Here is a 56,279-nt window from a genome sequence, read left to right as displayed (position 1 = left end):
GCTCCTTCGGCGGTGTGAAGCCGAATTCCGCTTCGAGGGAGTCCAGGAAGGACTGCGGGACGCGTTCCCAGATGCCCATGGTGCGGTCGCCCTGGACGTTGCTGTGCCCGCGCACCGGGCACGCACCGGCACCGGGTTTGCCGATGTTGCCGCGCAGCATCAGGAAGTTGACGACCTCGCGGATGGTGGCGACGCCGTGCTTCTGCTGCGTCAGACCCATGGCCCAGCAGGCGATGACGCTGTTGCTGGCAAGGACCCGGTCGCGCACCTGCTCGATCTCGGCGCGGGTGAGCCCGGTCGCGGCGTGCACCTCGTCCCAGGACAGCTCGCGCGCCTGGCGCGCGAACTCCTCGAAGCCCGTGGTGTGGGTGCGGATGAACTCCTGGTCCAGGACGGTGCCCGGGGCGGCGTCCTCGGCTTCGAGCAGCAGCAGGTTCAGCGCCTTGAACAGCGCGAGGTCGCCACCGGGGCGGATCTGCAGGAACTGGTCGGCGATCGGGGTTCCCCGGCCGAGCACGCCGCGGACCTTCTGCGGGTTCTTGAACCGCATCAGCCCGGCCTCGGGCAGCGGGTTGACCGCGACGACCTCGCCGCCGTTGTGCTTCGCGCGTTCCAGCGCGGTCAGCATCCGCGGGTGGTTGGTGCCCGGGTTCTGGCCGATGACGAAGATCAGGTCGGAGTGGTGCAGGTCGTCGAGGCTGACGGTGCCCTTGCCGACGCCGAGCGTCTCCTGCATGGCCGAGCCGCTCGACTCGTGGCACATGTTGCTGCAGTCCGGCAGGTTGTTGGTGCCGTAGGCCCGCGCGAACAGCTGGAGCAGGAACGCGGCTTCGTTGCTGACCCGGCCCGAGGTGTAGAACAGCGCCTCGTTCGGCGAGTCGAGCGAGCGCAGTTCCGCCGCGAGCAGGTCGAGGGCGTCGTCCCAGCTGATCGGCTCGTAGAAGTCCGAGTCGGAGCGCTTGACCACGGGTTCGGTCAGGCGTCCCTGCTGGTTGAGCCAGTAGTCGGACTTCTCGTCGAGCTCGGAGACCGAGTACCGCTGGAAGAACTCGCGGGTGACGCGGTGGGAGGTCGCCTCGTCGTTGACGTGCTTGGCGCCGTTCTCGCAGTACTCGTTCCTCGGCCGGTGCTTCGGGTCCGGGTCGGGCCACGCGCAGCCGGGGCAGTCGATTCCCTTGCCCTGGTTGAGGTTCAGCAGCGTCAGCGCGGTCCGCCGCGGCGAGGTCTGGCTGAGCGAGTACTGCAACGCGTGCGCGACGGCGGGAGCGCCGGTCGCCCACGTCTTCGGCGGAGTGACCTTCAGGTCGTCGATCGGGTCGTCCATCCCACTCATGCTGTGGCCATTCCCCTGTTCATGCTTCGCGCGCCGATGCGCCGCAGAATCGCGGTGAAAGCCAGCCTTGGCCGCTCACGAGGTGAAGTCAAAGAACCCGCGCGTATGGGTTGATAAACAGCGGTTTCCAACACCGGCGATCAGCACTTCCACCAGCGCGAAATCGCAGGTGGGAGGCCCTGTGGAGCTTTCGCGCGCGGAACCGGAACCCGCATCGGATGTGCCTGGGATCACTCCCGTTCAAAAGGCGCGGCGATTGCTCCGCGAACAATGGGGACATCCGCGTTCGGGGAATTCGATTCGCCCCGGGATCGAGGCGGTGTTGAGTTCCGCGGGCCCCGTTTCCTCCGGGGCCCGCGGAGCGTTTCGGGCTCACCCCGAGAGGGTGCTCGCGATGCCGGCGCAGAGCTCGTAGGTGGCCCAGAGCCCGACCCCGCCGATGAGGGCCAGGATCGTGGTCTCCCACCACTTGTTGGCGTAGCCGTCGCCCATCAGGGAGCGCTTCGAGGTCATCACGATCAGACCCACGATGATCATGGGCACGGTCAGCACGTTCACCGAGTTGCCGAGCAAGGTGATGATCACCATGCCGGGCATTCCCGGCAGCGAGAACACGATCGGCACCACCATGATCACGGTGAGGATGATCCAGAACAGCGGGTCGAAGGTGAACGCCTCCTTGTCCGCCACCCCGGCCATGTCGCGGTGGGCGCGCAGTCGTGCCAGCCGCTCGGGACGGGACTTGTGCAGCGACTCCACGAACATCCGCACGAACACGCGAGGCTGGGTGACGATGTTGTTGAACACCGTGAAGAAGATCGCCAACCACATGATCGGTGGCCCGGCCGGGCCGATGGCCTTCTCCATCATGCTCGCCAGACCATCCGCCGAGGACACGTTGTCGCCGGTGCCGTGCAGGGTTTCGGCCGCGACCACCCAGACCGCCAGGATCAGGGCGAACATCACCAGGCTTCCGAAGCGCAGGTCCAGCCGCTGCAGCTTGAGGAAGCGAGGCCCGTGCCAGCCCTTCTCGTGCATCAGGTACGGGTAGAGCAGGTTGGCCGCCGAACCGCCGACGGCGCCGATGAGGCCGACCGCGGTGCTCGCCGCGGTGATGTAGCCGGCTCCACCCGAGGGCATCTCGAACAGCAGCCCGCCGAGCAACTTCGGCACATCCACGCCCGTGCCGGTCAGCGCCCACAGGAAGCAGACCACGAGCACGGCCATGTTGAGCTGCGAGATGATCTCGAGCCCGCGGAAGTGACCCTTGCGCAGCGACGCCAGCACGTAGGCCACGACGGTGGTGAACACCGCCCACAGCGGGATGCCCCAGCTGCCCAGCGGCAGGACCGGCCGGAACAGCGCGTCGAGCGCGGTCGCGGCGGCCAGCGTCAGGAAGGAGACGTAGACGAAGCCGAGCACGCAGGTGGTCGCCCCGATGAACATCGGGAAGCCCTTCCACACCCTGCCGTAGCCGTCCAAGATGGTCTCGTCGCCCACCGCGTTGCACAGCTGGTACTTCGACATCGCCGAGACGATGAAGTACCGGGAGAAGGTGGCGACCACCAGAGTCCAGATCAGCGCGTAGCCGAAAGTGGACCCGGAGACCGAGGCGCTGATGAAATCGCCGGTCCCCAACCAGGACATCACCACCACGATGCCGGGCCCCATGTTTCGCAGGAAGCCCGACCAGGTCTCGGGTGGGGCGGCTTGGGTCACCGCCGGGGATTTCGCGTTGAGTTCACTAGCCATGGCTGCTCCATTGCGAGGCCGAGGTTCAGCCGCCGAACCAGGTGGGCGACACGCGAACGTGCTTGATGGCCCGGCGGAAGTAGGTGAAGGCGACGTGCAGGTCGCCGTTGTCGGTCTGGGTGATCGAGGGGTAGGACAGCTCGCGGTTGAGGCCGTCGCGGGAGTTGTTGGTCAGGCAGTAGCCGTCGCCGACCTCCACGTCGCGGCGCACCGGCCAGCTGCGGCCGCCGTCGGCGGAGAGGGCCACGGTCAGCGGTGCCCTAGGGGCGCCCCAGAACGCGGTTCCGGGCGGTCCGTCCTGCACCGCGGCCGGGTCGGTGATCGAGTCGCCCTCGATCTCGTCGTAGAGGGAGGCGCGGCGCTCGGTGGCGTCGGCGGCGCTGCTGTGGTTGTAAGCCAGCGCGAGGCGCCCATCGTGCAGCGCGGTGACCTGGATCGACGAGTTGTTGTTGGGCAGCTCGGTCGGTTCCGGTTCGCTCCACGCGATCCCGTCGGTCGAACGGCTGGCGAAGATGGCGTCGGCCTGACGGCGTCGGAACAGCGCGAGCAGGCCTCCCTCGGCCAGCGGCACCACGTTCATGTGCACGCACCCGGTGCTGCCGGGGACCTCGTGGTGCGACCAGGTGGCGCCCTGGTCGTCGGAGACCAGCACCGCGCTGGTGTCCTCGTCGCCGCGCCACCGGCCGGTCTCCGGGCGCACGCAGTGGAAGACCGGAAGCAGCCAGCGGCCGGAACCCAGTACCACGACGGGTTGCCGGACGAACACACCACCGGTGTCCGAAGCGGGGATGAGGGTGCGCGGCGGGCTCCAGCTGCGTCCGTCGTCGCCGGAGACGACGAGGCGCACCTCGGCGGTGTCCTGGTTCCCGGAGTGCTGCGCGGTGTACAGCAACCAGAGATCGCCACCGGGCGTGGGGAAGAGGACGGGATTCTGCTCGGAGCGTTCGGGGTCGGCCGAGACCTGGACCGGTTCGCTCCAGCGTCCCGCAGGATCGAGGCGGGCGAACCAGACGTTGATGTCCGAGAGCCCTTCCTGCGTCCCGGCGAACCAGGCGCAGCCGAGCTCTCCGCCGGCCAGCGGCATGAGGTTGGCGGCGTGCGATTGCGCGGTGCCCGCGCTCAGGTGGGTTTCGGCCCGGTGGGGCTCGATTTCGCGGAGCACGCCGTCACTGATCAGGTCGGTCATGACTTGGCCGCCTCCAAGTGCTCGCCCGCTGCCCGCTCCAGGTGCACCAGATCGCAGGCGACGCTGGCGAAGGTGTAGCCCTGCTCCAGCCTGCGCGCGGCGGTGGCGCCGTCGGGCGTGTGGATGCCCGCCGCGATTCCCGCTTCGGCCGCCGCTTCCTGGACGTCGGCCACCGCCTGTTCGAACTCCTCGGCCACCGCGGGGTCGCCCGGGAACGCTCCGCCGACGGCCAGGCACAGGTCCGACGGACCGACGTAGACGCCGTCGATGCCCTCGGTCGCGCAGATCTCGCGGACGTTGGCCAGGCCCTGCGGGGTCTCGATCATCGCCAGCAGCACGACGCTCTCGTCAGCGGCGGCCGGGCGTGGTCCGATCCGCAGTCCCGAGCGCATCGGCCCGTAGGAACGTCGTCCGCGCGGCGGGTAGCGCGTGGCCGCCACGGCCGCGCGGGCGTCCTCGGCCGAGTCGACCAGCGGGACGATGACCCCACCCGAACCTGCGTCGAGGGCGTGCCCGATGGCAGCGGGTTCGTTGGCCTCCACCCGGGTCAGGCCGACGGAGCCGCCGCCGGCGTCGATGGCCATCATGGCGTTGAGCAGACCCGAGTAGCCGAGCAGGCCGTGCTGGGCGTCGACCGCGACGTAGTCGTAGCCGAGCCGAGCGATGCGCTCGGTGCCGATCGGGTTGTCGAGCACCACCCAGTAGCCGACGACCCTCTCGCGGGCGCGCAGCTTGCGCGCGAATTCCGCTGCGGACACGGAATCTCCTTTCGTTTGCAAGGTTTTCAGCGGTTGTAGGCGGGCATCGGACCGCGCAGGAACGCCCCGACGGAGTCGCACGCCTCGACCACGTCCGAGGGGAGCGGCCCGGCGCCCAGCGCCGCGATGTTGGCTTCGAGCTGTTCGGTCTTGGAACCGCCGAGCAGCACGGCCGAGGTGGCCGATTTGCTGAGCACCCAGCGCAGCGAGAGCTCCACCAGCGGGATCCCGGCGTTCTCGGCGACGCTGTCGAGGCGTTCGATCGCGTCGAAGAGCCGCTCGTCCCAGTAGCGCTTCCGGTACATCTCGGCGAGTCGCGAGTCGGCGAAGCGTCCCGAGGACGGATCGCGCTCGAAGCTGTGCCTGCCGGTGAGCAGCCCTCCGGCCAGCGGGTTGTAGACCACGGTCAGCAGACCTGCCGTGTGGGCGAACTCGACGTACTCGTCCTCGACGCGACGGGCCAGCAGGTTGTACAGCTGCTGGGCGACGACCGGCCGCGGTGCGCCGACCTCGTCAGCGACGTGGTTGAGCTCGGAGATCTGCCAGGCGGCGAAGTTGGAGACGCCGAGGGCACCGATCTTGCCCTCGGCGACCAGGCTCGCGATCGTGGTGAGCGTGTCGGCGAGCGAGGCCGCGCGGTCCGGTTGGTGCAGGTAGAACAGGTCGATTCGCTCCGCGCCGAGCCGGGAGAGGCTCCCGTCGACGCTGGCTCGCAGGCCCTCGGGCGACAGCGGCGAGTGGTCGCCCGCGTCCGGGTGCGGCATGCCCGCCTTGGTCGCCAGCGAGATGCGGTCGCGGCGGGCGGGCAGGAGCTCGCCGAGGATCCGCTCGGTCTCGCCGCCCGCGTATCCGTTGGCCGTGTCCACCGCGGTGATGCCGGCGTCGAGCGCGGTGTCGAGCATCTTGGCCGCTCCGGCGGCATCGACGGTGTCGCCGAAGGTCATCGTCCCGAGCACGAGGGACGACATGGGCACCTCAACGCCGGGCACCTCCAAACGCGAAATGGTCATGCGGGGACTCCTCGGGGGAAATGCGGCGGCCACCCGGCCTCGTTGCGTGGATCACCATCGCAGGACTGCGCGTTTCGCGCAATAGCGATGGCGCGAAACGCGCAATTCCGCTAGCGTGGCCGTGACATCGCACGACCGACCCCGGTCGAGCGGCAGGGACCGCGCCGCACTACGACGAGGAGCCGGAATTGCTGGAGAACGGACTTCTCGCGCTGGCCGACGACTTGTCCGGAGCAGTCGAGGCGGCTGCGTGCCTGCGACCCCTCGGGCAGTCCACGACGGTCGAACTCGCGCGGAAGGGTTCCGCTCCAATTGCGCACAACGCGCAATCCGTGGTCGTGAAGGACCTCGACATCCGGGAGCTCCCCGCCGCCGAGGCGGGCCGGATCGCCTCCGCGGCCCTGCGCGATTCGGGCGACCGCGGCGTCTTCGTCAAGATCGATTCGCAGCTTCGCGGCAACGTCGCCGCACTGCTGAGCGCCGCCGCGGATCGACCGCTGGTCGTCGCACCCGCGCTGCCCGCGCTGCACCGGACCGTGGTGGGCGGTGTCGCGCACCTGCGCGGCGTCCCGCTGCACCACTCGGCCGCCTGGCAGGTCGAGGCCACGTCCCCGCCGCGCAACATCGCCGAGACCCTCGTGCCGCTCCCCTGCCGCACCATCCCGCTGGAGACCGTCCGCTCGGCATCGCTCCCCGCCGCTCTGGCCGAATGCATCGCCGCCGGTGCGGTTCCGATCTGCGACGGTGAGGTGGACGCCGACCTCGACGCCGTGGTGGCCGCGGCTCCGGACGGGGCTCGACTGGCCGGTTCAGGCGGCCTGGCCGCGGCCCTGGGGCGCACCGCGCCGGCACCTGCCGACGAAACTCCCCTCGCGCCAACGGGAAACCCGCTGCTCCTGGTGGCCGGGACGGCGTCGCCCGAGGCCGCGGAGCAGTTGCGCGTCGCCGAGCTGCGCGGAACGCGCATCGTGGCCTGCAGCACCGCCGACCTCGTCGGTCCCGACACCGACGAGTCCGTCCTCTCCCGCGCACTCGCCGCACTCGAACGCGGACCTACCGCCCTGCGCATCGACCCGTCCGAGCCGGTCGCACCCGGGCAGTCCCGAAACCTGGTGCGGGGTCTGGCATCCACGGCCGCGCGCGTCGTCGAACGCCTCCCCGGCCCGGTCGACGTCGTGCTCACCGGTGGTGAAACCGCGCGGCTGGTGCTCGACGCGCTCGGCGTGCGCGCGCTGACCCCGGTCGGCCAGATCCACCACGGTGCCGTGCACAGCCGCACGCCCTCCGGTACGTCCGTGGTGACGCGCCCCGGCAGCTTCGGTGAGAGCGACAGCCTCGCAAGGATCGTCGAACACCTCCGTCCCGCTGGAATCGAAAGGTTGACGAAGTGAACAGTGCCTCCACCACCCCCGTGATCGCCGTGACGATGGGCGACGGCGCCGGTGTCGGACCCGAGGTCACCGTCGGGGCGCTCCTCGACGAGGCCACCACCGGCCGGTGCCGCCCCGTCGTCATCGGCGACGCCGAGCGGCTGCGGAAGGCCGCCGGCATCCTCGGTGTCGACGCCGAGGTGGTCGCGGTCGACTCCGTCGACGACGCGGTCTTCACCCCGGGCCGGATCAACGTCATCGACCTCGGTCTGCTGCCCGCCGATCTCCCGTGGGGCGCGGTGTCCCCGGTCGCCGGTGACGCCGCCTACCACTACGTCCGCGTGGCCAGCGGGCTGGCGACGAGCGGTGCGGCGCAGGCCATCTGCACCGCACCGCTGAACAAGGAGGCGCTGCACGCCGCCGGGCACGTCTTCCCGGGCCACACCGAGCTGCTCGCGCACCTGACCGGCACCGACGAGGTGTCGATGATGCTGGCGACCCCGGCGATGAAGGTCATCCACGTGACCACCCACATCGGACTGATCGACGCCGTCGCCGCGATCGAGCCCGGCATCGTCGAGCGCACCGTGCGCCGCGGTGATCGGACGCTGCGCGACTCGGGCGTCGAGTCCCCGCGCATCGGCGTCTGCGGCATCAACCCGCACGCCGGCGAGAACGGCCTGTTCGGCTACGGCGAGGAGGACGAGAAGATCGTCCCCGCGCTGGAGAAGCTGCGCGCCGACGGCATCGACGCCCAGGGCCCGCTGCCCGCCGACACCGCGTTCTTCCTGGCCACGCGCGGCGAGTACGACCTCATCGTCGCGATGTACCACGACCAGGGCCACGGCCCGGTGAAGGTGCTCGGCATCGAGACCGGGGTGAACATCACCGTCGGCCTGCCCGTCATCCGAACCTCGGTCGACCACGGCACGGCCTTCGACATCGCGGGCACCGGCAAGGCGGGCACCGAGAGCATGGTCGAAGCCATCCGCCAGGCCGCGAACCTGTGCGCGTGAGCTGAACGGGAGGCGAAGCGATGCCCAGTGGTGCGCAGGAGCGCCGGGCCGCGATCCTGCGGCTGGCCGGTTCCTCCGGATTGACCAGCGTCGACGAGCTGTCGAGCACGTTCGGGGTGACGACCTCGACGATCCGGCGCGACCTGGCGCAGCTGCAGGCCGCAGGCCGACTGGCCCGGACCTACGGCGGCGCGATGCCGCTGGCGCACGAAGCGCCGCTGCGGCAGCGCAACGGCGAGGCGACCGAGGCGAAGCAGGCCATCGCCCGCTGGGCCGCCGACCAGGTGCGGCCCGGCGAAACCGTGCTGCTCGATTCCGGCAGCACGACCACGGCTCTCGCCCGCGAGCTGTCGCACCGCAGCGACCTCACCGTCGTCACCACGGGGATCACGGTGCTCCACGAGCTCGCCCACGCGGATCTCCAGGTCGAATGCCTGGGCGGGGCGTTGCGGCAGCTCAGCCAGGGGCTCGTCGGCCCGCTGACCGAGGCCGCCCTGGAACGCCGGACGTTCGACCGCGCGTTCCTGGGCGCCGACGGCGTCACCGCCGAGCACGGCATCTGCGAGGCGGATCTGGAGCAGACCCGCCTCAAGGAGCTCATCGCGCAGCGAGCCGACCACGTCTACGTCCTGGTGCACGCCGACAAGCTCGGCCAGCGACCCTTCCGGGCGCACACCCGGTTGAGCCCGCACTGGAGCCTCGTCACCGACGACTCGGCCGACCCGGCGACCACCGCCCACTTCCGCGCCCGGGGCCACGACGTGGTCGTCGCCGGAATCAGCTCGCCTTCGGGGTGAGCACCACCGGGAGGGTGCGCGGGGCGTGGACGTGGACGCTGCGGCGGTAGGTGAGGTCGGACGGGTCGGCGACGACGCGCAGGTTCGGGTGGCGGCGGAACAGGGCTTCCAGGGCGACTTCGCCTTCCAGGCGCACCAGGGCCGCGCCGAGGCAGCGGTGGATGCCGTGCCCGAAGGCGAGGTGGCCGCTGGTGTCGCGGTCGGGGTCCAAGGTGTCCGGATCCGGGTAGCGGTCCGGGTCGCGGTTGGCCGCGCCGGTGGAGAGGGTCACCGAGTCTCCTCTGGCGATCTTCACGCCGCCGATCTCCACGTCTTCGGTGGCGAAGCGCAGCGAGGCGTTGAGCGCCGGTGACAGCCAGCGCAGCAGTTCCTCGACCAGCGAGGGCACCTTCGCGGGGTCGGCGAGGCGGGCGCGGGCGGAGTCGTCGTCGACCAGCGCCCGGACGCTGTTGGTGATGAACACCGCGGTGGTCTCGTGGCCCGCCATCAGCAGCAGCATGGCCATCGCGACGATCTCCAGGTCGGAGAGCCGGTCGCCCTCGTCGGAGGCGGAGATCAGCGCGGACAGCAGGGCGTCGTCGGGCGCGGCCCGCTTGGCGGCGACCAGCCCTTCCAGGTAGGTGGCCATCTGCGCGGAGGCTCGGGCGAGCTCTTCGTCCGGGCACTCGTCGATGAGCACCGTGGACAGCCGGGCGAACTCGTCGCGGTCGATCTCCGGGACGCCGAGGAGTTCGCTGATCACCACCATCGGCAGCACGATCGCGAAGCGGGCCACCAGGTCGACGGGCTCGTCCTGCGGCAGTTCCGCCAGCAGTTCCTCTGCGAGGGATTCGACGCGGGGACGCAGGGTGGCGATGCGGCGGGCGGTGAACGCCTGGGTGACCAGGCTGCGCAACCGGGTGTGCTCCGGCGGGTCGAGCGAGGTCAGCATGTGCGACATCGGGGCGGGAAGTCCGGGCGGGGCGGAGGCGCGCTCCTCGGCGGGCAGGCTGGAACGCCAGTCCTTGGCCAGGCGTTCGTCGGTGAGCCCCGCCTTCACCTCCTCGTAGCGGGTGACCAGCCAGCTGCGCCCGCCCTCGAAGTCGACCTCCTGGACGGGGCAGGTCCGGCGCGCTTCGGCGAAGGCCGCGTGCGGGTCCTGCCAGTAGTGCTCGGTGAAGGAATCCTTCTGCATCGCACCGGTCATCGGGTTCTCCATTCCGTGAAGTGCCGCGGTCAGCGCAGGGCGTTGCGGTAGCGGCCGAGCGCGCGCAGCGCCATGCCCTGCGCCAGCGCCGGGTTGCTGTAGCGGCTGACGTGGCGGACGTACTCGTTGACGCTCTCCGAAGGCCACCCACCGCCGGGTTCGCGCTGGTGGAGCAGCCAGTTCAGCCCGTCGCGCACCGAGTCCGGGGAGGCGCCGGCGGCGAGCAGCCCCGAGATAGCCCACCCGGTCTCCTCGACGGTGGCGGGCGCGCCGTGCCCGTCGCCCCACGAGCCGTCGGGGTTGCGGGCCTGCTCCAGCCAGGTCTTCGCGCGCCGCGCCGGTTCCTCATGGGCGCGTCCGGCCTTGGAGAAGGTTTCGAGCACGGCGGCGGTGGCCATCGTGTGGTGGCGGTACCAGACGGATTCGAAGGAGCCGTCCGGCAGCTGGACCTTGGCGAGCCAGTTCAGGGCGCGCCGAACCCTGCTGTCGTCGGCCGGGATCCCGGAGTCGAGCAGCGCGTCGACGGCCTGCGCGGTGGTCATCGGGCACGGTCCGCTGTTGGCGACCTTGGTGTTGCGCACGCACAAACCCCACGAGCCGCGCGAGTCCTGCAGGCGGGTCAGCCAGTCCACTCCCAGCTCGACGGACCTCGCCTGCGCGTCGCCGGGCATCCGGCACAGCACGGACAGGATCTCGCTGGTCTCCAACGTCGACGGCCAGCCCGCGGTCCCGGCCCAGCCCCAGTAGCCCGGCGGGCAGCCGAAGGCGAGGAACGGCCGGTGCTGCTGCAACCGCACGAACAGCTCGGTGGACGCCGCCAGCCTGGGGTCGTCGGCGTAGCCGGCCTCGGCGAGCCCGCGCGCGGCGTACATGGTCCACGCAGCGTCGAGCGGGCCGGTCTGCCACCAGCCGTCGGGGTCCATGGTCTTGCGGAACCACTTCACCGCGGCGTCGACGAGATCCGGCGCCAGCTCCGCGCGGGCCAGGCCGGTGCACACCAGTCCGGTGACCCACGCGTTCTCGCACCAGGCCCCGGTCGAGCCCTCGTGCTCGTGCACCTGCCGGATCGCCTTGAGCGCGTTGGCCTCTCCCAGCCTGGCCAGCAGGCGGTGGAAGCGGTTCAGCGGCTTGTGCCTGGCCTGGGCCAGCCCGAGCGCGAACGCCATCGGGATCCGCAGGTCGAACAGCCTGCGGTACAGGCTCGGAACGAGCGCCACTTCCAGCGGGAACCGGCGCATCTCCTCGTGCGACAGCCAGCCGACGAAGCCGTAGTACTGCCGGCACCAGGACACCACCTCGGGGTGCGGAATCGCGTCCAGGCCACCGAAGTCCGCCATCCACCGCTGACCGGAGCGCACAGCCTCGGCGCTGCCCCCCGGGTCGACCAGGTGCAGCACCGCCGAGCTCACCGCCGTCGGGCCGGCTTCGCTGTCCAGGCCCGGCACCATGGCCCAGCCGCCGTCGGCGTTCTGGGTGCGCCGCAGCCATCCGGCGCCGGCCTCGATCAGATCGGCACTGCCCCGCGGGTCGGCGTGGTGCAGCGCGGACAGCCCGCCGACCGTGCCCAGCGTGGAGGTCAGGTTGTCCTCGCAGTAGTCGAACACGCCGTCGGCGCGCTGGGCCAGGAACAACGCCTCCGCGCCCTCGCTGATCGCCTGGTCGAGGGCGTCCGGCTCGGGCTGCACCGTCGTCATGCGGTTTCCTCCAGTCCGGCCGTGCGCGAACCGGGCACGGCCTCCTCCTCAAGGATGTCGCCGAATTCGCGGCTGCGGATCGACCGATGAGATTCGTTGCCCGCTGGCCCGTTTCGGCTGGCCGGACTCTACGCGAGCACATCGGGTTTCGACCACATCCGCAGAGGTTTCGCGTTGATTTCCACGGGGTTCCGGCAAATTCCCGAATAGCCGGTAAATTCTCGTCTCGTCCACAGTGAACCGTTCGGACGTCTGCGGACGTGATCTGCGGATTTACCGGTATTCCGTTGAATTGACCCGTCATCAGCCTTTTCTCAGCGGGAATTCGTTGACAGCGCGGGGATGAGGAATGAAGATCGTCCTCGTCAGGCCATCGGAGAGAAGGACGCACTTGGACCCGCTGGTCCATTCCGCCTGATTCCGGTCTTCCACGTTCCGCGTCGAGCCTGCGCGCTCGCCGGAGCAATGCGTGCGCACGTCATGAACGGAGATCAGCCTGTGCCCACCATTCGGCACCAGTTGTCCCTCAACGAGAACTTCGCGGCACCCCTGCCCGGCGTCCGCGAGGCCATCGTGCACAGCTCCGACCGGGTCAACCTGACGCTCGACGCGATGTCGGCGGGGCTCACGCGCGCCGTCGCCGAGCACGTCGGGCTGGACTCCTCCGAGGTGTTCGTCGGCCCGGGTTCGGGGGCGCTGCTCCAGCAGTTCCTCACGACCTTCGCCGGTGGCGGCGAGATCGTCTACGCCTGGCCCTCGTTCGAGATGTACCCGCTGCTGGTGCGCTGCGCGGGCGCGACACCGGTCGCGGTGCCGCTGCGCGATGACGCCCACGACCTGGCCGCGATGGCCGACGCGGTCACCGACCGCACCAAGATCGTGCTGCTGTGCAACCCGAACAACCCGACGGGCACGGTGTTCGCCGACGACGAGCTGCGCGCGTTCCTCGACCGGCTCCCCTCGGGCGTGCGGGTTCTCATCGACGAGGCGTACGCCGACTTCGCCGAACGATCCGCGATCGCCCGCGGCATCCAGCTGGCCGCCGAGGACCCCCGGGTGTCGGTGGTGCGCACGTTCTCCAAGTCCCACGGACTGCTGGGGTTGCGGGTCGGTTACCTCGTCGCCAACGAGTCGGTGGTCACCGCGCTCACGCCGGGCTCGTACTTCTTCCGGGTCAGCACCGTGGCGCAGGACGCCGCGCTGGCCGCCTTGCGCGCCGAGGACGTCATGCGCAAGCAGTGCGCCGAGGTCGCCGCCGAGCGCGACCGGGTGCGCACCGGGTTCGCCGAGCTGGGCCTCGACGTTCCCCGCAGCCACGGCAACTTCCACTGGCTGCGGTTCGGCGAGGACAACGACGCGTTCGTGCGGTTCTGCGACGAGTTCGGCGTGCAGGTGCGCACTCTCGCCGACGGCGCCGGGGTCCGGGTGACCGTCGGCACCGCCGAGGCCAACGACCTGGTGCTGGATCTGACCCGGCGCTTCCTCGCCGGTGACAGGGCAGGCGCCCCTCGGACGGATAGCGCGTGAGATGACCGACGACACCGGAATCGGCTCGCCGGAATGGGCGGAGCAGCTCAGCCGCGAGATGCGCAAGCGGTGGTCGGCGGTCGCCGATCGCACCGAGCAGATGGCCGGGCACGCCCTGCTGGGGCCCGGCAAGATGCTGCGGCCCGTGCTGCTGCTCAACTCCGCCGAGGCCACCGGCGGTGACAGCCCCCAGCTGCTCCCGGCCGCGCTGGCCGTGGAGTACCTGCACGTGGCCACCCTGGTGCACGACGACATCATCGACGACGACCGGCTGCGCCGCGGCCGTCCCACCGTGCACGCCGAGTACGGAATGGCCGATGCGCTGGTCACCGGCGACTTCCTGATCCTGAACATGGTCACCTCCCTGTCGGAGTGCACGGCCGTGCCGCCCGCTGCGGTGCTCGAAGCGGCCCGGGTGCTGGCCGGTGCGGGTTCCGACGTGTGCCGGGGTCAGGTCCGGGAAGCCGAGATGGCGGGCGACCTGAGCTGCCCGGTGAGCGACTACCAGGAGATGGCGGCGCTGAAGACGGGTGCGCTGTTCCGGGGTGCCTGCCGAGCGGGCGCGGTGCTGGCGGGAGCCACCGGCGAGCACGCCGACGCCGTCACGCGCTACGCCGAGCACCTGGGCGTGGGTTTTCAGATCTTCGACGATCTCCTTCCCTACCTGGGCGATTCGACCGGAAAGCCGGCCACCAGCGATGTCGCCAACCTGCGCCCCACCCATCCGGTGCTGGTCGGCCACGAGGTCGCCGACGAGCGGGGCAGGAAGCGCTTCGCCGAAGCGCTGTCGGGCCGGTTGCCCGCCGAGGAGTCCCACGCGCTGATGCGCGAGCTGCTGATCACCACCGGGGCGTTGGAGCGGAGCAGGCAGCGCGCTGCCGAGGAGATCGCGGCGGCGCGGGACAGCCTGGACGGCCTGCCGGGTGCGGTGGCGGTCGAGCAGATGCGCGCGATCGCCGACCTGGCCATCGACCGGAGCCGGTAGGCCGTGCACGGCCGCTGGGCGCGCACGCGCCGAACCCTCTGGGCGCACGTGCAGACCTTCCGCCCGTACACGCTGTGCTACCCGGTGCTGGTGGGCGTGGCGGGCGCGGGTGTGACCGGTGAGGCCGGGCTCGCGGAGTTCGTCATCGCCGGGTTCGGCACGGCGTTCGGCTGGCTCGCCGCGCACTACCTCGGTGACTACTTCGACCGCGAGCTGGACCGGGTCGCCAAGCCGCAGCGGCCGATCCCGTCGGGCCGGCTGGCACCGGACACCGCTCTCGCCTGCGGGATCGGCCTCGCGATCGCCGCGACCGCACTGCTGACCTGGGCGAACTTCCGGGCGCTGCCGCTGGTCGTGGTCGCGCTGGCGGGCGTGGTGGCCTACAGCCGGTTCTGCAAGGCCCGAGGGCTGTCGGGGAACCTGGTGCGCGGGCTGATCACCGCCACGGCGTTCCTCATCGGCGCGATGGTGGCCGCTCCCCTGCCGGGGTGGACCGCGCTCGCGCTGTCGCTGGTCTTCCTGCTGCACGACACGGCGTCGAACCTGGTCGGCACGATGCGCGACGTCGACGGCGACCGCGCGGCCGGGTACCGGTCGGTGCCGGTCCAGCGGGGGCAGCGCTACGCCGCCCGGCTGTCGGTGCTGCTCTACGCCTCGGCGATCGGCATCGCCGCGCTGGGGCTCGCGCTCCCGCACCGGACCGGATATCCGGTGCTGCTCGCGGTGGCGGGCTGCGCCGGGCTGATCGCGGTGCTGCCGCTGCTGCGGCTCGCACCGACGCTGAGCCAGGCCCGCGCGCTGCGGGCCCACGAGGTGCTGGTTGCCGAACGCCTGGTGCTCGCCGCGGCGATCCTCGCCCGCACCGTTCCCGCAGTCCCCGTGGTCGCGTCGCTGCTGCCGGTGCTGGTGTTCAGCGTCTGGACGCAGGCGGCGATGCGCTCTCGCCACGAGATCGCCGACGAGGAGGCCCTGCCGACATGAGCTCCCCTGCCGCAGAACGCGCGGACGTCGTGGTGTGCGGGGCGGGTGTGGGCGGCCTGGCCGCCGCGCACGCGCTCGGATCGCTGGGCCTGCGGGTCGTGGTCGCCGAGAAGCGCCCGACGGTGCCCAGGATCCCCAAGGGCGAGGTGCTGCAGCCCGGCGCGTTGCGGATCCTCGATGACTGGGGCATCAGCGAGGTCCTGGAAGACCGAGGTGCGGTTCGTCTGTCGTCGCTGGTCGCCGTGGAGGCCAAGGGCCGGATGGCGCTGGACTACGCGCAGCTGCCGGAAGGCGCGAACTGGCTGCTGTCGGCCGACCACGAGTCGATCCTGACGGCTCTGGCCGACCACCTGCCCGACACCGTCGACCTCCGCCGGGGAACCTCGGTGCAGGACGTGGTCCGCGACGACGACGGGCGCGTGTCGGGCGTGGCGCTCAAGGGCTCGGGCGAGGTCCGCGCGCCGCTGGTGGTGGCGGCCGACGGCGTGTCCTCGCGGCTGCGCCGGGCCGCGGGCATCGAGGCCGACCGCGAGGACTACCCGCACCGGCTCGTCGCGCTGGAGATCCCCGACGTTCCCGACGCCGCCCGCGAGGTCGTCGCCCACACCACCTCGCGCGGCCTGCGGATGCACTACCCGCTGCCGGGCGACCGGGTTCGGCTCTACGTCCAGATCGAGCCGGACGAGTTCCGGGGCGTGGACCACGACGCGGTGCTGCGCTGGACCGACGAGCTGATCGCCGAGCTGCCCGACCTGGCGGCCTTCGGGGACCGGCTCCGGGCGTGCGCGGCGGACCGGCAGACGCTGCCGGTCTCGCACTTCGAGGCCTCGGGGCTGTCGGCGCCGGGCATCGCGCTGGTCGGCGAATCGGCCCACTCGGTGCACCCGATGGCGGCCCAGGGCATGAACAGCGCCATCTACGACGCGCACGCCCTGAGCTCATGCCTCGCCGCGGAGTCCGACGTGGACACCGCGTTGCGCGAGTACGAGTCCCGGCGACTGCCCGAGATCACCCAGATCGGCAAGATCAGCCACAACGCCGCGCGGATGCTCACCGACCTGTCGTGGGCGGGCCGCGCGATCGGACGGCGAGCGCTGCGCAACACCGGCGCCAACCAGCGGCTCAGCTTCACCGTCATGCACAACCTGTCCGGCCTGGGCCTGCACCCGCTCTCGCCGTTCGACCGGCTCTGCCAGCTCGGACTGCTGCCCGACCCCCGGTCGCGGCGCCGGCCTCGGTGGGCATGAGGACCGGCGCCGCGCACGCCTCACGGCCTGCCGCACTCCACGACGACGAGACCGCCCGGCCAGGTCCGGGTCTCGATCACCTTCAGTCCCGCCTCGCCGGCCAGCACCTCGAAGTCGCCGACCGCGCGCTCCTGACCGCCCAGCAGCACCAGCGACTGCAGGTCGAACGAGGTGTTCTGCTTGGCGTGGTCGTCGCCCGCGAGGACCTCGACGATGACGACGCGACCGTCACCGGCGGCCTCGGCGCAGCGCCGCAGGATCGCGGTCGCGTTCTCGTCGTTCCAGTCCGTCAGCACGCGGGAAACGAGGTAGACGTCCCGGCCCTCGGGCAGCGCGTCGAAGAAGCTGCCCGGGACGAACCTGGCCCGCTCCGCCACCCCGGCCTCCGCCAGGAACACGTCGGCTTCCGCCGCGACCGCGGGCAGGTCGAGGACCTCGCCGTCCAGGTGCGGGTTCGCCCGGACGATCTCGGACAGCAGCGCGCCCTGACCGCCACCGACGTCGATGACGCTCTTCACCGGAGCCCAGTCGAACTCCTCGGCCAGCACCGGACCGGTCTGCCAGGCGTAGGCGGCCATGACGTCGCCGAAGAATCGCCGCAGGTCGTCGTTGCGCTGGTAGTCGTCCCAGAACGGGGTGCTGTGGACCGCGCCGTAGGCCGAGTTCCCGGTGCGGACGGAGTGCAGCATCCCGCTGAAGGCCAGGTCCATCCTGGCACCCGGCCCGTCCAGGAGCAGCCAGTCCTTGAGCCACTTGCCGTCCTCGGCCAGCAGCCGGCGCGACAGCGCCGTCAGACCGTAGGCGCCCTCACCGGTCTCGGCGAACAGGCCGATGCTCACGAGGTGGCGCAGCAGACGTTCGAGGGATTCGCGGTGCGCGCCGGATTCGGTCGCGAGCGGGCCGATCTCGGTCGTGCCACCGGCGATCAGCTCCGGCAGCCGCAGCGTCACCGCGACGCGGATGGCGAAAGGTGTTGCCAGGTCGATGAGCTTGGCGAGTTCGAGACTCGTCTCGCGCGATTCCTCGGAATCCATGGATCTCTGCTTTCTTCCGGATTGAAGACCCGTTCGCCTCCGTGCTTTTCATCCTTACCGACCGCCGAACACCGCGTCAACGACAGCGGCGAGAACAGGTCCGCACACCGGGGAACCCGGCACGCGTTGGCGCGAGCCTGCCCGAAAACCCTTGTACACCAATGGAAGTTGAGGTGACCTTCCCATGACGAGCATCGACGTACGTCCCGCCTCCGGCGCACTCGGCGCCGAGGTGCGCGGACTCGACCTGGAGTCGCTGACCGAGGACTCCTTCGCGCAGCTGCACGCGCTGCTGGTGGAGAACCTGGTGCTGTTCTTCCCCGAGGCCGAGGAACTCTCCCCCGAGGCGCACAAGGCGTTCGGGCGGTTCCTCGGCGAGCTGGAGGTGCACCCGTTCCTGCCCAAGCTGGACGGGCACGACGAGATCGTCGTCCTCGACTCCGATCAGGGCGCGAAGGCCGATGTCTGGCACACCGACGTGACCTTCCAGGCGAGCCCGCCGATCGCCTCCGTCCTGCAGATCGTGCAGTGCCCGCCGCGCGGCGGCGACACGATGTGGAGCAACCAGCACCTCGCCTACGAGAACCTCTCGGCACCGCTGCGGGACTTCCTCGAAGGGCTCACGGCCGTGCACGCCTTCACCCACCCCAACGGCACCGTATTCGAGGCCGAGCACCCGGTGGTCCGCGCGCACCCGGTGACCGGCAGGCGATCCCTCTACGTCAACCGCATGTTCACCCTGCGCATCCCGCAGCTGCGCCGCGCCGAGAGCGACGCGCTGCTCGGCCACCTGTTCAGCTCGGCCGAACGCCCGGAGAACGTCTGCCGGTTCAGCTGGAAGCCCGGTGCGATCGCCATGTGGGACAACAGGGCGACCCAGCACTACGCGGTCAACGACTACGCCGAACGCCGCGTCGGCCGCCGGGTCACCGTCCTCGGCGACGTGCCGAAGGGCGAAGAACCGCGCTGGCCGCACCTCACGGACGCGACCACGGCAGCGGACTTCCGGAAGGACTCCTGACCCGCGCGCTCCCCGGGCTCCGCGCGCCCGGGGAGCGCCCGCCGTGACCGGATCGGCGCATTGTCACGCTCACCCCAACACGGCTACGCTCGTCGCTTCTTCATCTGCCTTAGTGCGCAATGTGGGGATTGGGCTCATGAGCAGAACTCTCGCTCCGCTGAAGGACGACGGTCCGCCGTCCTTACCGCTGTTCCACGGGGTCGTGCAGGTCCTGGAACTCATCCGCGCGCTCTACGGGCGGCGGCACGAGCGGACCAGCAGCAGCGACAGCGGCGGCGGTCTGCCGATGCTGTGCCTGGTCCGGCCGCGGGAGCTGGAGGACCTGCTGCCGGCGATCGGCGAGCGGCTCAAGAGCGCCGAACCGCACCGGGTCCCGCACGCCTACATCCGCTTGGAGCCCGCCACGGCCGATCCCGGGGACGGCGACCGCGCCGCGCAGACCCCGCTGCCACCACCCGAGGTCGACACCATCCGCGGACTGCTCGCCGACATCGCCGAGCAGCTCAACGGCCCGCTCAACGCCCAAGCCGGACGGATGCGCTTCCCCCGGTTGAGCCTGGCGCTGTGGTTGATGCGGCAGGACCTCTCCGGAACCGAGATCCCCAGGCGAGAAGCCGAGCTGCGCAAGCGCCTGTGGCGGCGCGACCCCGCGCAGCGGATCGCGGAGCTGATCAACACCGGCACCGCCGACGCCCCGGACCGAACGGTCTGGTCGGTCCTCAAGGTTCTCGCCCTCGTGCCGTGGCTGTGGTTCCAGCTCAAGATGCACTGGCGGCTGCCGCTGATCGGCGGCTACCGGTGGTTCCGGCGGCAGAGCTACCTGGCGCCGGAGGTGCCGGGGAACTTCCTCGGTTTCGCCGAGCGCCTCACCGAGAACGAGTGGAACAAGGAGGTTCCCGAGCAGGTCGCGAAGTTCCTGATCAACACGCTGCTGGAGGACCTGCGCCGTTCCTACCGCCGCTTTCCCTGGCGGCTGCGCGGCAAGTGGCGCACGACCTACACGACGGTGCTGCTGGACAACGTCACTCGCTCCAACGGCGGTTACGCGCTGCTCAAGCTGGTCAACGACATCCGCAACGAGACGGGCCTGGTCGATCCGCTGCTGCTGATCACCACGAGTTCGCTGGTCCCGCCGCACGCCGTCGAGCCGACGGTGGACAACGTCCAGGACGTCGTCTCCCAAGCGCACGAGGCCGACGAGCAGGGGTACCGCGCGTGGCGGCACAAGCTCGACGCGGCGCGGCGAGCGCGCACGGACATGACCTGGTACCTGCCGGTCGAGATTCCCCCGGCGGCGACCGGGGATTCCCGCAAGAGCGAGATCCGCCGCCACCTGGCCGCGGCGGACAAGTACACGCTGCCACCCCCGCCGTGGTGGTCGCGGCGAACCCTGCCGGTCACGCTGCTGCTGGGGCTGGCAGGCGTGGGGATCTACGTGTACTCCTCGTTGAGCGTCGGCTACTGCGGCATCCTGTTCCAGCCGCCCTGGTACTGGCTCGGCGCCGCACCCGGGCTGACCAGCATGGAGAACAAGTCCGGTGAGTGCGTCGGCGTCACCGACGGCACCTTCCTCGCGGAGTTCATCGACGACGCACCACCCGGCCAGACCCAGCAGGCCGCGCAGGAGGCCGATCCGATCCTGACCGGTCTGCGCGCCATCGGTGACACGATCTCGCGGCAGAACCAGGCGGCGCTGGACAAGGCCGCGGGAACGGGCCGCCCGGTCCTCACCCTGGTCTACCTGGGCGATCTGTCCCCGGGAGCGGGTGCCTTCAACCTCTCGGCCCAGCACGAGACGCTCGCCGGTATCGCGGTGGCCCAGTACGACCAGAACTTCGAACCCAACACGCCGCTGGCCCGAGTGCTCATCGCCAACGGCGGCAAGGACATGGGCCACGGTGTGGAGGTCGTCGACCAGCAGATCGCCGAGCTCGCCAAGCGGGATCCGAGCATCATCGGCGTGATCGGCCTCAACTACAGTCGCGAGGAGACCTTCGAGGTCATCGAAAGGCTCGGTGCCGCAGGGCTTCCCACGGTCGCCTCGACGCTGTCCTACGACAACATCCCCGAACGCTCACCGCTGTACTTCCAGGTCTCGCCGCAGAACCTCACGCAGGCGCGGCGGGCCGTCGAGTACGCGGGCAAGCAGGGCCGCACCGCCGGGGTCAAGATCTACAGCGACGGCGTCGACCCCTACAGCCGCAACCTCGGGAGCGACGTCGAGAACGAGTTCCGCCGGGTCCACCCCGGGGCGACGGTCCAGTGGCTCAACGAGGATCCGCACACCGCGGGCCGGGAAGCCTGCAAGACCGGGCAGGGCGAGCTGGTGTACTACGCCGGGCGGGGCACCGAGTTCCGGGAGTTCCTGGACGGCGTGGGCAGCGGCTGCCCGACCGATGTCCCGCCCATGATCCTGGGCAGCGACGACGTGGCCAGTCACGTCGCCAACCGGGCGGCGCGCTTCGCCAAGATCGGCATCCCGTACTACTACCAATCGTTCGCGGTGGCCCCGAGCACGCCGGACCCGAACGACTCCGGGGGAACCGTGGTCGGCCCGGCGCTGGACTTCTACTGCACGCTCAACATCATCATCGCCGGGCACGATCCGGCGATGCCTCCCGACGAATGCCCGCCCAGGGAGGGGAACCTGTCCCTGGACGGGCACGCCGCGCTCGCCCACGATGCCGCGAGCGTCCTGCTCAGGGCGGCGAACCAGCTCGACCGGGGCGGCCCGATCCCGATCACCGCCGGGACCGTGTGGCGCCAGATCAACGCCAACCAGCACCAGACCGACGCCGACCTGCCGTCGAAGTACGGGCTGGTGACCGGCCAGATCGACTTCGGCAGCGACACCAACAACCGAGTCCCGAAGGACAAGAACGTCTGGACCCTGCACGTAGACCAGGCAGGCCAGGTCTCCGTTCCTTAGCTCCTACGCCTCCCGGCGCTGGACGTAGAGGCGGTTGCCTTCGGGGCCGGTCCACTCCACGCGGACCACACCCGGCACGGCCGCGTGCGGCAGGTTGTCGGGTTCGTGCCAGTGGCCCGCGACCGGGTTCCGGAAGAACGTCGCCCACAGCTGTCCGTCGGCGTCGACGAACAGGTTGTTGTGGCCCGCCCCGATGCCGCCGGTCCAGCGCTTCGAGTAGGGCCCTGCGAAGTGGTCCGAGACCGCGATGATCGCGTCGTACTGGTCCCGTTCACCGTCGGGCGTGTAGGCGTGGCGCTCGGTGTCGCCGCTGCCCGTGGTCTTGTTCCAGGCCGCGTGCACGAGGAAGTACTTGCCTCCGTGCTTGATCACGTGCGCACCTTCGAGGTAGGGCTCGGGCTCGTAGCGCGTCTGCTGGAACTTCGGGAGGTTCGTCTTCTGGACGATGTCCTCCATGTCGTCCTGGAACTCGGCGTAGAGGTCGTTGTGCAGCACCAGCCAGGCCTTGCCGTCTTCGGCGTAGAGGCCGCCGTCGATGTGGTAGTAGACGTTCGGATCGACGCCGTCGGGAGCACCGGGATTGAGCTCGCCGAAGGGCTTTTCGAGGTTGCCCTCCACCACCCGGTACGGGCCCTCGACACCGCCCTCGCTCTTGAGCATGAACGAACCGACCTTGCGCGACTGATCGCCCATGCACGCCACGACGTACCAGGCTCCGCGGAAGTGGTGCACCTCCGGCGCCCACACGTCCCCGCGCTTGTCAGCGCCCTCGCCCGCGTAGCGCTGCCACGGCGCGACCACGGTCCGCCCGGGTTCGTTCTCGCCGACGAACTCCGGCGACCACACCTTGCCCTTCTCCGCGTCGGGCCGGGTGCCGGTGGTGTCCACCAGCTTCCAAGGCCCGTCCAGGGAACCGGCGGTCCACACGAAGATGCCGTCGTTCCACGGCGACGCGGCAGGCAGGCCCGGGGCCCGAGTGGTGCCGGTGGCGACGTAGACCGGTTGGCCGTCGACGATGAAGCAGTTGACGTAGGTGTCGCGCATCCAGACCCGGCCCAGTTCCTCGTCCCGAGGGCGGAGTTCGAGTTCGAGAACTCGGGAGTTGTCGTCCCTGGGCTCCAGGTCCACGCGGGTGTCGGCGGTTCCGTACGGCTCCATCGGAGGCCAGTTCGGCGGATGTTCTTGCTGCGACGACGTTCCCCGACCCCATCCGGTTGCGGGCAGGAAGGTCGCCATCCCCAGTGCACCGACGGTCCCGAGCAGGGACCGCCTGTTCAGATGCGAGCGGGTCTCGAAGTCGGACATCGGGATCTCCTCTTCGTAGCGCGCTGCTGACCGACATGCCCCCATCGGCCAGGTGATCGACGCTACCGGCTGATCGCCGTTCAGGAGCGCGTTTGGATCAGGGCGTGCGAGCCCGACGTCCGCCAGGGCTGTCCGTCCGCGTCCAGCGACGACGCGGTCGCGGGATCCAGTCCGACGAGGACCTCGGACTTGAGGACTCGGAGCGCGGCCAGCGGCCCCGGGAAGTGCGACACCGCGTCCGCGAACGACCGCTCGACCGGCCAGTGGCGGTCACCGACGAGGCGGCGGTAGTTGAGGTCGCCCTTGAAGATCGTCACGGCGGCCGAGGCGAACTCGGCGCGCAGGTCGTCCGGCACGTCGCCGAAGTCCCGCGGCGCGCAGAAGAAGGGATGTGCTCGAACCGCGATCTCCCCTGCTCGCAGGGCGTTCTCGACGCGGTCGCCGACCTGCGCGGACTCACCTCCCAGCCCGCAGAGGTGGTGCAGGACTTCCAGCACGTCGGTCGGGGTGGCGTCGGAGACGTAGTAGGGGCCCGGCTTGACGTGCAGGACGACCCGATCGGCGCGCCCGGTGGTGAGCAGTCGGTCGATGAGCACGAGGTCGGCGGCGAGCTCACCCGCCGCGTTGTCGGCGACGAGGTGGACCACGCCGGGTGCGCCGAACAACGACCAGAACTCCTCGGGCGAGCCCGCGACCAGGCCTGAGGTGGCGCCGCTCGCGTCGGTGGACAGCTGGAACGCCAGGTCGGCCTGGTTGCCCCACACCGCGGCCTGGACCACGGCGGCGTCCCGCTCGGCGTCGCCGAGGTGCGGGAGCTCGTCGAGGGCCTTGAGCGTTTCGGCGGTGGCCGCGTTGTGCAGCTCGGCCCGCTTCATCGGCGCGAACGGGTCCACACCCCGCCACGGCCCCGGGGCGAAGAAGCCGGTCGCCGCCAGCAGCTTGCGGAAGAAGTAGCTCTCGGCCCACAGGAACGAGGTCTCGGCCCACGGCCGGCCGACCTGATCGGCGATCCACTCCGCCCACACCCCGCGGTCGGGCGCGTCGTCCTCCAGCGGCTCGACCACGCCCTCGGTCGACTCCCGCAACAGCGCGGACAACGCCTCCCGCACGTCCGGCCCGAACGGATGCGCGGCGCACAACCGCTCGATCATCACCGGATGCCGCTCGTGGAACACCCGCCACCCGAAGGACCCGACCTCACCGATCCCGATCAACGACGCGCCCACCGAACCGCCTCCACCAGAGCCGCAGGACCACCTCAACCGGCCAGCGACCTTACCAACGCCCACCCCCACACCCCCGCAACCACCACACCCGACGACGGCCCCCGGTGCCGTTGCCGGGGGCCGCGGGGCAGAGGGCAGTTTTGGTCCGAACCATCCAGGATCAACGCCCGAAATGCCCGGTCAATTCAGACCAAAACCGCCCATGCCTCCACCTCATGCGGGTCAGAGGTCGCAGCGGTCCTCTTGGTCCAGGTGGGCCTCGATCCGGTAGTCGACCTGGATGTCGTGGTAGGTCACGTGCGCTCGGACCGGGTTCGGGAGGTTCGTGCGGTCGCTTCCGGAGGTGGAGCGGTCGTCGGTGTCTCCCGGGAAATCGACCCTGGTTTCGGGTACTTCGCCGAAGGTGATCTCGTCGGCGCGCACGGTGCTCGTGAAGGTCACGTCCGGTTCGTTGTCGGTCATCGGCGTCGTTCCCTCCTGGACGGACGCGAGGTGCCCTCTCGGCTGCTGCGACGGGTGCCGCGCTCGGATTCCCCGGTCGTGCGGCGCCTTCGGGTCGGTTTTCCCTCGGATTCGCCCTCCTCGTCGGAACTTCCGTCGCCGACGACGTCGCGCGCTCCCCTGCCGACCTCTTCAGCCGTGCTCCCGACGTCCTCGACGGCCTCACCGGCACCGCTGCCAACCTGCTCAGCAGCTTCACCGGCACCGCTGCCAACCTGCTCAGCGGCCTCACCGGCACCGCTGCCAACCTGCTCAGCGGCCTCACCGGCACCGCTGCCAACCTGCTCAGCGGCCTCACCGGCACCGCTGCCAACCTGCTCAGCGGCCTCACCGGTGCCTTCCCCGACGCTCTCGACCGCACTGCCGGCGCCCGAGCCGACCTCCTCGGCGGCCGAGCCCGCGCCCTCGCCCACGCTCTGGACCGCACCACCGGCCCCGGAGCCGACCTCCTTCACCGCCGAACCCGCTCCCTCACCCACGTTCTCCACCGCACCACCGGCACCAGCGCCGACGTCCTCGACCGCGGACCCGGCGCCCTCGCCAACGCTCTCCACGGCACTACCGGCGCCGGAGCCGACGTCCTTGACCGCCGAACGCGCACCTTCACCCACGTCCTCGACGGCTTCGCCGGCACCCGCGCCCACGTCCTTCACCGCGGACCCCGCGCCTTCACCGACGTCCTCCACCGCGCGCCCCAGGCTCTTGGTGAGGTTCTCCAGGATCTGGGGGTTGCGGTCGATCGTCGTCAGGACCCGGTCGAGGACGTTGGCGACGTTGTCCAGCCGGACGTTGAGGTGTGCCTGCGCCTCCACGCCCTTGATCTGCAGCGCGACTCGGCCGAGCTCGGCGTCGACGCCGACGTTGAGCTTGAGCAGGTCGAGGACCTCGGCCTGGAGGGACACCCGCGCGCGGAGGTTCTCCACCTCCAAGCTGATCTCATCGACCTTCACCAGGGGGATGTCGAGGTAGACGTCCGGATATTGGTCCTTGTGCCAGTCACCGGATGCGGACACCTGTTCCCCCTCGGTGCCGGCTTCCACCAGCTCCGCGCCGTGGCGGTCCTCTTCCGATCGCTCGTCCTTGTCGGCCATCGTCGAATCCCCTCACTCCTGCACAGTCGGCAGGCGCGCTCTACGCTCATTTCCAGCCTTAGTCGACGGGGCTCTCGACGGAGAAGAGGCCTTCGACTCTACGCCCCGCAGCAGCCCGCCTCTAGCTACCTCTGCGAGCACCGGAGGCCGGACGCATCCCACGCTGACGCTGTTGACCAGTACGAACGTCGACTGCTCAGACCTGGACGATCATCGGCGTCGATGTGTGGACGCACCGTTCCGGGGGTAAATCTGACTCAGGCTGCTGCTTCGCAGCCGGAGGATTTCATCGCTCCAGCAGGAGGTCGGGATGAAGCAGGGACCTCAGATCGCGACGGCGGTGGCGATCGGCTACGTCCTCGGTCGCAGCCGCAAAATGAAACTAGCGCTCATGATGGGCGGGCTCGTTCTCGGAAAGCGCATGGGCGATCCCAAGGAGCTGCTGGCGAAGGCGGGCGAGGCGGTGGCCAGCTCGGACGAAGTCGGCGAGCTCGGCAACGTCCTCCGCGACCGCCTCGTCGAGGCGGCCAAGACCGCGGCCGTCGCTGCGGCGAGCAACAAGCTCGATTCGCTGGGCGACAACCTCTCCGAACGCGCCGCCAAGATCCGTTCCCCGCAGTCGGAATCAGCGGAGTCGGATGACGAAGACCAGGAATCGGCTTCCTCGGGGCAGGAACCGGAGTCCTCGGAACAACAGGCGAAGGTCCCGGAACAGCAGGCGGAGGAGGCGAAGACACCGAAGCAGCGTTCCTCGACCGACGACCAAGCCGCTCAGTCGGGCAAGCGAACTCGCGCACCGCGCAAGCCGTCGGCCCCTCGCGCCGCATCGACCGCCCCGAGGAAGAAGGCCGCAGCGTCGTCCACCGGATCGAGGCGCAGGTCGGGTGGGAACGATGGCTGAGACCGAGCAGCGCGACAAGGGACTGATGGACGAGCTCCCGCTCGACCACCTCAAGGAAGCCGGGCAGGAACTCCTCGAAGCGGTGGTCTCCCGAGCCGTCGGTTCGGTCACGGACAAGGTCACCGGCCTCACCGGCAAGCTGACCGACGTCGCCGACAACGGCGGTTCCGGCCTGACCGCAGCGCTCACCGGCGCCAAGAGCCTGGCCGAGGGCAAGTCTCCGCTGAAGTCAGCGCTTAGCGCCGGGATGGCCGGGGCGAAGGACAAGGTCAAGCAAGCCATGGGCGGCGGTAGTAGTGGAGGGGGAGGCAACGTGAAGGTCGTCAACATCATCGAGGAGTTCGACGTCGGTCTTCCGGTTCGCGTCGCGTACAACCAGTGGACCACGTTCGAGGACTACCCCAGTTTCACCAGGAAGGTCGAGAAGGTCGAGCAGGAGTCCGACGAGAAGCTCAACTGGCGGGCGCAGATCTTCTTGTCCCACCGCGACTGGGAGTCCACCATCGTCGAACAGGTTCCGGACGAACGGATCGTGTGGAAGTCGACCGGCGCCAAGGGCTACGTCGACGGCGCCGTCACCTTCCACGAGCTCGCCCCGACCATGACGCGCGTCCTGCTCGTCTGCGAGTACTACCCGCAGGGGTTCTTCGAGAAGACCGCCAACCTGTGGCGGGCGCAGGGACGACGCGTGCGGTCGGACTTCAAGCACATCAAGCGGCACATGATGACGCGCACCATTCTCGAACAGGACGAGACCGAGGGCTGGCGCGGCGAGATCCGGGACGAGGAGGTCGTCAAGACCCACGAAGAAGCGCTCGACGAAGAAGAGAAGGCGAAGAAGGAAGACGAGTCGGACGAGCAAGACAAGGCAGATGAGACGGACGAGGAAGACGAGTTCGAAGACGAGGACGAGTCCGACGAGTCCGACGAGTCCGACGAGTCCGACGAGTCCGACGAGTCCGACGAGTCCGACGAGTCCGACGAGTCCGACGTTGAAGACGAGGAAGACGAGGAAGAGGAAGAGGAAGAGCGAGAGCGAGTACCCGCTCAGAGCTCGCGGTCGAGGTGACCCCGCTGCTCGTGATCAGGGCCACGTCGACTCCGCGCACGGCTGTGTCAACATGGTTGACGGAGTGATCCCGCCTGCGCAGGGTCGACGGCCCGACCACGAGGAGACGAGTGTGGAACCGAGCACCATCCGCCACGACGTCACCGACGGCGTACTCGTCGTCACGCTCAACCGACCAGACCAGCTCAACGCCTTCACCCCCACCATGGCCGACGAGCTGGAGCAGACGTTCGTCCAGGTCAACGACGATGACTCCATCCGGGCGGTTGTCGTGACCGGCGCGGGCCGCGCGTTCTGCGCGGGGATGGACCTCAGCAGCGAGGGCAACGTCTTCGGCCTGGACGAGTCGCGGTTGCCGACGCTCGCCGACATGCAGGACCTCTCCTCCCCCGAACTCCGCCGCATCCGCGACACCGGCGGCCGGGTCACGCTGGCCATCCACGACTGCCGCAAACCGGTCATCGCCGCCATCAACGGCGCCGCCGTGGGCATCGGCGCGACGATGACGCTGGCCATGGACGCGCGCCTGATGTCGAGCAAGGCGCGGTTCGGCCTGGTCTTCGGCCGGCTCGGCATCGTTCCCGAGGCCGCTTCGACGTGGTTCCTCCCACGCATCGTCGGCATGCCGAAGGCCCTCGACCTCGTCTACCGCGCCGACATCCTCGACTCCACCGGCACCGCGGAGGCCGGTCTCGCCGACGCCGTCCACGCACCCGAATCCCTGCTGGACGCCGCGCTGGAGCTCGCCGACGCCTGGACCAAGGGCAAGTCACCGGTCGCCACGGCGCTCACCCGCCAGATGATGCGCCGCAACAGCGCGCTCGACCACCCCCGCGACGCGCACCGGATCGATTCGCTGGCGATGTTCTACACGAGCATCGGCGACGGCGCCGAAGGCGTCGCAGCCTTCACCGAGAAGCGCGACCCGCAGTTCCGCGGCCAGGCCTCGGACCTCCCCGCCTTCTACGACGAGTGGCTGCACGACGACCGCTGACCGAACGGTCCCAGGTAGTTCAACGGGAGTACCCCCTATCTTCTCAATTCCGTTGCGGGCCGGGTGAGATCGCCCTAGCGTTGATCGAACGTCGATTTCTGGGGGATGTTCGAATGCGCGATCAACGATGGCGCCGAGCGTCCGCGGCAATCCTCGCCGCGGGCCTGGGCATGAGTGCACCCGCTGCTGCCTCGGCCGAGCCGGCCGCTGCGGATTCCAAACCGGTTCTGCTGGTCCACGGCTACAACGAGGGCGCCGACGCGAACTGCGAAGATCTGTGGGGCAACGCCCGCTCCGAGTTCGACGGGCGCTCGGTGCGCACGATCGGCTACTACGAGGGCGATGAAGGTTGCAACGAGTACGTCGGCGGCCGGGGCGACAACGACAACGACACACCGATCCAGGACATCGCGAAGGAGCTCGCCAACCACATCTACTCCGACTACACGAGCAAGGGCCGGTCGGTGGACGTCGTGGCCCACTCGATGGGCGGCCTGGTCACCCGCGTCGCGGTGCTCGGAACGCGTGAGGGCTGGGACGGTTTTCCGCCGAAGGTCGACGTCGACGACGTCGTCACGCTCGGCACACCGCACGGCGGGATCACCAAGGACCCGTGCACGGATCCGGCCGACTGCTCGCACCAGTGGTGGCAGATGACGCGCGCGCAGGACGGCGGCTCGGGGTTCATCAGCAAGCTGCACGAGTCCGCGGACGGTGCGAAGGACCGGGGCTTCGACGACCCGTGGGCCGAGGGGATCGACTGGAGCCTGGTCGGTTCCGAGGAGGACACGACCGTCGACTACGACCGCGCCATCGACAAGGGCTACTGGGCCCACCAGAAGTACGGTTTCGACGAGGACCTGAACAACAACGGCGATCCCGACTGCACGAGCCCGGACAACATCGACCACCAGGCGATCCGGCTGGTGCGCGACGGCGACTTCTGCCTCAGGTACTGGCACCACGGCAACGACGGCGGCCCGTTCACCACTGACAAGGGCTGGGCCCCGCTGGAGATCGCCCGCAACGCGATCAACCACAAGGGCGACAACCTCCCCCGCTGAGGTTCCGGTCCTCGCCGTGGCGTCACCACTGGGATGACGCCACGGCGAGGACTGCCGTGATCATGCCCGCGCCGATGAACGCGGTCGCCAGCCGGACTCCGCGGAACTTCGTCGCGCCGAGCCGGGAGATGGTGAGCAGCTGCTGCCGGTACCAGCGCTGCGGGTTCTCGACGATCCGCTCGACGAAGCCCGTCATCTCCTCGTCGGTCATCCGCCTGCTGTGGTGAAACCCGCTGCCGCGCAGTTGCGGTCGCACCACGGCGAGCAGCAGCAGGACGGCCAGCAACGTCAGCACGAGCGCGCCCCACAGCGCCATCCGCCCGGCCGCGGGCAGCGGGATCCGCTGGACCGCCGCCGCGCCGACCGTCACGATCGGCCCGAAGACCGCGAGCAGCACGCTCGCCTTCGTGTCGGTGCGGGCGATCGCGGCATCCGCCCTCGCCAGCTCGGCCCGCAGCACTTCGAGCGCGGCATCGCCGGTGTCCCGCTCCTCACCCTCAACCACAGCGCCACCCACGTTCACACCCCGTTCCGATCACCGCCGGTCCGGCTGTGGACCACCGCACGGCGACGATACGGCGAGGAACGGCTCGGGGTGCGGGGGTTTTCCAATTTCGCGCGAAGTTCGAAACCCCCGACACCGCCGAGGAGGGGACTAGGTGTTTAGGAATGCGGCGGAGCCGCTGTTTCAGGTGCGGGACCCAGCTCGCACCGCCGCGGGTTCTGAGGCGGTTCTCCTGTGAGGACGTGTCGACGTGGTGTATTGGCATACATGAGTCGGCGCGCCCGGAGCAGGAGGACCGCCTCAGGTTCCGCTACCCGCACCGCTGAGCAAAGTGATTCCTAAACAGCTCTTAGGCGTTCAGGTCGGCGCCGCGGGGTTCGCGGACCATGGTGACGGCGATGATCGAGATGACGCTGAGCACCATGATGTACGCGCCGACCGCGTAGGCGCTGCCCGTGGCCTGGGTGAGCGCCTCGGCGATGGTGGGCGCGAAGGCCCCGCCGAGGATGGCGCCGAAGGCGTATCCGATGGACACGCCGGAGTAGCGCACATTGGCGGGGAACATCTCGGCGTACATCGCCGACATCGGCCCGTAGGACAGCCCGATGCCGAACGACAGCACCACGATGGCCAGCGCGAACAGCACGCCGCTGCCCGTTCCCATCATGAGGAACATCGGCAGCATCCACACGAACACGGCCGCGTAGCCGATCTGGAACGTGCGCACCCGTCCGATCCGGTCGGACAGCGCACCCGAGTAGACGGTGAACACCAGCCATCCGACGGCTCCGACGATCGTCGCCAGCAGCACGGTCGGCCGGGACAGCCCGAGGGTCTTGCCGTAGCTGAGGAAGTAGGCGATGACCAGGTAGCCGGCGGCGTTGTTGGCGACGAAGATCAGCGCGGCCAGCACGACGTTGCGGGTGTTGCTGCGGAACAGCTCCTGCAGCGGCGCCGAGGAGTGGGCCTTGCGCTCCAGCATTTCCTGGAACACCGGGCTCTCCTCGACCATGCGTCGCACCAGGTAGCCGAACACGATGAGCACGACCGACAGCAGGAACGGGATCCGCCAGCCCCAGGCGAGGAACTGCTCCTCGCTGGTCGACGAGCTGATCACCCACAGCACCCCGGTGGCCAGGATCAACCCGAGCGGCACGCCGGTCTGCGGGTAGGAGCCGAAGTAGCCGCGCTTGCCGTGCGGCGCGTGCTCGACGGCCATCAGCGCCGCGCCACCCCATTCCCCGCCCGCGGAGAAGCCCTGCACGATGCGCAGCACGATCAGCAGGATCGGTGCCGCGACCCCGATCTGGGCGTAGGTGGGCAGCAGCCCGATCAGCGCGGTCGCCGCACCCATCATGATCAGCGTCATGACCAGCATCGCCTTGCGCCCGAGCCGGTCACCGAACCGCCCGGCGACGACCGCTCCGAGCGGCCGGAACAGGAAGCTGATGCCGATGGTCGCCAGCGACAGCAGGCTGGCCACCCCCGGTGCGTCCGCGCTCAGTGGCTTGAAGAAGTGCGGCGCGAACACCAAGCTCGCCGCCTGGGCGTAGATGAAGAAGTCGTACCACTCGATGGTCGTCCCGACGAGCGTGCTGGCGAGCAACCGCTTCTCTTCCCGGGTGCGACCAGCGCCCGCAGCGTGCTGCACGGAGTCCGACATGGCTGAACCTCGTTGTTCCGTCGTCCTTGTGTTGGGTGTCTGTCTAGTCGGGACGACGCGCCAGGTCGAGTGCTCGAACGCAACGATTCACGGCGAATCCGATTCCACGCCCACCGCCCGGAAGGTCCGCTTCAGTCGAAATGTCTTTCCGTAGTCGGACGTGCACGCTCCGTAGGAGTACGGGCACGGTTGACGCACCGTGCCCGCAGCGCCTCAGAGCGAGAACCGGTCGCCCTTCACCGCGTCGATGAACGCCGCCCACTGCGACGGCGTCGCCGTGAAGTACCCCGCGTCCGGCACCTTCGAGTCACGCACCGCAGCGTGCCCGGATAAGTCCCCCACCTCGATGCACTCGCCGTTGGGATGGCTGAAGCTCGACTTGCGCCAACCGACTACGCGACCAACCTCCACGCAGTTTCCATTCGGCTGGCTACGACTGGGCTTCCGCCAGTCCTGGATCTCGTTCACGGTAGGTCCTCCTTGCTCTCTACGATCGCGCCGATGAGCTCTGCCGTAGCTTCAGGACTCAAGGCCACTTTGCAGATCCAATCGACCGCATGTCGATACTCATGAACATCGTCAGTGTCGACGACGAACGCTCCAGAGCTGTAGTGCTCGAAGTGAACAGCCGACGGAGCGTCCGGAAAGTCGTACATGACGAAGGGACCGACCACGCCGGGGTGCCAGCCAACGTTGGGCGGCACGACCTGGATCGTCACATTGTCCCGTGCCATCAGCCCGAGGAGATGGCGCAGCTGGTCCACCATCACCTCGGGCGAGCCGATCTCGTCCCGCAGGGCGTTCTCACCGACCAGAACATGCAGGCGTAGCGGCGTCTTGCACGTGATCGTCTCTCGGCGGGCGATCCGCACCATCGCGCGAGTTTCGATCTCGTTCGGAGGCAGCCCGCCAGCTTTCAAGAGTGCACGGGCGTAGTCGGTGGTCTGAAGCAATCCTGGAATCAACATGGGGGACCACTGATGAATCGCTGACGCAGACCGCTCGCACTCGACTGCTCCGGCAAGTTGCTGCGGGATTCCCGGTATGCCGACGGTGAGCCAGTTCGGCTCGCTCGCGTGCCTCGCAAGCTCGACGAGTCGCCGCTTTTCCGCGCCGGTCACTCCCGCCGCTGTCAACAGCGACGCCACGTCCTCGGGTGTCGGTACTCGTCGGCCGGTTTCCCAATGCGAGATCGTCCCGTGGCTCATGCCAAGGCGCTTGCTCAGCTCACGCCCGCTGATCCCGGCTTCCTCGCGGACCGTTCGGATCGCTGCAGCAAGCGCTCGCGATCGCGGCGTCATTCCGGTGGTGTCTACAGGCACGAGACAGATCGTATGGCCGCTGACCTGGTATATCCATCCCACGATTAGGTAATTGATCAACGACTACTAGACGTCGATTCTGATTCAGACACCATCAACATCGAATCACCTGGGGGTTGCGATGTACAAATTCCACTGGGTTCCGGCGAACTCGTCGCGACATGCGAGCACCGATGAACGACCGGAAGGCGCGCTGGTCTATCCGAGCGGAACCGCGGTCACGACGTTGTGCGGCAAGGTCGATCAGGTCGCGGACAACACCGAGATCGCATGGCTGTGGGCGACGTGTCCGGAGTGCTACGAAGCGGCGTTGCGGATGGCGAGGGCAGCAGACGGATGACGACACGTCCCTGAATCAGGAACCGCTCGGCTGACTCCCCGCCGACATAGCGGTTCCAGGTCGGCCGGTGCACCTTCCCCTCCCCGGCACCGGCCGACCACCCCTCAAGGCAGAACGCCCGCTACGCGCCCAGCGCGCTGGTGGTGGACGCTCCGATCATGACGACCAAGAAGAAGAGGAGGATCATCACCCACGCCGCCAGGACCACGTACCCCAGCACCAGTCCGGCGATCGCCATGCCGTACCCGGACTGCGGCGGGTTCTTCCTGATGTCGCGCACGGCGATGTGACCGAAGATCACCGCCAGCGGTGCGACCCCGAGAATGCCCAGGACCAGCGCGGCCACCGACATGCCGTTGGTGGGCGCTGGGAACGACATCGCGGGAGGCACCGGTCGCGGGTACGGCTGTTCGGCGGTCATGTTCGGATCCCCTCAGGCTGTTGTCCGGCTCTAGTACGGAAGGGTCCCGGCGGATCTTCCCGGCAGGCAGGGGCGAAAGGCCCGGCCGCAGGCAGTCCGCTGCCGACCCGCCTCACCAGCCACGACGCAGGCCGATCGTGTCGACCGCATGGCCGATTCACTCCGAGCCCTGGCGTCATTCCCGCGCCGAGCCCCGCTGGTCGATCGGCGATCCCGACCGGTCGGCTCCCGCTGGACTCGCTCTGGACCTCCGACTAGGACTGCCCGGCGGGTTCGCGCTGCTGCTCCGGCCTGCGGAGCAGGCGATGGCCGCGCAGTCCGAGCCAGGTGACCAGGGCCAGCACCGAACTCCAGTGCCGGATTTCCACTGAACTCAGACCCACCCCCGAACTTCCACTGAAATCCGGGACCGGACTTCCACTGAAACCGGGCACCATCCCGGACTTCCACTGAAACCGGGCACCGGACTTCCACTGAACTCGGGCACCATCCCGGGCTACCACTGAACTCGGGCACCATCCCGGACTTCCACTGAAATCCGGTGTCGGACTTCCACTGAAATCCGGTGTCGGACTTCCACTGAAATCCGGTGTCGGACTTCCATTGAAATCCGGTGCTCGGGGTCGGGTCGGGGTTGTTCGTTGTTGACCTGGGGTGATCGGCGTCGTAGGTTGCCTAGCAAGCGCTTGGTTCGGCGGAGGAAGTGGTGTCAGTGGCGATGCCGGGGTCGGTTCCTGTTGCGGAGGCGGTGGACCGTCGCCAGGTGCGGAAGGTGGCGTTGTCCGGGCTGCTGGGCACCGTCATCGAGTACTACGACTTCCTGCTCTACTCGACGATGGCCGCGCTGGTGTTCGGGACGCTGTACTTCCCCGGGTCGAACCCCGCCGTGTCCACCATTGCCGCGTTCGGGACGTTGGCTGCGGGGTACGTCGCGCGGCCGCTCGGCGGGTTGATCTTCGGGCACTTCGGCGACAAGCTCGGGCGCAAGTCCGCGCTGGTCATGAGCATGGTGCTGATGGGCGTGGCGAGCGTGCTCATCGGCGTGCTGCCGACGTACTCGTCGATCGGGTTGACCGCGCCGGTCCTGCTGGTGCTGCTGCGCTGCGTGCAGGGGATCGCGGTGGGCGGCGAGTACGGCGGTGCGGCGCTGATGGTCATCGAGCACGCCGATGCGCGACGTCGCGGCACCTGGGTGGGGATCATGCAGGCCGGTTCGCCGCTCGGATCGCTGCTGTCGAACGGGGCCGTCGCGCTGGTGACGTTGCTGCCTCGCGAGGACTTCGTGTCCTGGGGCTGGCGGATTCCCTTCCTGGCCAGCGCGATCCTGCTGATCATCGGCCTGTACGTCCGGTTGAGCGTGGTGGAGAGCCCGCTGTTCCGGCAGGCGATGGCCGAGGCCGGTGAGCGGGAGTCGTTGCCGCTGCTGCGGGTGCTGCGGCGCCCGCGGGCGGTGCTGCTGGCGTGCGCTGCGGGGATCGGGCCGTTCGCGATGACGGCGCTGATCGGCTCGCACAGCGTCGCCTACGCCAAGGGGCTCGGTTACGACCTGCCGGACATCATGCGCGCGCACCTGCTGATCAGCCTGACCGGGCTGATCGGGATCCCGATCTTCTCCGCGCTCTCCGACCGCATCGGCCGGCGCCGGGTGCTGCTGATCGGCGCGTCCGGGGCGGTCCTGTTCGCGTTCCCGATGTACGCGCTGCTGGAGTTGCGGACCGTGCCGGCGATGATCGCGGCGCTGGTGGTCGCGCAGATCTTCCAGAACCTCATGTACGCGCCGCTGGCACCGATGCTCTCGGAGATGTTCGGGACCCGCGTGCGCTACACCGGGGTGTCGCTGGGCTACCAGATGGCGAGCCTGCTCGGCGCGGGTTTCACCCCGATGATCGCCGCCACGCTGGTGGCCGGCACCGGCGGGTCGAGCCTGCCGCTGAGCTGCATCATCGTGGGTGCGGTCGGTGTTTCGATCGTCTCGGTGCTGCTGATCTCCGAGACCCGGGGCCGGGATCTCGGTGAGCAGCGGTGAGCACCTTCGCCGAGATCGTGCGCTCGCGGGCCCGCGACGAGCGGATCGGGCTGCGCTTCGAGGAGCGGTCGTGGACGTGGGCTCAGGTCGTCGCCGAAGGCGCGCGGCGCGCGGCCTGGCTTCGCCGGACGGGTGTCCGGCAGGTCGGCTTGCTGCTGGAGAACGTTCCTGACCACGTGTTCTGGATCGTCGCCGCCGCGCTGGAGGGCGCGGTCGTGGTGGGCATCAACCCGACCCGGCGGGGCGCCGGGCTCGCCCGCGACATCCGGCACACCGACTGCGAGGTCGTCGTCACCGAGACGCGCCTGTCGGGATTGCTCGACGGGATCGACCACGGGGCGTCGGTGCTCAACGTCGACAGCGACCTCGACCGGCTTCCCGACCACGCCGAGCTGCCGTCGATTTCACCGGAACCGGGCCGAACGTTGTTGCTGCTGTTCAGCTCTGGTTCGACCGGGGCGCCGAAGGCGGTGATCTGCTCGCAGGGCCGGTTGGGCGCGCTCGCGGAGTCGCTGGCCGTGCGCACCGAACTCACGCGGGACTCGGTGTCGTACCTGTGCATGCCGCTGTTCCACGGAAATTCGGCGATGATGAACCTGGCGCCGGCGATGCACGTCGGGTCGGCGGTGTGCCTGGCCCGCAAGTTCTCCGCGTCCGGATTCGCGCCCGAGATCCACCGCTACGGCGTCACTTTCGTCAACTACGTGGGACGCACCCTCGCCTACGTCCTCGCGCGGCCGGAGACCGAGGCCGACCGGCGCAGCACGCTGCGGCTCGCCGTCGGCACCGAAGCCTCACCGGATGACGCCGAACGGTTCGCCGAGCGCTTCGGCTGCCGGGTTTCCGAGGGGTACGGGATGAGCGAGGGCGTGCTGCGGATCAACCGGACCGCCGAGAGCCCACCGGACTCGCTCGGCCTGCCCGTGGGCGGACTCGACGTCCGGGTGCTGCGGGAGGACACCGCGACCGAATGCCCGCCCGCGGTGTTCGACGAGCACGGGCGGTTGAGCAACGCCGAGGAGGCCATCGGGCAGATCGTCGCCCTCGGTAAGGCCGACGCGTTCGAGGGCTACTACAACAACCCCGAAGCTCAGGCGGAACGCGTGCGCGGCGAGGACTTCTGGACCGGCGACCTCGCCTACCGCGACACCGACGGGTTCTTCTACTTCGCCGGGCGCACCGCCGACCGGATCCGCGTGGACGGCGAGAACTTCTCCGCGGCATCGGTGGAACGAATTCTCCAGCGCTGGGAGCCGGTCGAAGCGGTGGCGGTCTACCCGGTGCCGGATCCGCGCACCGGCGACCAGGTCATGTGCGCCCTCCAGCTGCGGGACGAGTTCCACCCGGCGGCCTTCGCGGACTTCCTCGCCGCTCAGCCCGATCTGGGCACCAAGTGCCTCCCCCGATTCGTCCGCATCACCGCCGAAATACCCCTCACTGCCAGCAACAAGACGGCGAAAACCCCCTTGCGCCAGGCGGCCTGGCGCACCGAAGACCCCGTCTACCACCGCCCGACCGCCCAGCTGCAATACCACCGCTTCGCCGCGGCCGACCTGCACCGCTGGGAGAGCACCTTCGCCACCCACGCTCGCGCAGCACTGCTGCCACCGGAGCACGACTCACGACGCCGCTGACGGCGGATCTGCTCAGGGCAGCGCGGGGCTCCACGAGCGGGGTTCCGGCGGCATGGTCGGGTCATGGCCAACGACGAGAAGCAGCCGATGTTCGACCACCGGCTTCGCGAACGGTTCTACGACCAGCGGGTCCTGGTGCTCGACGGTCCGCTCGAAGACGACAACGGGACGGTGCTGATCACGCAGATGCTGTCCCTCGCCCACTCCGATCCCGGCAAGGACATCGCGCTGTGGATCCACTCCCCCGGCGGCTCGGTGCCGTCGATGCTGGCGATCCGCGACGTGATGCGGCTCGTCCCGTGCGACGTGTCCACGCTCGCGCTCGGACTCGCGTGCAGCGCGGGCCAGTTCCTGCTGTCGGCGGGCACTCCCGGCAAGCGCTTCGCGCTGCCGCACGCGCGAATCCTGATGCACCAGGGTTCGGCCGGGATCAGCGGTTCGGCCGTCGAGGTGGAGGTGCAGGCCGACGACCTGCGCTACACGCGGGACACGGTGCTGGGCATCATCGCCGAGGACACCGGCCAGCCGGTCGAACGGGTCTTCGCCGACTCGCTGCACGACCGCTGGTTCAGCAGCGAGCAGGCACGCGAGTACGGGTTCGTCGACCACATCGTCGACGGCCTGGGCCAGGTGATGCCGATGCGCACGCCCATGGGCCTCGGCGCGGAGACGGGGGTTCGGGCATGACCAGCTACACGATTCCCAACGTCATCACACGCAGCACCAACGGCGAGCGGATCATGGACGTCTACTCGCACCTGCTCGCCGAACGCATCGTCTACCTCGGAACCCCGATCGACTCCGGTGTCGCGAACGCGCTGATCGCCCAGCTGCTGCACCTGGAGGCCGACAGCCCCGATCGGGAGATCAACCTCTACATCAACTCCGAGGGCGGCGACCCGTCCGCGATGCTCGCGCTCTACGACACCATCCGCTACATCAAGGCCCCGGTCGCCACGACCTGCGTCGGTCAGGCGGTCGCGGCCAGCGCGGTGCTGCTGGCGGCAGGAGCACCCGGCCACCGCGCGGTGCTCCCGCACACGCGGGTGGTGCTGCACCAGCCGGCCGCGCAGGGCCGGGGCACGATCCCGGACCTGATCCTGCAGGCGGACGAGGTGGTCCGGGTCCGCACCCAGCTGGAGGAGATCCTGTCCCGGCACACCGGACGGGACGTGGCGACGCTGCGGCACGACACAGACCGCGACCGGGTCTTCGACGCGCAGGAGGCGGTCGCCTACGGCCTCGCGGACCACGTCCTGGACGAGCGGAGCTAGGCCGCCATCAGCAGCGGTCCGGCCGGGCGGCCGACCGGAGCGGGGGCCGCGGGCCTGCTGCGTCGGACCTGCCCGGCGATGCTGCCGAGCAGATCGGCGAGGTCGATGCCGAGCGCTCCGGTGACGGCGGCGATCATCTCGCTGGAGGGTTCCTTGCGGCCCCGCTCGATCTCGGAGAGGTACTGGGGTGACACACCGGCTCGCTCTGCGACGTCGACGAGCCGGTCGCCGCGGTCCTCCCGGGTCGCACGCAGGCTGCGGCCGAGCTCCTCGCGCCACAGCGGCTCGGGCTCGGCCTTGCGCTTGCGCTGGAAGTCAAGAACGTCCGCCATGGACCCATCCTGACACCGGTCGAGCGCTCGGGATCGCGGTTCCGCTGACGGCGGAACCGATCAGCCCGGGCTCAACTCGCTGCCGTGGTCAGGGAGGAAAGGAATCACGAGTTCTGCTCGGCGGGGTCGTGGGTCTTCAGGAACTCCTCGAGCGCGGTGAGGTGATCGGTGTTGATCTGGTCGACGTCGGCGTCGACCAGTTCGCGCCAGACCGCTTCCCGGGCGCCGGGTTCGATGTCCGGGGTGGCCCAGAACCGCACCTCGTGGCCCCCGGCGTGGGCGCGATCGACGAGCTCGTGCAGCTTCTGCCGTTCGTTCTCCGGCATGGGGCCGACGCCTTGCCAGGTGAACAGCCGGGTCCAGTTGTCGGAGAGGACCACGAGGTCGGCGCTGGTGGCATCGGCCGGGGGCGGAGTGACGATGCGGCCGTCTCCGGATGCCCAGCGGACCGGGTCGTCGAAGGTCTGGTTGGCCAGCTGGCCGGAGACGACGACCTCGACGGCACGGGTGGTCTCGCGGTCGTTCGCCCACGAGCTGACCAGCTGCGGGCGGTCGTTGAGCTGGTCGGCGAGCACGTCCCACACCGCCTGGCCGCCGTCCTTGACGTCGACGTAGAGGCGCAGCGGCTCGGTGGATTCGTCGTAGATCTCGCCGCCGTTGGCACCGGCGATCTCGGCCAGGGGCTCGAGGTAGAGCGATTCCAGGGTGCGGCTGCAGTCGGGCGCGTCGTGGCCGATGCACAGCTCGCCGTTCACCAGCCAGACGTCGGCCTCGACACTCCGGAAACCGTGCGAGAGCGCGTCGAACAGCGGCCGCTGATGCTCGTAGTCGTTATGAGCGTGGGCGCGCTCCAACGGCTGCACCCCGTCGGTGGGGCCGGGAACCGGCTCCGCGTGGGCATGGGTGGGCACGATGATGAGCGCGAGAGCGGTCTGGGCGGTCAGGAAGAATGTCCGAGATGCACGCATGCGCGCTATACGAGCAGCGCTAGCGGGCGCCGAGGTGGACTACCGGTAGCGGATGGGCCGCGCCCGGTCGACAACTCCACCACCGGAGGTTCGCGGACGATCAGTCCTGGACGAGTCGGCGGGTGTAACCGGCGGCCAGCAGGCGGTGGTAGGCCGCTTCGACCTCGGCGGGCACGTCCTGCGGGATCGCGAAACCGCGTTCGGCGTAGAGGGTGATGCGCTGGGTGTCGCCGACGAGCATGTCGATGACGCGGTCGGCGTCGCCGATGGCGCGGACGTAGTCGTCCAGCGGGGTGCGCTGCGAGCTGCAGACGATGTCGACCTCGGGCCAGATCTTCTTCGCCGTGGCGAAGGCGCGTCGCTGTTGGTAGGGCTTGGACACCAGCAGCAGGGACTCGACCTCGCGGTCCGCCAAGGCCTGGCGGGTGAACTCGATGTTCTCGGCGGTGTTGGTGGCCTTCGGCTCGACGACGATCGCCGCGTCCGGAACACCGCGCCCGATCGCGTGCTCGCGGTAGTGCACGGCCTCGCCGCGCGGGAAGCGCTCGACGGTCGTCGGTGCGTTGGCGCCGGTGAACACGACCAGCGGGAACCACCCGCCGCCGTAGAGCTCGACGACGTGGTCGGCGACGCCTAGATCGTGGCTGCCGAGCCCGACTCCGACGTCGCAAGGCCGCAGCTCGTGCCCCATGTCGTGGTAGTTCCACAACAGCTCCGCGTCGGCGCGGTGTTCCTCCGGAACGACCGTGCTGATCCCCATCGACGCCTCACCTCACGAGCCGAGCTGACCCCGCGAACCTATCGTCAGGCCGCCGCGTCCTGGAGCTCGGTGGGTTCCGCGATGACGTCGACCATCGCGCCGTTGCGGGTGACGGTGATCTGCAGCGGTTTGCCGATGGCTTCGGCGAACATGAGCCGTTGCAGTCCCTGGGCGTTGCGGACCGGCTCGCCCGCGGCGGTCAGCACGAGATCACCGGCGTGGAGGCCGGCGCGGTCGGCCGGGCTGCGGCGCACGACGTCGACGACCCGCAGACCGGTGCGCTGGTCGATGCGCCGGGCCAGCTCCTCCGGAAGCGGGGCGGGCGTGGTGACCAGACCGAGGTAGGCGCGGCGAACCCGCCCGGTGCGCATCAGCGAGTAGATGATCCGGCGGGTCGTCGAGTTGATCGGAATCGCCAGTCCCACACCGATGCCGGCCACGGCCGTGTTGATCCCGACCACGACGCCTCGCGCGTCGGCGAGGGCGCCACCGGAGTTGCCGGGGTTGAGCGCGGCGTCGGTCTGGATGACGTCCTCGATCATCCGAGCGGCGTGACCGCCACCCGAGGGCATCGATCGTCCGAGGCCGCTGACCACCCCTGCCGTGACCGATCCGGTCAAGCCGAGCGGATTGCCCACGGCCACCACCAGCTGGCCCACGACGAGCTCGTCGCTGTCGCCGAGCTCCACCGGTTTCGGCGTCTGCCCGTCGGCGCGAACGACCGCCAGGTCCGACAGCGGATCGGCCCCCACCAGGGACATCTCGGCGCTGGTGCCGTCGGCGAAGTAGGCGGTCCCGCCGCGCGAACCGCCGAGGACGTGCGCGTTGGTCAGCATGAAACCGTCGGCGGTGAACACCACCGCCGACCCCTTGGCCTCGCCCCAGGCTCCGCGAGTGCGCAGGCTCGCCACGCTCGGCGTGATCTCCGCGGCTACCGAAGTCACGGTGCGCGAATAGGCATCCATCGCCCCCGCGCCGGACGATTCGGGAGCTCCGTGCTCAGCCATCTCGACCTCCCCGCCTCAAGCCGTTGCCGGGATAACACCGCCCCACCACCAGGACATTCCCGAAACGCGCGGGGTGCGACCCGAACGGTCAGCGGTAGGCGCGGAGGAAGGCGTCGCTGCCAGGGGCTGACCGGCGGCCGGGTCACGACTGGTGGGCCGCCGGGCGGGTGACCAGGCCGCGCGCGACGATCTCCAGCACGGCCGCGATCGCCACCGCCTCCACCGCCAGCAGCCCCACCAGCACGAACAGCTGCACGGCACCGGCCTGAAGCGGGCTGGCACCGCCCAGCAGCATGCCGACGAACGCACCGGGCAGGGTCACCATGCCCACGGTGCGGGTCTGGTCGAGCGCGGGCACCAGCGCCGTTCCGGCCACGGGACGGGCGATTTCGAGCCGCGAGTCGCGTTCGGACAGACCCAGCGACAACGCCGCCTCCACCTCGCCGCTGCGCTGCGCCAGCTCGTCGAGGAGCCGGCGACCGGCCAGCGCCGTGGCGGTCAGCGCTCCCCCGATCAGCTGGCCGATCAGCGGGATCAGCACCAGTCCGGTCAGCGGCACGGCCCGCGACACCAGCAGCACTCCCGCGACCGGGGCCACACCGGCGGCGATGGGCACGGCCGCCCACCACCACGTGCGGTTGCCGGTGATGCGCCGCCCCGCCGTGCGCGCCGCGATCGCGAACATCACCACGATGAACGCCGCCACCAGCCACGACCAGCGCACCACGGAGGTGATGATCAGCGACACCAGCAGCAGCTGCGCGGCCCCGCGCAACCCGGCGGTGATCACGGTCCAGTGCCGCGCGAACCCGCCGAGGCGCACCACCGCGGCGGCCGCGACCAGCAGGAGCACGACGACGGCACCGAGCACCGGCGTCACCGGAATCGTCCCAGAACCCACCCGGCGACCTTACGGCCGCGGCCCGTCGGATCCCAGTTGCCGGGGTGCGGCGGTGGACCCGCGCGGGATGAGAGTCGGGGCGCTCACCAGGGTTTCGCCGGCCCCCGGGCCGTCGTCGAGCAGCAGGCGCAGGGCGTCGGCGGCGATCTGCCGGAACGGCACCCGCACGGTGGTGAGCGGCACCGGCAGCCTGCTGACCACCGGGATGTCGTTGTAGCCGACGATCGACACGTCCCGGGGCACTTCCAAGCCCAGGGCGTGCGCGGCGGCGAGCACGCCGATCGCCGTGTTGTCGTTGACCGCGAACACGGCGCTCGGCGGGTCTGAACGATCCAGCAGCTGACGCCCGGCGACCTCACCGGCCTCGATGGAGAACGCGTCACCGGCGACCAGTGCCGGGTCGAAGCCGAGTCCGCCGCTTTCCAGCGCCTCCCGGTAGCCCGCTGCGCGCCCTCGCGCGCTCGAGGCGTACGCGGGTCCACCGACCAGGCCGATCCTGCGGTGGCCGAGGTCGATGAGGTGGCGGGTCGCCAGCTGCGCTCCGAGGCGGTCGTCGCCGATGGCGGCCGGGCTGCTGCCGTCGGTGCGCAGGGCGAGCGCGTAGGAGGTCTTGCCGACGTCGACCGGTTCGCCCACGCGGGCCGTGGTGAGGATGAGCCCGTCGACCCTGCGCCGCCGCAGCGATTGCACCGCCTTGTCCTGCACTTCCGGCAGGTCTTCGGTGGTCGCCACGACCGTGAACAGGTCGCGTCCGGCCGCGGCCTCGGTGATCGCCTCGTAGAGCATCGCCATGACCGTGTCGGTGAGCCTGGGAACGATCACGCCCACCGTGCTGGTCCCGGAACGGCGCAGGCCGGATGCGAGCGGGTCGCGGACGTAGCCGAGCTCGGCCGCGACCTCGCGAACGCGCTCGGCCGTCGCGTTGGTGGAGCGCGGGAGGCGCTCGTCGAGCACGCGGGAGACCGTGGACTTGCTGACCCCGGCCGCTCGGGCCACATCGAGAATCGTCACCACACCCGGAGCCTACCGGAGGATGGGAACGTTCCCGGGATCGGTCTTGACAGTCGGCGAGTCGTGGCGCATCGTTCTGGGAACGTTCCCGCGACCGTTCCCAGAAATGGAGTCCCAGGCATGTCTCTCGATCTCCGCGGCCTCAACCCCGCTCCGGTCACGCCGTTCACGCCGGACGGCGAGGTCGACCACCAGGCGATGGCCAAGCTCGGCCAGTGGCTGGCCGGCCACGACGGCGTCAAGAGCCTCGTGGTGCTCGGTCACGCCGGCGAAGGCACCTTCCTGACCCAGGACGAGCAGGTGGCCACCATCTCCCAGCTGGTCGACTCCGTCGACGTCCCGGTCATCGCCGGGATCACCGGCGAAGGCACGCACGTGGCGGTCGAGGAGGCCAAGCGCGCGGTCGCCGCCGGTGCCGAGGCCGCGCTGGTGTACCCCTCGCACGGCTGGCTGCGGTTCGGCTACCAGCAGGGCGCCCCGCAAGAGCGCTACCGCGCGATCTACGAGGAGGCGGGCCTGCCCTGCATCCTCTTCCAGTACCCGGACGTCACCAAGGCGAACTACGACCTCGACACCCAGCTCGAGATCGCCGCCCAACCGGGTGTTTTCGCCACCAAGAACGGCGTGCGGAACATGCGTCGCTGGGACACCGAGATCCCCGTCCTGAGGCGGGAGAACCCGGATCTGCAGATCCTGTCGTGCCACGACGAGTACCTGCTGCACACCATGTTCGACGTGGACGGCCTGCTGGTCGGGTACGGCAACATCGCCCCCGAACCGCTGCTCGAACTCATCGCGGCCGGAAAGGCCCAGGACTACGCAGCGGCCCGCGCCGTGCACGACCGCCTGCTGCCGGTCACCAAGGCCGTCTACCACCGCGGTTCGCACATGGAGGGCACCGTGGCCCTCAAGCTCGCGCTCAAGGCGCTCGGGGTGCTGGAGAACGCGACCGTGCGCTCTCCCCTGATCGACCTCTCCGCCGAGGCCGAGGAAGAGATCGTCCAGGCGCTGCGCAGCGCGAAGCTCATCTGAGCCGACCTGCGGGCCGGGTGCGCGAGCGCATCCGGCCCTTGCCGGCCACCCGGCCGGTCCGGTGACAATGCCGTCCCCGAACGACCCCGCGACAATGCCGCGTGGGGGTGAGGAAGCACCATGTCCGACGCAGCACCCGCCCGGTTGAACAACGGGCCCAACGACACCTCCGGTTCCGCTCCAGTCGGCAGAGGCCGCCGAGTCCTGCGGATGTTCGCCCTGATGGGGCCTGCCTTCATCGTCGGCGCCTGGCAGTTCGGGCCCGGCAACCTCACCTCGGCGGTGCAGGCCGGGAGCCGCTTCGGCTACTCCCTGATCTGGGTCATCGCCGTCTCCACCGCGCTGATGCTCATCTACGCCGACATGAGCATCCGCATCGCACTCGTGTCGAAGGGCTCGGTCGTCCAGACCATCAAGGAGCACCTCGGCCGCTGGGTCGGCGGACTCGCCGGGTTCGGCGTCTTCGCCATCACCCTGATGTTCTCCGTCGGCAACGCCGTCGGCTCGGGCCTGGGCCTGTCCCTGGTGTTCGGCGGCTCGCCCATGTGGTGGACGCTGGCGTGCACGACCGTCGTCGTCGGCATCCTCTTCGCACGGCGGCTCTACACGCTCATCGAGAAGCTCGTGCTGGTCATCGTCGCGGTCATGGCGGCATCGTTCGTCGCCACCGCGATCGTCACCCGGCCCGACTGGGGAGCCGCGGCCGTCGGGTCCGTGGTCCCGGTCGTGCCCGCAGGAGTCGGTCTGCTGATCGTCGCCCTGGTGGGCACGAACTTCTCCGTCAACGCCGCGTTCTACGCCGGCTACGCCTCACGCGAGCGCGGACTTCGCCGCGAGCAGTACCGCGAAACCACCATCGCCGACACCATTCCCGGCATCGTCGCGCCCGGGATCATGACCGCACTGGTCATCATGGCCGCAGCCGCGGTCCTGCCCGGCGTCGGCGGCGAGGACGGCGCCACGCTCAAGCAGTTCTCCACCGTCCTCACCCCGATCGCCGGTGACATCGGGCGGACCATCTTCTCGCTCGGCTTCACCGGCGCCGCTCTCTCGGCGATGATCGCGAACGCCACCGCAGGTGGCACGCTGCTCTCCGACGGCCTCGGCTTCGGCAACAAGCTCGCCTCGTGGCGGGTCCGCGCCGGAATCCTGGGCGTGCTCGGCTTCGGCGCCCTGGTCACCGTTCTGGCCCGGGGCGAGTCGCCGGTCCAGCTCATCATCGCGGCGCAGGCGTTGACGGTCGTCGTCGCTCCCGTCCTGGCGGTGCTGCTGCTCGTCCTGGCCAACCGGCGCGGCCTGATGGGCGACCTGCGCAACAGGTGGTGGCAGAACGTCCTGGCCGCCATCGGGCTGGTCGCGATCGCCGCCGTCTGCTACCAGCTGGCGGTCACCAGCTTCTCCTAGCCGAGGAGTTCGCGACGTGCGGCCTGCGCCATGTCCGCCGCGTGGTGCAGGCCGCTCTCGGTGAAGCGGGCGTGGAGGGCCAGGAGGGCCTGATCGGTCTCGGCGGGCGAGGCCCCTCGGCGGGCTCGGCTCTTGACGAGGCCGAGCCGGGCGAGGGCTTCACCGCGGGGTTCGGAGATGCGGGTGAACTCCTCGACGGTGTCGCGGTAGACGCGCTCGGCTTCGGCGTAGCGGCCCGCCCGGTAGAGGACGTTGCCGCGCATCTTGTGGTTGTAGGCCAGAGCCGCTTCCAGGCGCATGTCCCGGCACGTGCGCTCGGCGTCCGCCAGCAGGCCCAGGGCCTCGTCGGGTTCGCCGCGCAGCGAGGTGAGGTCGGCGATGCCGCGCAGCGCCCAGGCCCGCCCCCGCTGGTCGTCGCCGTCGGTGGCGATCTGGCAGGCTTCGGTGAACATGGCAAGCGCGGTGTCGTGGTCGCCGTGGTGCCGGTGGATCTGCGCGATCCCCTCCAGCGCCCACACGACGTGCCTCGGCTGACCGATCTGGCGCGCCTCGTCCAGCAGCTGCTCGTGGAGTCGCAGGGTTCCGGCGAAATCTCCCTGCACGCGGCCGGTTTCGGCCAGTCCCGCCAGCGCGTACCCCCGAGCCATGGGATCTGTGCCGCGCTCGGCGACCTCGACCGCGCGAGTCAGCAGGCGGTGCGCCAGCACGTAGCGACCGCGCTGCCGGGCTAGGGTGCCGCCGCTCCACAGCGCCCAGGCCATCGCGTCCTGGTCGCCGGCCTCTCGTGCGGTGCGGTAGCTGGCGCGCCAGGCGCGTTCCGCGCGTTCCACCCTGCCCAGCCGCCTGCACGCCTCGGCGATGGCCAGCAGCGCGCCCGCGCGTTCTCCCGGCGTGGTCGCCGCCGCGTCGTGCCGTTCGGCCTCGTCGAGCACCTCGTCCAGCGACGCGTTCACCGACAACGCCGCGAGGCCACCCCGGTACTCGTCCGCCTTGGCGTGCATGGAACTCCCTCCCAGTAGACCGACCACGCCGATCCGCGAGGGAGGGCGGCGTGATCATTTCCACTGAGGACGTTACGGAGAAAGCGGAACCGAAACCTCAGGTCTCACCCCGGAAACCGCCCCCGAGCACCCCTAGGGGCCGACCCGTACAACAAAAGTCGGTCTCCCCTACCACTAACTCCCGCCTCCAGACCCCACACCCATCAGAGCCCCCGGCTCTCGCCCCCAGGCCCACTCGGCACTCGGAATACCGCAGTAATCCGGTACCCGAATACGGCAGCAATCCGGCGGGCTACCACGGTGATGCTGGCCTCCCAGCACGTTTTCGGAAGCACCTCGCGGCGCCGGCGTGTGACGATCCGGTGCACCCGAACCAGAGGAGCCAGTTCGATGGAGGAAGCGGTGTTGACCGCGAGTGCGGTGTTCTTCGCCGGGATGGGCCTGTTCGCGCTGGTGTCACCGGCAGCGCTGGTGCATCCGTTCGGCCTGGTCGCCACGAGCGCGGTGAGCCGTTCCGAGGTGCGCGCGGTCTACGGCGGGTTCGGCCTGGCGATGGCCGGAGTCCTCGCCTGGTGCGCCACCGGCGACGACGCGATGCGCGGCGGTGCCGCTTCAGCGGTCGCGATCGCGCTGGTGGGCATGGCGGTCGGCCGGGCGATCTCCCGGCTGCTGGATGCCCCGACGAGCTTCTACCCGAACTGGTTCTACTGCCTCGTCGAGATCACCATCGGCGGTCTGATCCTCGCCGTCGTGCGAACATGACGACCATGACCGCTGAGTGCCGGAAGCTGTGGCTGTGGCCGGGACGGGCCACCTTCCTCGGTCCGCAGCTGCGGTGGGACCGGCACTCCACTCCGGTGGACTGCCTCGCGATCGGCGTCGACGACGCGTTCACCGTTTACGCCCCCGAAGGTTCCTGGCGCCGCCGGAGCGCCCTGATACCGGCGCGCGTTCCGCACCGGATCGACGCCGGTGCCGGACGCGTGCTCTTCCACTACCTCGATCCCGGGTGGGCCCGTGCCGCTGAAGTGCGCATGACCGAGACGCTGGGAACGATCGCCGCCACCCACCTCGCCGAGCAGGCGATGCTCGCCCAGGTGCACGACCCGGGCGAGCTCAGCCGACTCGCCCTCGGCGACACCGCGAACGGCTCCATCGACCCGCGGATCCGCAGGGCGATGGACGCGATGCTCGCCGCGCCGGAGCGCGAGCACGACGCGGCCTCCTGCGCCGCCGCGGCGGGGCTGTCCAGGTCCCGGTTCCTCCACCTGTTCGCCGAGAACGCCGGAACCAGTTTCAGGCGGTTCCGGATCTGGGCGCGCCTGCTCGGGGTCGGAACGGCCATCGAGTCGGGCGCGAACCTCACGACCGCGGCGACCGACGCCGGATTCGCTTCGGCGAGCCACTTCAGCGACACCTTCCGCCGGATGTTCGGCCTCTCCGCGACCACGCTCCTGACCAACGACACCCAGATCATCACCGTGCCCGATCATCGATCACGCGAAGTGCGCCAGGACGGCGGTGGCGAGGGCTGAGCGCTGGAGCATGCCGGTGACGGTGGCGTGTTCGCTTCGGGCGTGAGCGCCCGCGCCCACGGCGCCGAGTCCGTCGAGGACGGGAATTCCGGCGGCCTGCGCGAAGTTCCCATCGCTGGCTCCGCCGACGGCTGTTTCGCGGAGGTCGAGTCCGAGCGGGCGGGCGCAGTCGCGCCCCACCTCGTACAGGGCCGCCACCTCCGGCGTGCGTTCGAAGACCGGCCGGTTCCAGCCACCGGTGATGGTGACCCGGGTCTTCGGATCGACGGGCTCCAGCGACGCCAGCGCGGCATCGATGCGCTCGGCCTCGGCAGCGCTGGCAACGCGGACGTCGAGGTCGGCGACCGCACTGCCCGCCGTGACGTTCGCCCTGGTCCCGCCGCGCACCACACCGACGTTCACCGAGGTCCCGGCGTCGAGGTCGGTGAGCGCCCGGCAGCGCAACACCTGGTGCGCGACCTCCACCACCGCGCTCGCGCCCGCGGTCGGGTCGAGCCCGGCGTGCGCCTCCTCGCCGGTGACGGTCACGGTGAACAGCCCGACGCCCTTGCGCGCGGTCTTGACCGCGCCGTCCGCGCTCGCCTCGAAGACCAGCGCCGCCCTGGACTTCCTGGCCTCCTCCGCGATGACATCGGAGGAGGCCAGGCTGCCGGTCTCCTCGTCACCGTTGAGCAGCAACGTCACCGGCGGCCTCGGCAATCCGAGCGCGTCGATCGCGCGCAGCGCCCAGACCGCCTGCACCAGACCGGCTTTCATGTCGAACACGCCGGGACCGCTGATCCGGTCCCCGTCCACGCGGAACGGCCAGTCGGCCAGCGTGCCGGTCGACCAGACCGTGTCGTAGTGCGCGAGCAGCAGGACCGGGTCGCCCCCGCTGCCGGGGTAGCGGCGGATGACGACGTCACCGGCATCGATCCGGGTCAACCGCTCGTGCTCGGACGGCGGGCCGAGGCGCGCGTCGAGCCAGTCGCACACCCACCGCAGGCATTCGTCCAGCGCGGAGAGATCGTCGCTGGAGCTCTCGTGGTTCACGTACTCGGCGAGATCGGCGATCATCTCGTCCCGGTGCTGCGACAGCCACGCGTGCGCGGCCGGGGCGGTCACACCAGGCTCCCGGCGATGCGGTCCAGCTCGTCGATCCGCTGCTCGGACATCGATCCGGGATCGTCTTCGAGCTCGCGCAGGCCCGCCATCACCGCGCGGAGCACGGGTGTCCCGATGCCCAGGCGGTCCGCCTCGGCGAGAACGGTGCCGTAGTGCGTGGTGACCTCGACCTCGCGGCGACGAACGGCGAGGTCGCGCCAGATCCCGCTGCGGTTCTTGGGCTGCGTGCGCAGCCACGCCGTGAGCCGGTCGACCGCCTGGGCGAGTTCGTCCCGGTCGGAGCCGCGCACGAACGCGTCGGGGTTGAACGCGTCGAACGGTTCCAGCCTGATGCCGAGGGCGTGCGCGACGTCGAACACCTCCCCCGCCAGCGCGCGCATCGCGGGGCGGTGCCGGTCGATGAGGTCGGCCATCGCCTCGTCGGCGAGCGCGGTCGCGGCGAGCATCGCGCCGAACCCGGCCTTCGCCCACAGGAATCCCTCGACGTTGTCGCTGGCCTGCGCAGGGCCCCATGCCTGGAGGTCGTCGACGAGCAGTCGCACCCGTTCGGACACCGGTTCGCCTCCGGGCTCGCCGATCACGAGCGCTCCCGGCCCACCGTCGGCGATGACGCCGGGCTCGGTGCGGTCGGCGAAGATGTTGACGAACGCCGCGACGGTGCGCTCCCAGCCGAGATGGTCGGCGAGAACGGGTTCGTTGAACCCGTTCTGCACCGACACCACGTAGCCGTCCGGGCCCAGCCGCGGAGCGAGCCAGCGGGCCGCTGACTCCGTGGCCTGGGCTTTCACCGCGAGCAGCACCCGGTCGAGCGGGCCGCTGAAGGCGTCGGGGACCGCTGCCGACAGCCGGACCGTTTCGGGGGAACCGGCGCGGTCGAGGATCAGGCCGTGCTCGTTGATCGCGGCCACGTGGGTCGGGTCGGCGTCGACCACGGTGACGTCGTGACCGGCGCGCGCGAGGTGGAACGCGAGGGTGCCCCCGATCGCTCCGCCACCGACCACCGCGTAGCTCGTGGAACTCATGCGTTGCGTCCTTTCCGGACCGTGTTCGGCCACAACCGCGGCAGGTGGGAGGCGCCGGCGCTGGAGCCGCCGTCGACGCGCAGGATCTCGCCGGTGATCCAGGAGGCGTTGTCGCTCGCCAACCAGCGCACCGCGCGGGCGACGTCGGAAGGCTCACCGGGCCTGCCGAGCGGGTTGACCGACACCGCGGCGGCGTAGTCCTCGGCGACCGGGTTGCAATCGCTGTCCACGGCGACGAAGCCGGGACTGACGGCGTTGACCCGGATGCCGCGTTCGCCGAGCTCCAACGCAGCTGCGCGGGTGGCCATCTCGAGCGCGGCCTTGGAGCTCGCGTAGGGTCCGCCGCCGGGCCGGGCGCGCAGCGCGGCTCCGGAGGAGATGTTGACGACCGCACCGCTCCGCCCGCGGTGCGCGAACGCGGCCGTGGTCAGCACGGGTGCGCGCAGGTTGAGGGCGAAGATCCGGTCCCAGGTCTCGGCGTCGACGTCGATCATGTCGACCGACGGGTAGATCCCGGCGGCGTTGACGAGCACGTCCAGCGGGGCCGTCCGCCATGCCTGTTCCACCACGGACTCGCACGTCTCGGGTTCGGTGAGGTCCGCGGTGATCCGCACGGCTTCTACGGGTGTTTCCGCCAGCCGTGCTCCGTCGACGTCCACCAAGGTGAGCGCGACGTCCTCGTGCTCTGCGAAGTCCTCCGCGATGGCGCGGCCGAGCCCGCCGGCCGCTCCGGTCACCAGCACGTGCCGCATCAGGCGAACTCCTCGTCCTTGGTCTCCGGCATCGTCAGGTAGACGATCAGCGAGATCAGCGCGGAGCCCGAGACGTAGAGCCACAGCAGGTCGCCGTGCCCGATGTCGTTGAGCCAGGTCGTGATGTACGGCGCGGTTCCGCCGAACAGCGCCACCGCCAGTGCGTAGGGCAAGGCGATGCCGGTCGCGCGCACTTCGGGCGGGAACTGCTCGGCCATGATCACCGCGCAGTTCGCCGAGTAGCCGAGCACCAGGATCATCCCGGTCAGTTGGACCAGGAACAGACTCAGGAAGCTGTTGCCGAGGAGGTTCAGCAGCGGCCACGCCAGCAGCACGAACCCGCCCGCGAACACGCCCAGCGTGGTCTTGCGCCCCACCCGGTCCGACAGCGCGCCCACGAACGGCAGCGCCACCACGAACACGACCAGGCAGAGGGTCTGCGACAGCAGCGCCTGCGACAGCGGGATTCCGGTGGTGAGGTTGGCGTAGGTGGGCAGGTAGTTTACCCAGATGTAGTAGGTGAGCGTCCCGGCGATGGTGATGCCGGCGACCCGCAGCGCGGCGCCGGGGTGTTCGAAGATCATCGCCTTGAGCGGGTTCGTCCTGGTCTGGCCGCCGGCGCGCGCCTTGGTGAACGATTCGGTGTCCTCCACCGACACCCGGAGCCACAGGCCCACGAGACCGAGCAGGCCGCCGATGATGAACGCCGCGCGCCAGCCCCACGAGTGCAGCGCCGCGTCGGACAGCGACGAGGTCGTGATCGTGCCGAGCAGCGAGGCGATCAGCACTCCGCCGCCGACCGAGACCTGTTGCCACGAACCGGCGAACGCGCGCCTGCCCGCTGCGGCGGATTCGACGAGGAAGGCCGAGGACGACCCGAACTCGCCACCCGCCGAGAAGCCCTGCAACAACCGCGCCACCAGCAGCACCAGCGGCGCGAACAGTCCGATCGCGTCGTAGGTCGGTGTCAGCGCGATGACGAACGAGGCCCCTGCCATCAGCCCGATGGTGAGGGTGAGTCCCTTCTTGCGGCCGTGACGATCCGCGTAACCGCCGAGCACAGCAGCGCCGATCGGGCGCATCACGAACCCGACGGCGAACACCGCGAGGGTCGACAGCAGGGCCGCGGTCTCGTCGCCTGCGGGGAAGAACTCCTGGGAGATGATCTTCGCGAAGATCGAGTAGAGCGCCCAGTCCACCCATTCGACGGTGTTGCCGATGGTGCCGGCGACGATTGCCTTGCGCTGCGCCCGGGTCAGCTTCCCGCTGCTCACCGTGTCCGTTCTCATGAGGTCGCTCCTGCGGTGTCGAGCCGGGTCGCTTCGGCGCGCGCGGCGCCGGCGAGTTCGGCGTGGGTCGCGAACCAGACGTCGCCGTGCGCCCGGATGTGATCGAGCAGTTCCCGCAGCACGACCAGTCGCGAGCGGTGGCCGATGACGTGCGGGTGCATGGTCAGCTGGAAGACACCGCCCGCCCGGTAGGCGGCGTCGAACTCGTCGATCCAGATCTCCAGCACGTCGCGCGGGCGGGTGTGGGGCCGGACCGAGCCGTAGCGGTCCATCGTGAAGTACGGGGCGTCGTCGCGGATCCAGTCGACGGGGATCTCCACCAGCCCGGTGGGCGAGCCGTTCGCGACGATCTCGTAGGGCTCGTCGTCGGCCATCAGCGAGGAGTCGTAGTCGAAGCCGAGTTCGCGAATGGTGTCCAAAGTGGAGTCGGAGAAGTCCCACGAGGGAGTGCGGATCCCGGTTGGCCGGACGCCGGTGATCTCGGCGAGCGATTCCCGCGCCCGGGAGATCAGCTCCCGCTCGTCCTCCTCGGCCAGCAAGGTGTTCCGCTCGTGGATCCACCCGTGCACGCCGATCTCGTGCGGTTCGCTCGCGTAGTCCTTCACCTCGCCCGGGTGCAGCAGGGCCGACACCGCGGGCATGAAGAACGTCGCGGGGACGCGGTGCTCGGCGAGCAGTTCGAGCACCCGACCGGCGCCGACGCGCGCGCCGTACTCGCCCTGCGCGAGACGTCCAGGGCTGGTCTCGCCGTCGCGCAAGGGGATCGTCTCGTGGTCGGAGTCGAAGGAGATCGCGACCGCGACGCGCGCACCGCCCGGCCACCGCGACGGCACGAGACGCCGTCCCGCGCGCACGGCCTCGACGTGGCGGCGCCAAGTCGCCTCCGGCCACTGCCACGGCTCGTGAGGTGGATCAGCTGCGGACATGTTTCCTCCCGTGCGGTTTCAGCGGAAGCGGTCCACCCGGGTCCACGCGCGCTTGAGCGTGGCCAGGTGCAAGGTGACGTCCGAGGCGTTGAGCCCGGGCAGCGTGCCGATGACCTCGGCGGTGTAGCCGAACAGGTCGGCCTTCGCGGGCAACACCATCTGCCCGACCAGGTTGAACCGGCCGGTCGCGGCGGCCAGGAACTTCGTGCCGGGATGCGCGGCGAGCCGCCGTCCGGCTTCGTCGAGGTGCCCGGGGTTGATCGACAGCCACAGCATGAACTCGACCCCGTAGCCGAGCAGTTCCGGCTCCACCAGCGTCCGGAACTGCAGTCCGCCGCGGGAAACCATGCGGTCCATCGCCCGGGCGACGCTGGATTCGCTGGTGCGGAGCTTGCGCGCGATCGCGCTCACCGGCAGCCGCCCGTCCACCGCGAGTTCCTCCGCGACTGCGCGTTCGAGCTCACCCGGTGCCTTGGGCGGCGCGCCCCAGTCAGCCCGGTCGTACGGCCGCGCATGCGTCGGCCGCAACTCGGCGGCGGCTTCGGGCGGCAGCAGGCCGGTGTCCCATCCCGGAGCCGAGGCGAAAGTGCGGATCACCGCGACGCTCTCGGTTCCCGTGATCAGGTCTGCGCCGGGCAGGTCTGTGAACAGCAGGCGCAACAGCTCGTCGTTGTCGTGCGCCACGAAATCGACGATCAGGTCGGCGGTCCCGGTGACCACCGCGAGGAACCGGGCCTCCGGACGCGCCGTCAGCTGCTCGGCGAGATCCCAGCCCCTCCCGGGCCGCGCCTGCACCCTGATCAGCATCGACGACCCGGCCGCCGTGCGGTCCAGGTCGATGACGCCGACCACGTGCACCAGTCCGCGCTCGTGCAGCGCGGTGAACCGCCGTTGCACCGTGGTCTCGCTGACTCCGGCCCACCGCGCGACCGCGCTCCACGGCGCACGCCCGTTGAGCTGGAGCGCCGCGATGATGCGGCGATCCACCTCGTCCAGCGCCTCCAGACCCAGCCCCGCTGTCATGGCCGGGGACGCTAACCACCGGAACGAACCCGGTCAACGCTGGAATCCTGCAAATCAGCAGGTGAACACGGTGTTTCCAGCCGCGTGGAGCCGTCCACCGCCGGAAATCACCACGCCACCCGGCACGTCCCCGGACGCGAGAACACGCCGGATCCCCTCAAAAAGATCTTGAAACTCCCCTCATGCGGTGGGTTCGAGGAGCTTTCGGATGAGGTCGGGCAGATCGTGGGCAGTGGCGTCCGCCGGGTCGAAGGTCGGGTTGTAGCGGCCTTCGAGGCGGCTGACCCAGCCCGTCCGCATGCCGGCTCGCTTGGCGCCGTGACAGTCCCAGGCGTGGGCGGCCACGAGCGCGACCTGTTCCGGGGCGAGGTCCAGCCAGGTCGTGGCGTAGCGGTACGCGGCGGGGGCGGGCTTCCACGCCCCGACGTCGGCGCAGGACAGGACCGCCTCGATGTGATCGGACAGTCCGCTGCGGGCGAAGAATCCGCTGATGACCTCGGCTGATCCGGTGGTCAGTCCGATGACCCGCACGCCGGCCGCGCGGAGTTCTTCCAGCGCGGGGGTCACGTCGTCGTGCGCCGGGAAGCGGTCCCACCCGCCCAGCACGTGGTCGATCGTCGCCTGGCCGACGTCCTCGCCGGTGATGTCGCGCAACGCCGCGGCGCAGATCTCGTCGAAGGTGCGGTAGCCGCCGGCGGCGGCGAGCGCCATGCCGTCGCGGACCGCGCGGGTGAACCACGGGTCGAAGAGACTTGCGGGATAACCGCATTCGGCCAGGCGGCCCGGCACCTCCTCCAGCGACATCAGGGTTTCGACGACGTCGAACGCGACGGCCTTGAGCTCGGGCACGGCCCCTCCTACAGCAGAACGGTCGTTCTAGGTAGAACGACCGTTACACTAGCCCTGTGATGGCGAAACCGGCAACCCCGGCGCGGGAGCGCCTGCTCTCGGCGGCGGACGAGCTCTTCTACGCGCGGGGCATCAACGCCACCGGCATCGACGCGATCGTCGAGCGCGCGGGCGTGGCGCTGGCGACCTGCTACAAGCACT

The 56,279-nt window shown here is 69.9% G+C and carries 55 protein-coding genes (2 of these 55 running past the window's edge); 23 read left to right on the top strand and 32 right to left on the bottom strand.

Translation table 11 applies throughout. The features are described 5' to 3' along the window. From AB0J91_RS06855 to AB0J91_RS06835, 5 genes are all read right to left on the bottom strand, one after another. Positions 1-1,333, bottom strand: the 5' portion of a protein-coding gene (locus tag AB0J91_RS06855; protein ID WP_363864904.1) for an FdhF/YdeP family oxidoreductase. 959 nt of this gene lie to the left of the window's left edge; only the first 1,333 of its 2,292 coding nucleotides appear in the window; the start codon lies at positions 1,331-1,333; its stop codon lies off the left edge, out of view. 372 nt (positions 1,334-1,705) lie between these two features. Next, positions 1,706-3,085, bottom strand: coding sequence for an Nramp family divalent metal transporter (locus AB0J91_RS06850; protein ID WP_363864902.1), 1,380 nt, complete (start codon positions 3,083-3,085; stop codon positions 1,706-1,708). A 25-nt stretch (positions 3,086-3,110) separates the two neighbouring features. Then, complete coding sequence (locus AB0J91_RS06845; protein ID WP_363864901.1) at positions 3,111-4,271, bottom strand: exo-alpha-sialidase; 1,161 nt, start codon at positions 4,269-4,271, stop codon at positions 3,111-3,113. Next, entirely contained in the window at positions 4,268-5,029 is a 762-nt protein-coding gene (locus tag AB0J91_RS06840) for an aldolase/citrate lyase family protein (RefSeq protein WP_363864899.1), read from the bottom strand. The genes AB0J91_RS06845 and AB0J91_RS06840 overlap by 4 nt, the downstream gene beginning before the upstream one ends. Positions 5,030-5,055: 26 nt before the next feature. Beyond that, on the bottom strand, positions 5,056-6,039 hold the full coding sequence (locus AB0J91_RS06835; RefSeq protein WP_363864898.1) for an aldo/keto reductase: 984 nt from the start codon (positions 6,037-6,039) through the stop codon (positions 5,056-5,058). A 188-nt stretch (positions 6,040-6,227) separates the two neighbouring features. Between AB0J91_RS06835 and AB0J91_RS06830 the strand changes: the two genes are divergently transcribed. The 3 genes from AB0J91_RS06830 to AB0J91_RS06820 are packed head-to-tail and all read left to right on the top strand — an operon-like array spanning position 6,228 to position 9,222. Further along, positions 6,228-7,430 carry a four-carbon acid sugar kinase family protein gene (locus AB0J91_RS06830; protein WP_363864896.1) on the top strand — a complete coding sequence of 401 codons (1,203 nt, stop codon included), beginning with the start codon at positions 6,228-6,230 and terminating at the stop codon, positions 7,428-7,430. After that, on the top strand, positions 7,427-8,425 hold the full coding sequence (gene pdxA / locus AB0J91_RS06825) for a 4-hydroxythreonine-4-phosphate dehydrogenase PdxA (protein WP_363864894.1): 999 nt from the start codon (positions 7,427-7,429) through the stop codon (positions 8,423-8,425). Before AB0J91_RS06830 ends, pdxA begins: the two co-directional genes overlap by 4 nt. Positions 8,426-8,445: 20 nt before the next feature. Beyond that, the gene (locus tag AB0J91_RS06820; protein WP_363864892.1) at positions 8,446-9,222 is read left to right on the top strand and encodes a DeoR/GlpR family DNA-binding transcription regulator; all 777 of its coding nucleotides are present in this window, start codon (positions 8,446-8,448) and stop codon (positions 9,220-9,222) included. On the opposite strand, the gene AB0J91_RS06815 is transcribed toward AB0J91_RS06820, so the two are convergent. Beyond that, on the bottom strand, positions 9,203-10,408 hold the full coding sequence (locus AB0J91_RS06815) for a cytochrome P450 (RefSeq protein ID WP_363864890.1): 1,206 nt from the start codon (positions 10,406-10,408) through the stop codon (positions 9,203-9,205). The genes AB0J91_RS06820 and AB0J91_RS06815 overlap by 20 nt on opposite strands. A gap of 29 nt (positions 10,409-10,437) precedes the next feature. After that, positions 10,438-12,102, bottom strand: a complete 1,665-nt coding sequence (locus AB0J91_RS06810; protein WP_363864888.1) for a prenyltransferase/squalene oxidase repeat-containing protein — start codon at positions 12,100-12,102, stop codon at positions 10,438-10,440. 498 nt (positions 12,103-12,600) lie between these two features. Between AB0J91_RS06810 and AB0J91_RS06805 the strand changes: the two genes are divergently transcribed. From AB0J91_RS06805 to AB0J91_RS06790, 4 genes are read left to right on the top strand one after another with little or no spacing between them, the layout of a single operon-like run. Continuing rightward, positions 12,601-13,629 carry an aminotransferase class I/II-fold pyridoxal phosphate-dependent enzyme gene (locus tag AB0J91_RS06805; protein WP_363864886.1) on the top strand — a complete coding sequence of 343 codons (1,029 nt, stop codon included), beginning with the start codon at positions 12,601-12,603 and terminating at the stop codon, positions 13,627-13,629. A 1-nt stretch (position 13,630) separates the two neighbouring features. Next, positions 13,631-14,614 (top strand): polyprenyl synthetase family protein, encoded by a 984-nt coding sequence (locus AB0J91_RS06800; RefSeq protein WP_363864884.1) that lies wholly within the window; start codon positions 13,631-13,633, stop codon positions 14,612-14,614. 3 nt (positions 14,615-14,617) lie between these two features. Further along, positions 14,618-15,595 (top strand): UbiA family prenyltransferase, encoded by a 978-nt coding sequence (locus AB0J91_RS06795; protein ID WP_363864882.1) that lies wholly within the window; start codon positions 14,618-14,620, stop codon positions 15,593-15,595. Further along, positions 15,592-16,842 (top strand): NAD(P)/FAD-dependent oxidoreductase, encoded by a 1,251-nt coding sequence (locus AB0J91_RS06790; protein ID WP_363864880.1) that lies wholly within the window; start codon positions 15,592-15,594, stop codon positions 16,840-16,842. The genes AB0J91_RS06795 and AB0J91_RS06790 overlap by 4 nt, the downstream gene beginning before the upstream one ends. Positions 16,843-16,862: 20 nt before the next feature. On the opposite strand, the gene AB0J91_RS06785 is transcribed toward AB0J91_RS06790, so the two are convergent. Then, complete coding sequence (locus AB0J91_RS06785; protein WP_363864878.1) at positions 16,863-17,876, bottom strand: methyltransferase; 1,014 nt, start codon at positions 17,874-17,876, stop codon at positions 16,863-16,865. A gap of 184 nt (positions 17,877-18,060) precedes the next feature. Between AB0J91_RS06785 and AB0J91_RS06780 the strand changes: the two genes are divergently transcribed. After that, positions 18,061-18,897 (top strand): TauD/TfdA family dioxygenase, encoded by an 837-nt coding sequence (locus tag AB0J91_RS06780; protein ID WP_363864877.1) that lies wholly within the window; start codon positions 18,061-18,063, stop codon positions 18,895-18,897. A gap of 136 nt (positions 18,898-19,033) precedes the next feature. Beyond that, a complete protein-coding gene (locus tag AB0J91_RS06775) occupies positions 19,034-21,826 on the top strand; it encodes an ABC transporter substrate-binding protein (protein WP_363864875.1) in 2,793 nt (930 codons plus the stop codon). 3 nt (positions 21,827-21,829) lie between these two features. Here AB0J91_RS06775 and AB0J91_RS06770 read toward each other — a convergent pair whose 3' ends face one another. The 4 genes from AB0J91_RS06770 to AB0J91_RS06755 form a co-directional block, all read right to left on the bottom strand. Next, positions 21,830-23,131 (bottom strand): family 43 glycosylhydrolase, encoded by a 1,302-nt coding sequence (locus AB0J91_RS06770; protein ID WP_363864874.1) that lies wholly within the window; start codon positions 23,129-23,131, stop codon positions 21,830-21,832. An 80-nt stretch (positions 23,132-23,211) separates the two neighbouring features. Continuing rightward, a complete protein-coding gene (locus AB0J91_RS06765) occupies positions 23,212-24,357 on the bottom strand; it encodes a damage-control phosphatase ARMT1 family protein (RefSeq protein ID WP_363864873.1) in 1,146 nt (381 codons plus the stop codon). 222 nt (positions 24,358-24,579) lie between these two features. Beyond that, entirely contained in the window at positions 24,580-24,819 is a 240-nt protein-coding gene (locus AB0J91_RS06760) for a hypothetical protein (RefSeq protein ID WP_363864872.1), read from the bottom strand. Next, on the bottom strand, positions 24,816-25,949 hold the full coding sequence (locus AB0J91_RS06755; RefSeq protein ID WP_363864871.1) for a hypothetical protein: 1,134 nt from the start codon (positions 25,947-25,949) through the stop codon (positions 24,816-24,818). Before AB0J91_RS06755 ends, AB0J91_RS06760 begins: the two co-directional genes overlap by 4 nt. Positions 25,950-26,259: 310 nt before the next feature. Here AB0J91_RS06755 and AB0J91_RS06750 point away from each other — a divergent pair, with 310 nt between their 5' ends. The 4 genes from AB0J91_RS06750 (at position 26,260) to AB0J91_RS06735 (ending at position 29,977) form a co-directional block, all read left to right on the top strand. Next, on the top strand, positions 26,260-26,850 hold the full coding sequence (locus AB0J91_RS06750) for a hypothetical protein (RefSeq protein WP_363864870.1): 591 nt from the start codon (positions 26,260-26,262) through the stop codon (positions 26,848-26,850). After that, complete coding sequence (locus AB0J91_RS06745; RefSeq protein WP_363864868.1) at positions 26,843-27,919, top strand: SRPBCC family protein; 1,077 nt, start codon at positions 26,843-26,845, stop codon at positions 27,917-27,919. Before AB0J91_RS06750 ends, AB0J91_RS06745 begins: the two co-directional genes overlap by 8 nt. Before the next feature lie 112 nt (positions 27,920-28,031). Continuing rightward, entirely contained in the window at positions 28,032-28,913 is an 882-nt protein-coding gene (locus AB0J91_RS06740; RefSeq protein ID WP_363864866.1) for a crotonase/enoyl-CoA hydratase family protein, read from the top strand. A 113-nt stretch (positions 28,914-29,026) separates the two neighbouring features. Then, on the top strand, positions 29,027-29,977 hold the full coding sequence (locus AB0J91_RS06735; RefSeq protein WP_363864865.1) for a hypothetical protein: 951 nt from the start codon (positions 29,027-29,029) through the stop codon (positions 29,975-29,977). 22 nt (positions 29,978-29,999) lie between these two features. On the opposite strand, the gene AB0J91_RS06730 is transcribed toward AB0J91_RS06735, so the two are convergent. The 4 genes from AB0J91_RS06730 to AB0J91_RS06715 form a co-directional block, all read right to left on the bottom strand. Continuing rightward, positions 30,000-30,482: a Pycsar system effector family protein gene (locus AB0J91_RS06730; protein ID WP_363864864.1), complete on the bottom strand. Its 483-nt coding sequence runs from the start codon at positions 30,480-30,482 to the stop codon at positions 30,000-30,002. Between the two features lie 349 nt (positions 30,483-30,831). Then, on the bottom strand, positions 30,832-32,145 hold the full coding sequence (locus tag AB0J91_RS06725) for an MFS transporter (protein WP_363864862.1): 1,314 nt from the start codon (positions 32,143-32,145) through the stop codon (positions 30,832-30,834). A 213-nt stretch (positions 32,146-32,358) separates the two neighbouring features. Beyond that, positions 32,359-32,613, bottom strand: coding sequence for a DUF397 domain-containing protein (locus AB0J91_RS06720; protein ID WP_363864860.1), 255 nt, complete (start codon positions 32,611-32,613; stop codon positions 32,359-32,361). Further along, positions 32,610-33,467, bottom strand: coding sequence for a helix-turn-helix transcriptional regulator (locus AB0J91_RS06715; RefSeq protein ID WP_363864858.1), 858 nt, complete (start codon positions 33,465-33,467; stop codon positions 32,610-32,612). The genes AB0J91_RS06720 and AB0J91_RS06715 overlap by 4 nt, the downstream gene beginning before the upstream one ends. A gap of 121 nt (positions 33,468-33,588) precedes the next feature. On the opposite strand from AB0J91_RS06715, the gene AB0J91_RS06710 reads away from it, so the two are divergent. After that, positions 33,589-33,807, top strand: coding sequence for a zinc finger protein (locus AB0J91_RS06710; RefSeq protein ID WP_363864856.1), 219 nt, complete (start codon positions 33,589-33,591; stop codon positions 33,805-33,807). A gap of 121 nt (positions 33,808-33,928) precedes the next feature. Here AB0J91_RS06710 and AB0J91_RS06705 read toward each other — a convergent pair whose 3' ends face one another. Beyond that, the gene (locus AB0J91_RS06705; protein WP_363864855.1) at positions 33,929-34,228 is read right to left on the bottom strand and encodes a DUF4190 domain-containing protein; all 300 of its coding nucleotides are present in this window, start codon (positions 34,226-34,228) and stop codon (positions 33,929-33,931) included. A gap of 254 nt (positions 34,229-34,482) precedes the next feature. Next, positions 34,483-34,611, bottom strand: a complete 129-nt coding sequence (locus AB0J91_RS06700; protein ID WP_363864853.1) for a hypothetical protein — start codon at positions 34,609-34,611, stop codon at positions 34,483-34,485. A gap of 380 nt (positions 34,612-34,991) precedes the next feature. Between AB0J91_RS06700 and AB0J91_RS06695 the strand changes: the two genes are divergently transcribed. From AB0J91_RS06695 to AB0J91_RS06680, 4 genes are all read left to right on the top strand, one after another. Then, on the top strand, positions 34,992-36,254 hold the full coding sequence (locus AB0J91_RS06695; RefSeq protein WP_363864851.1) for an MFS transporter: 1,263 nt from the start codon (positions 34,992-34,994) through the stop codon (positions 36,252-36,254). Next, positions 36,251-37,888 carry an AMP-binding protein gene (locus AB0J91_RS06690; RefSeq protein ID WP_363864849.1) on the top strand — a complete coding sequence of 546 codons (1,638 nt, stop codon included), beginning with the start codon at positions 36,251-36,253 and terminating at the stop codon, positions 37,886-37,888. The genes AB0J91_RS06695 and AB0J91_RS06690 overlap by 4 nt, the downstream gene beginning before the upstream one ends. Positions 37,889-37,951: 63 nt before the next feature. Beyond that, positions 37,952-38,575, top strand: coding sequence for an ATP-dependent Clp protease proteolytic subunit (locus AB0J91_RS06685; RefSeq protein WP_363864847.1), 624 nt, complete (start codon positions 37,952-37,954; stop codon positions 38,573-38,575). Continuing rightward, positions 38,572-39,162 (top strand): ATP-dependent Clp protease proteolytic subunit, encoded by a 591-nt coding sequence (locus AB0J91_RS06680; RefSeq protein WP_363864846.1) that lies wholly within the window; start codon positions 38,572-38,574, stop codon positions 39,160-39,162. Before AB0J91_RS06685 ends, AB0J91_RS06680 begins: the two co-directional genes overlap by 4 nt. Here AB0J91_RS06680 and AB0J91_RS06675 read toward each other — a convergent pair. From AB0J91_RS06675 to AB0J91_RS06650, 6 genes are all read right to left on the bottom strand, one after another. Next, the gene (locus tag AB0J91_RS06675) at positions 39,159-39,494 is read right to left on the bottom strand and encodes a helix-turn-helix transcriptional regulator (RefSeq protein ID WP_363864844.1); all 336 of its coding nucleotides are present in this window, start codon (positions 39,492-39,494) and stop codon (positions 39,159-39,161) included. The genes AB0J91_RS06680 and AB0J91_RS06675 overlap by 4 nt on opposite strands. Before the next feature lie 104 nt (positions 39,495-39,598). Then, entirely contained in the window at positions 39,599-40,462 is an 864-nt protein-coding gene (locus AB0J91_RS06670; protein ID WP_363864842.1) for a hypothetical protein, read from the bottom strand. 100 nt (positions 40,463-40,562) lie between these two features. Beyond that, entirely contained in the window at positions 40,563-41,222 is a 660-nt protein-coding gene (locus tag AB0J91_RS06665; RefSeq protein WP_363864840.1) for a YdcF family protein, read from the bottom strand. Between the two features lie 44 nt (positions 41,223-41,266). Then, positions 41,267-42,229: a trypsin-like peptidase domain-containing protein gene (locus AB0J91_RS06660; protein WP_363864838.1), complete on the bottom strand. Its 963-nt coding sequence runs from the start codon at positions 42,227-42,229 to the stop codon at positions 41,267-41,269. 142 nt (positions 42,230-42,371) lie between these two features. After that, positions 42,372-43,130 (bottom strand): ABC transporter permease, encoded by a 759-nt coding sequence (locus AB0J91_RS06655; RefSeq protein WP_363864836.1) that lies wholly within the window; start codon positions 43,128-43,130, stop codon positions 42,372-42,374. 9 nt (positions 43,131-43,139) lie between these two features. Next, positions 43,140-44,141, bottom strand: coding sequence for a LacI family DNA-binding transcriptional regulator (locus tag AB0J91_RS06650; protein ID WP_363864834.1), 1,002 nt, complete (start codon positions 44,139-44,141; stop codon positions 43,140-43,142). A 120-nt stretch (positions 44,142-44,261) separates the two neighbouring features. Here AB0J91_RS06650 and AB0J91_RS06645 point away from each other — a divergent pair, with 120 nt between their 5' ends. Next, positions 44,262-45,173 (top strand): dihydrodipicolinate synthase family protein, encoded by a 912-nt coding sequence (locus AB0J91_RS06645; protein ID WP_363864832.1) that lies wholly within the window; start codon positions 44,262-44,264, stop codon positions 45,171-45,173. Positions 45,174-45,293: 120 nt separating this feature from the next. Next, the gene (locus AB0J91_RS06640) at positions 45,294-46,577 is read left to right on the top strand and encodes an Nramp family divalent metal transporter (RefSeq protein WP_363864830.1); all 1,284 of its coding nucleotides are present in this window, start codon (positions 45,294-45,296) and stop codon (positions 46,575-46,577) included. Here the strand turns inward: AB0J91_RS06640 and AB0J91_RS06635 are convergent. Continuing rightward, positions 46,574-47,578 (bottom strand): tetratricopeptide repeat protein, encoded by a 1,005-nt coding sequence (locus AB0J91_RS06635; protein ID WP_363864828.1) that lies wholly within the window; start codon positions 47,576-47,578, stop codon positions 46,574-46,576. The genes AB0J91_RS06640 and AB0J91_RS06635 overlap by 4 nt on opposite strands. Before the next feature lie 402 nt (positions 47,579-47,980). Here AB0J91_RS06635 and AB0J91_RS06630 point away from each other — a divergent pair, with 402 nt between their 5' ends. Together AB0J91_RS06630 and AB0J91_RS06625 are read left to right on the top strand one after the other, a co-directional pair. Further along, positions 47,981-48,340: a DUF4345 domain-containing protein gene (locus AB0J91_RS06630; protein ID WP_363864826.1), complete on the top strand. Its 360-nt coding sequence runs from the start codon at positions 47,981-47,983 to the stop codon at positions 48,338-48,340. A gap of 5 nt (positions 48,341-48,345) precedes the next feature. After that, the gene (locus AB0J91_RS06625) at positions 48,346-49,113 is read left to right on the top strand and encodes an AraC family transcriptional regulator (RefSeq protein ID WP_363864824.1); all 768 of its coding nucleotides are present in this window, start codon (positions 48,346-48,348) and stop codon (positions 49,111-49,113) included. Here the strand turns inward: AB0J91_RS06625 and AB0J91_RS06620 are convergent. The 7 genes from AB0J91_RS06620 to AB0J91_RS06590 form a co-directional block, all read right to left on the bottom strand. Further along, entirely contained in the window at positions 49,075-50,217 is a 1,143-nt protein-coding gene (locus AB0J91_RS06620; RefSeq protein ID WP_363864822.1) for a M20 family metallopeptidase, read from the bottom strand. The two genes, AB0J91_RS06625 and AB0J91_RS06620, sit on opposite strands and share 39 nt — an antisense overlap. Next, positions 50,214-51,239 (bottom strand): 2-dehydropantoate 2-reductase, encoded by a 1,026-nt coding sequence (locus AB0J91_RS06615; RefSeq protein ID WP_363864820.1) that lies wholly within the window; start codon positions 51,237-51,239, stop codon positions 50,214-50,216. Before AB0J91_RS06615 ends, AB0J91_RS06620 begins: the two co-directional genes overlap by 4 nt. After that, the gene (locus AB0J91_RS06610; RefSeq protein ID WP_363864819.1) at positions 51,236-51,991 is read right to left on the bottom strand and encodes an SDR family oxidoreductase; all 756 of its coding nucleotides are present in this window, start codon (positions 51,989-51,991) and stop codon (positions 51,236-51,238) included. The genes AB0J91_RS06615 and AB0J91_RS06610 overlap by 4 nt, the downstream gene beginning before the upstream one ends. Continuing rightward, the gene (locus AB0J91_RS06605) at positions 51,991-53,280 is read right to left on the bottom strand and encodes an MFS transporter (protein WP_363864818.1); all 1,290 of its coding nucleotides are present in this window, start codon (positions 53,278-53,280) and stop codon (positions 51,991-51,993) included. The genes AB0J91_RS06610 and AB0J91_RS06605 overlap by 1 nt, the downstream gene beginning before the upstream one ends. Continuing rightward, a complete protein-coding gene (locus AB0J91_RS06600; protein ID WP_363864816.1) occupies positions 53,277-54,206 on the bottom strand; it encodes a polysaccharide deacetylase in 930 nt (309 codons plus the stop codon). The genes AB0J91_RS06605 and AB0J91_RS06600 overlap by 4 nt, the downstream gene beginning before the upstream one ends. Before the next feature lie 18 nt (positions 54,207-54,224). Further along, positions 54,225-55,229, bottom strand: a complete 1,005-nt coding sequence (locus tag AB0J91_RS06595) for an Lrp/AsnC family transcriptional regulator (RefSeq protein ID WP_363864814.1) — start codon at positions 55,227-55,229, stop codon at positions 54,225-54,227. Between the two features lie 180 nt (positions 55,230-55,409). Further along, on the bottom strand, positions 55,410-56,078 hold the full coding sequence (locus AB0J91_RS06590; protein ID WP_363864812.1) for a haloacid dehalogenase type II: 669 nt from the start codon (positions 56,076-56,078) through the stop codon (positions 55,410-55,412). Between the two features lie 59 nt (positions 56,079-56,137). Between AB0J91_RS06590 and AB0J91_RS06585 the strand changes: the two genes are divergently transcribed. Next, on the top strand, positions 56,138-56,279 hold the 5' portion of the coding sequence (locus tag AB0J91_RS06585; RefSeq protein ID WP_363864810.1) for a TetR/AcrR family transcriptional regulator. Its footprint extends 413 nt past the window's final position; only the first 142 of its 555 coding nucleotides appear in the window; the start codon lies at positions 56,138-56,140; its stop codon lies off the right edge, out of view.

It is taken from the genome of Saccharopolyspora sp. NPDC049357 (assembly GCF_040677225.1).
In the GTDB taxonomy this organism is placed as follows: domain Bacteria; phylum Actinomycetota; class Actinomycetes; order Mycobacteriales; family Pseudonocardiaceae; genus Saccharopolyspora.
Note: the sequence above shows the minus strand (reverse complement) of the source record. Positions and strands in the feature narration are given on the sequence as shown.

Bases quoted from the DNA above. Each gene is read 5' to 3' on its own strand.
- AB0J91_RS06665 (WP_363864840.1), bottom strand. From the start codon at position 41,222: ATGGGGATCAGCACGGTCGTTCCGGAGGAACACCGCGCCGACGCGGAG.
- AB0J91_RS06835 (WP_363864898.1), bottom strand. From the start codon at position 6,039: ATGACCATTTCGCGTTTGGAGGTGCCCGGCGTTGAGGTGCCCATGTCG.
- AB0J91_RS06780 (WP_363864877.1), top strand. From the start codon at position 18,061: ATGACGAGCATCGACGTACGTCCCGCCTCCGGCGCACTCGGCGCCGAG.
- AB0J91_RS06595 (WP_363864814.1), bottom strand. From the start codon at position 55,229: ATGACAGCGGGGCTGGGTCTGGAGGCGCTGGACGAGGTGGATCGCCGC.
- AB0J91_RS06605 (WP_363864818.1), bottom strand. From the start codon at position 53,280: ATGAGAACGGACACGGTGAGCAGCGGGAAGCTGACCCGGGCGCAGCGC.
- AB0J91_RS06640 (WP_363864830.1), top strand. From the start codon at position 45,294: ATGTCCGACGCAGCACCCGCCCGGTTGAACAACGGGCCCAACGACACC.
- AB0J91_RS06685 (WP_363864847.1), top strand. From the start codon at position 37,952: ATGGCCAACGACGAGAAGCAGCCGATGTTCGACCACCGGCTTCGCGAA.
- AB0J91_RS06670 (WP_363864842.1), bottom strand. From the start codon at position 40,462: ATGCGTGCATCTCGGACATTCTTCCTGACCGCCCAGACCGCTCTCGCG.
- AB0J91_RS06790 (WP_363864880.1), top strand. From the start codon at position 15,592: ATGAGCTCCCCTGCCGCAGAACGCGCGGACGTCGTGGTGTGCGGGGCG.
- AB0J91_RS06660 (WP_363864838.1), bottom strand. From the start codon at position 42,229: ATGGCTGAGCACGGAGCTCCCGAATCGTCCGGCGCGGGGGCGATGGAT.
- AB0J91_RS06815 (WP_363864890.1), bottom strand. From the start codon at position 10,408: ATGACCGGTGCGATGCAGAAGGATTCCTTCACCGAGCACTACTGGCAG.
- AB0J91_RS06675 (WP_363864844.1), bottom strand. From the start codon at position 39,494: ATGGCGGACGTTCTTGACTTCCAGCGCAAGCGCAAGGCCGAGCCCGAG.
- AB0J91_RS06850 (WP_363864902.1), bottom strand. From the start codon at position 3,085: ATGGCTAGTGAACTCAACGCGAAATCCCCGGCGGTGACCCAAGCCGCC.
- AB0J91_RS06755 (WP_363864871.1), bottom strand. From the start codon at position 25,949: ATGGCCGACAAGGACGAGCGATCGGAAGAGGACCGCCACGGCGCGGAG.
- AB0J91_RS06680 (WP_363864846.1), top strand. From the start codon at position 38,572: ATGACCAGCTACACGATTCCCAACGTCATCACACGCAGCACCAACGGC.
- AB0J91_RS06635 (WP_363864828.1), bottom strand. From the start codon at position 47,578: ATGCACGCCAAGGCGGACGAGTACCGGGGTGGCCTCGCGGCGTTGTCG.
- AB0J91_RS06615 (WP_363864820.1), bottom strand. From the start codon at position 51,239: ATGAGTTCCACGAGCTACGCGGTGGTCGGTGGCGGAGCGATCGGGGGC.
- AB0J91_RS06785 (WP_363864878.1), bottom strand. From the start codon at position 17,876: ATGGATTCCGAGGAATCGCGCGAGACGAGTCTCGAACTCGCCAAGCTC.
- AB0J91_RS06770 (WP_363864874.1), bottom strand. From the start codon at position 23,131: ATGTCCGACTTCGAGACCCGCTCGCATCTGAACAGGCGGTCCCTGCTC.
- AB0J91_RS06705 (WP_363864855.1), bottom strand. From the start codon at position 34,228: ATGACCGCCGAACAGCCGTACCCGCGACCGGTGCCTCCCGCGATGTCG.
- AB0J91_RS06760 (WP_363864872.1), bottom strand. From the start codon at position 24,819: ATGACCGACAACGAACCGGACGTGACCTTCACGAGCACCGTGCGCGCC.
- AB0J91_RS06820 (WP_363864892.1), top strand. From the start codon at position 8,446: ATGCCCAGTGGTGCGCAGGAGCGCCGGGCCGCGATCCTGCGGCTGGCC.
- AB0J91_RS06610 (WP_363864819.1), bottom strand. From the start codon at position 51,991: ATGCGGCACGTGCTGGTGACCGGAGCGGCCGGCGGGCTCGGCCGCGCC.
- AB0J91_RS06710 (WP_363864856.1), top strand. From the start codon at position 33,589: ATGTACAAATTCCACTGGGTTCCGGCGAACTCGTCGCGACATGCGAGC.
- AB0J91_RS06750 (WP_363864870.1), top strand. From the start codon at position 26,260: ATGAAGCAGGGACCTCAGATCGCGACGGCGGTGGCGATCGGCTACGTC.
- AB0J91_RS06810 (WP_363864888.1), bottom strand. From the start codon at position 12,102: ATGACGACGGTGCAGCCCGAGCCGGACGCCCTCGACCAGGCGATCAGC.
- AB0J91_RS06600 (WP_363864816.1), bottom strand. From the start codon at position 54,206: ATGTCCGCAGCTGATCCACCTCACGAGCCGTGGCAGTGGCCGGAGGCG.
- AB0J91_RS06745 (WP_363864868.1), top strand. From the start codon at position 26,843: ATGGCTGAGACCGAGCAGCGCGACAAGGGACTGATGGACGAGCTCCCG.
- AB0J91_RS06735 (WP_363864865.1), top strand. From the start codon at position 29,027: ATGCGCGATCAACGATGGCGCCGAGCGTCCGCGGCAATCCTCGCCGCG.
- AB0J91_RS06845 (WP_363864901.1), bottom strand. From the start codon at position 4,271: ATGACCGACCTGATCAGTGACGGCGTGCTCCGCGAAATCGAGCCCCAC.
- AB0J91_RS06645 (WP_363864832.1), top strand. From the start codon at position 44,262: ATGTCTCTCGATCTCCGCGGCCTCAACCCCGCTCCGGTCACGCCGTTC.
- AB0J91_RS06775 (WP_363864875.1), top strand. From the start codon at position 19,034: ATGAGCAGAACTCTCGCTCCGCTGAAGGACGACGGTCCGCCGTCCTTA.
- AB0J91_RS06725 (WP_363864862.1), bottom strand. From the start codon at position 32,145: ATGTCGGACTCCGTGCAGCACGCTGCGGGCGCTGGTCGCACCCGGGAA.
- AB0J91_RS06625 (WP_363864824.1), top strand. From the start codon at position 48,346: ATGACCGCTGAGTGCCGGAAGCTGTGGCTGTGGCCGGGACGGGCCACC.
- AB0J91_RS06800 (WP_363864884.1), top strand. From the start codon at position 13,631: ATGACCGACGACACCGGAATCGGCTCGCCGGAATGGGCGGAGCAGCTC.